Below are 56,428 nucleotides of genomic sequence, written 5' to 3' on the forward strand. Positions count from 1 at the left end.
GCCTTCACGCTGCCGCTGATGCTCCTCCGAAGCAGCTCCGATCCGGAAGCCGCCTCGCATTCCGTTTACCTGAACCGCCATAATCCTTTAAACCGCAAAAACAGTTTTCTATTATCAGCCTTCTTAGTTACGCGTTTCGTTCCCACCTGTACTGTCCTTCGATGGATAACGGCTTTCTTCACGCTTTATTACGAAAAGGAAATCACCATGAATCTGATGAATAATTGTGCATCGCCTGCCGTAGATGTTATATTTAAATATAATATTCGGAGGTGCTCTATGTATACCACTCGCCTGAAAAAGGTCGGCGGATCCATCATGCTGGCGGTTCCTCCCGCCGTGCTCAAAACGCTGGAGCTGTCGACGGACAGCGAAGTCGGCATGACCATTAATAATGGCTGCCTGATTATTGAACCCCAGAAACGGCCTCATTATTCTCTTGAGGAGCTGCTGGCGCAGTGCGATCCGCACGCCGAAATGAGCGAAGAGGATCGGGAATGGATTGATGCTCCTGCGGTGGGCAAGGAGATCCTGTAGATGGACAGAGGGGAAATCTGGCTCGTTTCACTGGATCCGATTGCAGGCCACGAGCAAAGCGGAAAACGTCCGGTGCTTATCGTATCGAAGGCATCGTTTAACAAGCTGACCCGGTTACCCGTTGTTGTTCCCATCACCAGCGGCGGAAATTTTGCTCGCACGGCAGGTTTCACCGTTTCACTGGAAGGGGCAGGGATAAAAACGTTGGGCGTTATTCGCTGCGACCAGCCCAGAACCATTGATATGACTGCCCGGAACGGCAAGCGGCTGGAACGCATACCAGACGCTGTGGTAAATGAAGTGCTTGCCAGGCTGGATGCAATTTTGAGTTAACGCAGGACGCAGAAAAGCAAAAAGCCTGCTTCAAAAGCAGGCTTTTCTAATATGGCTCCTCTGACTGGACTCGAACCAGTGACATACGGATTAACAGTCCGCCGTTCTACCGACTGAACTACAGAGGAATCGTTGTGGAGTCGTATCTTAGCGGCGAAAAAACTTTTGTCAAACATCTATTCGCCGTCCGAGGCTCAACTGGCGCATCCATCAACAAATTGTCGCCATTATCGACAATTTATCGGGAAAAATGCTTTGCAGGATTAGCTTTTCTCTATCATCATTTGAAATGTAGTTTCAACTTTTCTCACTAAGGTCTCCCTTGAACGTCACCGCCGCATTACGCCAGTCCGTCGAACGCACGTCCTGGTTTAAAAAACGCAAGAGCTATCGCGTCCTCTACTGGCGTGAAATCAGCCCGCTTGCGGTCCCCATTTTGCTGGAAAACGCCTGCGTATTGCTGATGGGCGTGTTGAGTACTTTTTTGGTCAGCTGGCTCGGTAAAGAGGCCATGGCGGGCGTAGGCCTGGCCGACAGCTTCAATATGGTGATCATGTCCTTTTTTGCCGCCATCGACCTCGGTACGACCGTGGTGGTGGCGTTTAGCCTGGGCAAACGGGACCGGCGGCGGGCAAGGGCGGCAGCGCGCCAGTCGCTGGCGATAATGACCCTGTTCTCGATTATTCTCGCGGCGCTCATCCATGCCTTCGGCGCGGAAATCATTAATTTTGTCGCCGGGGATGCGACAGAAGAGGTAAAAGGTCTGGCGCTGACCTATCTGGAGCTGACGGTGCTGAGCTATCCGGCGGCGGCAATTGCCCTGATCGGCAGCGGCGCGCTGCGCGGCGCCGGGACCACCAAAATTCCGCTGCTGATCAACGGCGGGATGAATATCCTCAATATTATTATCAGCAGCATCCTGATTTACGGCATTTTCTCGTGGCCCGGCATGGGGTTTGTCGGGGCGGGGCTGGGATTAACGATTGCCCGCTACATTGGCGCGGTGGCCACCATTTGGGTGCTAATGATCGGTTTTAACCCGGCGCTGCGCATTTCGCTGAAGAGCTATTTTAAGCCGTTTAACTTCGCCATTATCTGGGAAGTGATGGGCATCGGGATCCCCGCCAGCATTGAATCGGTTTTGTTCAACGGCGGTAAGCTGCTGACGCAGATGTTTGTTGCCGGGATGGGGACCAACGTGATTGCCGGTAACTTTATCGCTTTCTCCGTGGCCGCGCTGATCAACCTGCCGGGGAACGCGCTCGGTTCAGCATCGACTATTATCACTGGCCGACGCCTCGGAAAAGGGCAGATCGCTCAGGCGGAGCGTCAGGCGTGGCACGTCTTCTGGCTGTCGACCATCATTTTGACGGCGATCGCCTGGGGAACCGCGCCGCTTGCCGGCCTGATCGCCTCGTTCTATACCAGCGAAGAGGACGTTAAAGTGGTGGTGAAAGAGCTGCTGTGGCTGAACGCCTTCTTTATGCCGATCTGGGCGATGGCCTGGACGCTGCCGTGCGCCTTTAAAGGGGCGCGTGACGTGCGTTACACCATGTGGGTCTCAATGCTCGGCATGTGGGGCTGTCGCGTGGTGGCGGGCTACACGCTGGGGATTGTGCTGGGCATGGGGGTGATCGGCGTCTGGCTGGGTATGGTGCTTGACTGGGCGGTGCGCGGCGTTTTGTTTTACTGCCGGATGGTCAGCGGGCGCTGGCTGTGGAAGTATCCGCGAACGAAAGCGCAGGCCGACGAGACCCGCGCGCAGGTTGAAGAAACGTAACATGCGGTGGGCGAAACGGGACTTTTCGCCCAAAGTGGAGAATTATTCGGCAAACGGTTTGAAATGTGAAAACAGCCTTTGACAAGGTGGGGCGCCATCGATAATATGCGCCTCGTTCAAACGATTCCTCTGTAGTTCAGTCGGTAGAACGGCGGACTGTTAATCCGTATGTCACTGGTTCGAGTCCAGTCAGAGGAGCCATATTTAAGAAGCCCGCTTAAGGAAACTTAAGCGGGCTTTTTGCTTTCCTATTCCATAGCCACGATGGTGGCAACGCCGGGGCACAAGAACATTCCCTGCGCACCGTCAGGGTCTTAAAACCAGGATACAATAAGGGAAATTAGCCCGATCGCGGCAGTCCAGAAAAAAAGAGTTGCTAATAAAATAAACAGGCGGATATTCCCTACGGTTAATTTCATAAAGCTGTCGTCCATACTTTTACGAAAATAGTACATTGCCGGTCGCGATAGATAAGCATATCCATGGTTGCTTACTGTCGACATGCGCAATTTTATCTCTGGTAATTTAGTAACAAGGTATTTGTTGCAAACAACCTGTCGCTATTAAAGGATGATTCCAGAGTAAAGTAGCGCCCATAGGTAACTCTTTGATTATTTTGATCTCTCCCTGGCGCTGGCTATTTTGTACTGCTTTTTGGTCCCGTGTGAATTTATCTAATTAATTTAAGAGGTTACGAGACTGAATTCAAGTGTTAATCAGGCCCTGGCTGGGCGTTTTATGACCACGGGGCAAATGATGCTAATTTGTTAACAAAATGTTTATTTTTAAGTTTAATAGCGGGAATAATATTGCGCGGATATCCCGTATGGATGTGTTCTGAGAAATTTTTACCCCTAACAAAAATAAACACTTTATTTTATAACGCTCAGTCCGGCTGGTAGCCGCGTAAATATTTCACGCGATCCGGACTGAGTGTATTCTGCTCGTATGATATCAGCGCTTAGCGGAACGGCGGTTCGTTGAAGGTTCTCAGCTTGCGCGAATGCATGTGGTCGCCTTCGGCGCGCAGCAGGTCAATCGCCCGAATACCAATCTGCAAATGTTCGGAAATTGCCCCTTCATAGAATCGGTTAGCCTGTCCCGGTAGCTTAATCTCGCCGTGCAGCGGTTTATCGGAGACGCACAGCAGGGTGCCGTAGGGGACGCGGAAGCGATAGCCCTGGGCGGCAATAGTCGCGCTTTCCATATCGATAGCCACCGCGCGGCTTAGGTTAAAGCGCAGCGCTGAGGCCGAGTAGCGCAGCTCCCAGTTGCGATCGTCGGTAGTGACCACCGTTCCGGTACGCAGCCGCTGCTTTACCTCTTCGCCCGGCATGCCGCTGACCTGCTTCGTGGCGTCGTAGAGCGCGCGCTGAACTTCGGCGATGCTCGGAATAGGGATATCCGGCGGCAGCACCGCATCCAGCACGTGGTCGTCGCGCAGATAGGCATGGGCCAGCACGTAGTCGCCGATATTCTGGCTTTCACGCAGGCCGCCGCAGTGGCCAATCATCAGCCAGACGTCCGGACGCAGCACCGCCAGATGGTCGCAGATATTTTTGGCATTTGCCGGGCCGACGCCAATATTAATCAGCGTGATCCCCTGTCCGTCTTTGGTTATCAGATGCCAGGCGGGCATCTGGTGCTTTTTCCACGCCAGATCGGAAATCGCTTCCTCCGGTGCCTCCGTGTCCGCCGTTATCCAGATCCCGCCCGCGCAGGAGAGGGCGATATAGGGGCTCTCGGGATCGAGAATTTGGCTACAGCCCCAGCGCACGAACTCATCGACGTAGCGGGTGTAGTTGGTAAACAGCATATACGGCTGGAAATGGTCAACCGGCGTGCCGGTATAGTGGCGCAGGCGCGCCAGCGAGAAATCGACGCGGCGGGCGTCGAAGTGGGAAAGTGGATAGTATTCCGTCGAATGAAACAGGCCATCGGCGGTTTCATCGCCAATTTGCGACAGCTCGGTGGTGGGGAAAAAACGCGTCAGGCCGGCGCTCATTGAGCGATCGAGCGTGAGTTCAGAGCCATCAATAACGTACGGATAGGGGATCTCATGCTGCGACAGCCCGACGGTAATCGCGGCATCGTAATCCTGATACAGCATGGTGAGCTGCTCCAGCAGATAGGCGCGAAACAGTTTAGGGTTGGTGATGGTGGTGGTATAGCAACCGCTATGGGTGAAGCGACCCCAGGCCCGGGTTTTTAACGCTTTATGTTCCGCTCCGTCCCACGACACCGACAGCTGCGGGTAAACGAACAGTCCTTCCGCACGGGCGCTATTCTCGGGGAGGATATTATGGTGAATATAATCGCCGAGGGCTTTACGCAGCGCATTGACCGATTTTTCATAGAGCGCTTCGAGCTGCGTAAGCGCCTGTTCTGGGGTCAGCCTGGCGGCTTTCTGATTCATGACGTACTCCTTGTTTCTGCTCTGCTGACGTTTTGCTTAGTATGTCACAGACTGAAAAAGGCGCAGGACAATTTAACCCGCTTAGTTGAGAAAGTACTGAGATTAGAACCAGTTGATGCTGGGGGATGTCGATTAATGCGCGGTGATATTCGCGATGGCGCCCCAGCGTTCAGCGCTGAAATGCGTGGCGTTGAGCACTTTTAGGGTGATCGACTTATTGTCGTTAATGCAGTACAGGGCGTTAGCCAACGGCGTCAGCTTATCGCCCTCCTGTAGACGCCGGCCGCAGGAAGTGAGTTCCGCAATGATGGTTAGTTGGCCGCTTTGCAGAACCGCGTGGGTATGTGTAGACGTCGAGGCCTCGCGTAGTTTCTTAATCCACCATTCCATTTGTTTATTCCTGACCTGTTACACTCCGGCGATAATTCATGTTTGCTCCTCATCTGACAATAAGAACAGGCGGTTGGTTTAGTCTATGTTTAATAAGTGAATCGCAGGATCGGATTCCTTCTGCATAATAGCCCACCCTGGCAGCTAAAGAGATAATTCGGACAGAAATATGGCAATGATGCGTTTTACCCGGCTGCTGAATAAGTCGGGATTAAGATTAGTCTCGGTGGCGAAAAAAGCCATCATTGGGCTGCTGGTGGTCGTGATCGTCTTTTTTATTGGCCGTATTTACGAATCGCAGCGCGGTCCGGCGCTGCACCGCTGGCATACCTGGACGGCGAATGAAATGAGCGCCAGCGAGATTGACCGCGCCACTTTTGCCGAATACCAGACGCGGGAAGCGGCGATTTTCCGCGATATGAAAAGCAGCATTACCGACACGCTGAGCGACGATGAAAAAACGGCCATTAACCGCTTTTACGCGCAAAGTCTGGTCTATCCGGATAAGTTTCATCCCGACTGGAACCGCTCCTTTATTCTGCTGCCGCAGGGCAAACCGCGCGGCGCGGCGGTGCTGCTGCACGGCCTGACGGATTCGCCCTATAGCGTACATTATCTGGCGCAGCGCTATCAGCAGCAGGGATTTGTCGCCGTCGCGCCGCGGCTGCCCGGACACGGCACCGCCCCCGGCGCGCTCACCGCCGTGGACCGCGAAGAGTGGATCGCGACGACCCGGCTTGCGGTGCGCGAAGCGACGCGGCTGGCGGGGGATGACGCGCCGCTGCACGTGGTGGGCTACTCCAACGGCGGGGCGCTGGCGCTAAAATACGCCCTCGATAGCCTGGAAGATAAGTCGCTGCGGCGGCCGCAGCAGGTCATCCTGCTGTCGCCGATGATTGGCGTTACCGCCTTTGCGCGTTTTGCCGGGCTGGCCGGTTTACCTTCTGTATTCCCGGCTTTCGCCCGCGCGGCGTGGCTGAACGTCGTCCCGGAGTTTAATCCCTATAAATACAATTCGTTCCCGGTGAAGGCGGCAAGGCAGTCATGGCTGTTGTCGCAGGCGCTGCAGCAGCAAATCGTGCAGGAAGCGCAGCGTCAGCGGCTTTCTGAACTGGCACCGGTGTTAACTTTTCAGTCGGTGATGGATTCAACGGTGAGCACCCGGGCGGTGGTGGATTCGCTCTATCGTTATCTGCCGGATAACGGTAGCGAACTGGTGATTTTCGATATTAACCAGGCGGCGAATTTGCGCGCGCTATTTCGTCCCTCGCTCTATTCGGCGGTCAATACGTTATTGCCGCCGGCGCCTCGGCCCTACGGCACCACGGTGATTACCAACGCCGCGCCCGACACCTACGAGACGGTGGCCCGCACCACGCTTGCCGGGACGCGAAGCGAAACCGTGACGCCGCTGAATATCGCCTGGCCGCAGGATATGTATTCACTATCGCACGTGGCGGTGCCGTTCCCGCTGACCGACTCGCTCTATGGCCGCGAACCGGCGGAGAAAAATCGCTACGGGATCAGCATCGGTACGATCTCGTTGCGCGGGGAAACCTCAACCCTGAGCGTCGGGCTGGATACGCTGATGCGCGTCACGTCCAACCCGTTTTTCCCGTGGATGATGGCGCGCATTAACCATCATATCGCCTGTAGCGAGCAGGCGGATATCGCTGCCTGTCTCCGTTCGCAGGAGGCGGCCTCAGAATAGCGTGAGGTGCATCACGGTGCGGATGGCGATCCCGGCGATAGCGCCAATCGCGGCGAAGCGGAACAGGCGTACGAAGCGCGAGCTGACGCCCAGAAAGATGCCGATGCCGGGAAGATCGAACGTTTGCACTAGCAGGCCCGCCGAGGCGTTGATCTGGCTTACGGTCGCTTTACCCTGCTGGACGAGCTCGGAGACCACGCCGAAATAGGCCGTACCGCCGGCAACGCATTTGACCAGCGCCGGCAGCACGAAGTTAACCGGAATATTCAGCCACAGCAGCAGCGGCAGCAGCAGGCGCTGAAGCATCTCAATCAGGCCTGCCGCCTGCATAAATCCGACGATGGCCAGCGACAGGATCAGCATGGGCACCGCGCCGAGGGCCAGGCGGATGGCGTCGGCACCGGCGCTGTTGATAGCGGCGATAATCCCCTGGCTATTTTGCTCCGCCTCAGGCAGCGCGTCGGCCCGCACGTTTTCAACCATCGATAGCCTGCGGCCGGCGATATGCCAGGTGACCGCGGCGGCGCACAGCCCGCCGACAATCGAAATGATGATTGAGGCCAGCCAGTGCAGGCCGAAGGGCGTTAACGGGTAGAAAACGTTGCCTTGACCCATGGCGAAAAGCATCGCCAGCGTGGCGGCCATATGCCGGTCCGAAGCGCCGCGTTTATCCATAATCGCGAGGGTCGCCAGCGGGGCGGCGAAGCTGACAAAATTCATCTGAATCAGGGCAAAAGCGCTCATCCCGGTTAAGCCGAACGGCTTAAGCAGCGGGGCGAGCCAGCGAACGATGGCGTCCAGTACCCCGCGGACCTCCAGATATTTCATCACGATGAGCATGACGACCATGATTGGCAACAGCGTATAAAGCGCCACATCGACGGAGGTTTTCCCCGCCGACATAATAATGCTGATGAAGTCCATCTATTTCTCAATCACTGCGGGCAGAAAGGATAATTAGCGCCATCATAATCCCAGCAGCAAGGAAATGAAATCACCGCGGCGGCGCTCTCTGTCCTGAAACGGGCGTTTAACTGGACTTGCAATTAGCCCGGGACGGTGCAGAAAATTTGTTGGTTGATATTTGCAAAGCCTGTTTTTTGTTCCCAAACTGAATGAACACCGGGCGACTTTCTTTAAGGATAAAACGATGCGACGTTGTCTGCGGCTAGCGTGGGGAGTAGCGTTTATTTTCGCCTTGTCGGTACAGGCTGAAACGAAGGTCTATGGTGAGCAGCGCATCAGCGGCTGGTGGAGCTGGTTGAAAAACGACGTCTCGCAGACCTGGAATGAGCCGCAAAACTACGATTTATATCTGCCGTTTCTCAGCTGGCACAACCGCTTTATGTACGATAAAGAGAAAACGGATAACTATAATGAAATGCCGTGGGGCGGAGGTTTCGGCGTTTCCAGATATAACGCGGAGGGCAACTGGAGTTCGCTCTACGCCATGATGTTCAAAGATTCGCACAACGAGTGGCAGCCGATTGTCGGCTACGGCTGGGAAAAGGGCTGGTATCTTGATAGCCGTCGTGACTTTCGCCTGGGTCTTGGCGTCACCGCCGGGATCACCGCCCGCGATGACTTTGCCAACTACGTACCTCTGCCGATTATTTTGCCGCTCTTCTCCGCCAGCTACCGCCGTCTGAGCGTGCAGTTCACCTATATTCCCGGCACCTATAATAACGGCAACGTACTGTTTGCCTGGCTGCGCTACGGTTTTTAAATGCGCAGGCGGCCATGACCTGAACCGGCGAGCGTCAAATCGTAATCACTTTTTTGACCACCGAATTGGACAGCGCGAGCATCGAAATCAGTACCGAAGTGATAAACGTAAGGACAATCAGCATTAATTTTGTCCCCAGCGAGTTAATCGGGATAAACGCGGTGAGCAGGTGAAAAACGGAGTAGTGGAGAATATAGACGCCGGTCATCGTTTTGCTAATGGTGGCGAGAAGGGTCTCTTTAAACTCGCTGTTTTTGCGAAACCGCACGCCGTTGGCGGCAATAACCAGCGCAACCACCAGAATATAGATTTGTGAACCGGTCAGAATGAACGCATTTCTGTCGGCCTTAAACAGGGCGAAGAAGAAATGCCGCTCGTAAAACCAGGTAAAAAGGTAAATAAACGGAATGGCGATCATCGCGCCTTTGACCACTTTTTCTCGCCTGAGCCAGTCGGCGACCAGCGGGTCGCTGAACAGCTGACCGGTCAGATAAAACAGCAGCCAGGTCCACAGGCGGTACTGCGGCGCCAGGCTCAGCGCATGAACATCCGGGTACAGCGCGGACAAAAGATCGTAACCATACGAGAGCAGCAGCAGCGTGAACACCGCGGCAAAGAAGGCTGTGCGTCTTTGGCTGAGCCACTCGATAACCGGGTGAAAGGTGTAAATGACGATAAACGCAAATACAAACCACGGCTGGATAAGATAGCCGCGCTGGTAGGGCTCCCAGAGATAGTACACCGTCATCCAGAACAGAAAGACGATCACCACGCTTTTGATTTTGCCCAACTGCCATTGTGAGTCGTGGCGAGACTGTGAATCCAGATAGCCCGCCACCACAAAAAACAGCGGCGTGGCGATAGTGGAAATAAACGTCAAAAACCCGAGGATCCAGTGATAGTCATAATCATAGCTATCCCAGGTGTTGTAAATGGTGAAGAAGGTCACCGCCGTCATGCATCCCAGCGTTTTAATAATATTTAATCCGGTACTGTTCATGGTTGTCGCTTCATATTCTGATTGTGGAAACAGGCGTAGATTACCGGCAGAACCAGCAGCGTCAGAATAGTAGCAAAACCCAGACCAAACATGATAACGACCGCCATGCTCTGGAAGAAAACGTCGAGTAATAAAGGCGCCAGGCCGAGCACGGTGGTGAACGCCGTCAGCAGGATAGGGCGCAGACGCGAAGTAGCGGCATCAATAATCGCCTCCTGCTGCGCTTTTTCCTGTTTCTGCTGTTCAATCTCTTCTACCAGCACGATGCCGTTACGGATCAGCATTCCGCTCAGGCTCAGCAGACCGATTAACGCCATAAACCCAAAAGGGATCCCGGTGATTAAAAAGCCCGGCGTTACGCCAATCAGCGCCAGCGGCACGGTCAGCCAGATGGCGATCGCATTTTTCAGCGAACTGAACATCAGGACGGTGATGACAAACATCACCAGGTAACCCAGCGGCAGGGTAGTAAACAGCCCCTGCTGCGCCTCGCTGGAGTTCTCCGCATCGCCACCCCACTCAATGCTGTAACCGTGCGGCAGAGCGAGCGCATCAATCTGCGGCTTCACGCGGGACAGGATATCCCCCGACGTCTGGTGGCTGAGCGGGTCGGGATCGGTCTGTACCGTCAGCACCCGGCTGCGATCGCGGCGCAGGATTAGCGGATCTTCCCATTCGAGGTGAAAGCCGCTGACCACGTTACTGAGCGGAATATACTGCTGGCGGCTCTGGCTCCAGACCAGCACGTTATTCAGGTGATTCGCGTCCTGGCGCTCGGCGGCGGGCGGGCGGACGATCGTCGGCAGCAGGTCGGCTCCCTCACGGTACAATCCAACGCGGCTGCCGGAGAAGTTCATCTCCAGGGCGTTATCAATATCCTGTTTATCAACGCCTAACTCGCGCCCAAGCGCGGGGGAGTACTGCGGACGAATAACTTTGCTACGGTTTTGCCAGTCGTTGCGAACGCCGTCGGTGGCCGGGTCCGCGGAGAGGATATCGCCAACCTGGCTGGCGAGCAGGCGCAGACGGTCGGGGTCCGGACCTTTAATCCGCACCTCGATGGCGCTGTCGCCGGAGGGACCGAACATCACGCGCTTCGTGCTGGCGTTTACCTGCGGGTAGTTGCGCGCAATATAGCGATCCACATGCTGCGTCAGGGCGGCAATGCTGCGCTGGTCGTCCATGCGCACCATGATCTGCGCATAGTTGCTGTACTGCCGTTGCCCGCTGTAGGTGAGGATAAACCGCATGCTGCCCTGACCGACGGTGGCCACGGTGGTGACTACCCCGGGCTGGCCGTTAATGGTGGTCTCAATATCGCTGGTCATCTTTTCGGTGGTCGCGATATCGGTACCGTAGGGTAGCCAGAGATCGACAAAGAAAATCGGCGTATTTGACGAGGGGAAAAAGTTTTGCCGCACCGAGCCGAATCCCCAGATAGCGGCGGCCAGCAGCGCCGCCATGACGGTCAGCGTGATGGTTTTGCGCAGCAGAAGAGCACGCAGAGCCTGCTGGTACAGACGGTAAAAGCGCCCGCCGTACGGATTGGCGTCGGCCTGCGCCACCGGCTGTGATTGATTTTTAAACAGCCACCATTTAATCAGCACCGGGGTAATGGTCAGCGCCGAGAACCAGCTCAGCATGAGCGAAATCAGCAGCACCTGGAACAGCGATTTACAGTATTCGCCGGTCGAGTCCTGCGACAGGCCAATCGGCGCAAAAGCGAGAATGGCAATCACCGTGGCCCCCAGCAGCGGCAGCGCCGAACGGCGGATCACGTAGTTAATCGCCATGAGCAGCGTTGACCCCTGCTGGCGGGCGATCAGCACGCCTTCGACGATGACGATAGCGTTATCGACCAGCATGCTCAGGGCGATAATCAACGCCCCCAGCGAGATACGCTGCAGCTCGATACCCCACAGGTACATGATCAGCAGCGTACCGAGCACGTTGAGCGCCAGCGACAGGGCGATAATAATGCCGCTGCGTACGCCCATAAAGATCAGCAGCACGCCAACCACAATCGCCAGCGCCATCAGGAAGTTGGTGATAAAGCCGTTGACCGAATGGGCGACTTCCGCCGCCTGATCGTAGAACAGGTCAATGTTGATCCCGGCCGGTTTTTCCGCCGACATCTGCTCCAGCTTGCTTTCCAGCGCGCGGCCAACGTCAATCACGTTAACCCCGGGTATAAACGACACCCCCATAGTGACCGCCTGTCGGCCGTTGGCGTGGTAAATGCTGGAAGGCGATTCGCTCAGCCCGCGCGAGAGGGTGGCAATATCGCGCAGCCGCGTCGCCGTTGCCGAGCCGTGCGGGCTGATTAACAGGTCGCCAAGCTCGTCGAGGTTGGCAAACTCGCCCGTGGGATGCAGGCGAATCGATTCGCTGCCGGATTTAATCTCACCGGCGTTAGACACCACGTTCAACCTGCTCAGTATCGCCGCCAGCTGGTTGAGCGTGATTCCGCGGGCGGCCATTTTCGCCAGCGAGACATCGATGTTGATTTGCTGGGGGATCGCCCCGCCGATGGCGACTTTGCCGACGCCGGGGACCAGCACCAGTTCACGACGCAGCTGCTCGGCATAGCGAACCAGCTCAGGGTTGGTAAAGCTCTTGCCGGAGAGGGCAAAGAAAAAGCCAAAGACATCGCCAAAATCGTCGTTCACAAACGGAGCGGCGACGCCGGGAGGGAACTGGCGGGCGGCGTCGCCCACCCGGCGGCGCAGTTCATCCCAGATTTGCGGCAGCTCGCGGGAGTGGTAGCGCGAGGCGATATTGACGGTAATTTGCGACAGGCCGTTGGAGGAAATTGAGCTGACGTTGTCGAGATACGGCAGCTGCTGCAGCGCGTTTTCCAGCGGCAGGGTGACTTCTTCTTCCACCTGCTGCGCCGACGCGCCGGGATAGTGGGTGACTACCACCGCGGTTTTGATGGTAAACGCCGGATCTTCCAGGCGGCCAATATTCAGCAGAGCGAAGATCCCGCCGATGCCCAGCAGTAAAATGGTCAGCCAGACGCGGACCGGGTTGTTAATAAACTGGCGGGAAATATCCATTACAAACCTCGTTCACGCGTCCAGATACGAACCGGCTGTTGCGCATGTAATTCGCTGACGCCTGCCGCCACTACGCGCTCGCCGACGCTGAGCCCTTCGGTAATCACCACGCCCTGAGAGGTCACCGGGCCCACGCCGACTTTTCTCTCTTCCAGCTTGAGCTGGTCGCCGCTGCCCTGTACCACCCAGACGTGGGGCTCATTGCGCGGGCGATTATCCGGGTTAAACACCGCTTCAACCGGCACCACCACCGCGTTTTGACCGGCGCTGGCGGGCAGGTTTGCCAGATTGACCGTCACCGTTCCGCTTACGCCGCCCACCGAGGGAAAGTCGGCCGGCCTCGGCATAGTCAGTATGATTTGCCAGGTGAGCGTGCTGCTGTCGCTGCTGCCGGTATGTTCTTTGTAGTCGGCGGTAAACTGGCGATCCGGCATGGCGTTAATTTTGACGACAGGACGATACTGCGCGTTGCGAATATCCAGCGCGGTAAAGAGGTTTTCCGGAACGCTAAACACCACGTCGAGCAGATCGGTTCGCGTCAGGGTCACAATGGGCTGTCCGGCGGCGACAACCTGGTGGTTACGTACCGGCACGTTGGCGGCAACGCCGCTGAACGGGGCGGTCAACGTCATTTGCGACAGCTCTTCGCGGGCGATTTTCAGCGCGGCGTTAGCGGCGTCGCGGTTGGCCCGCTGGATATCCATTTCCGCCTTTGAAATCGCCTGACGCCCGGCCAGCGTCTGGAAGCGATCGAACTGCCGCTGGGCGAGGGTGGCGGCGGTTTGCCGTTCATTCACGCGCTGCTGCGCTTCCCGGGCGTTGAGCCTGGCAAGGGGCTGCCCCTGAGTAATATTGGCTCCCTGACGGACATCAAGAGATTCAATTTGGCCGCCGCGTTTGAAAGATAAATCGGTGGAGTCCCCGGACTCAATGCGGGCGGGAAATACGCGCTGCTGCGCATCACCGATAGCCACCACCTCGGCGACTTTGACCATCCGCGGTAACGGCGTAATTTCAGGCGCTTTCCGATCGCAAGCCGTTGTTATTAAAATAACAAGCGGAATGAGAGAAAAATAACGGTTCACTGTATTCCCCTCGAAGTAAAAGGCTATATTTTACATATTATTCACAATCGCTGTATTTATTCAGCGAGGGCCGAGACAACGAAGTAGGTAATTAAACCGGTAGCCGTACAGGCGATTATTGCCAGGGCAATAAACAGGCTCAGGCGAAACAGACTGTAACCGAACATCGTTCCTCCTTTAGCGCTAACGCTTAGCTAAGTAAATTCTTATCGTAATAATTATTGTGGGGCGACAGAAAGTGAACAAGCCACTGATAATGAGGATAGTCGTAGTAAAACGGAAATGTTAAAAAGAGCAAAAATTACGGCGATGGCGACGATTTTACGGGGTTTGTAGTCGAATTGTCTGGCTGCGCCTGACTCTGTGATATTTTTCAATATATTAATTGGCGACTTAATAATGTTTATCGTGGTGTGCTACGTTTAATTATACCTACACGTCTTGCAGATTTTGTTCTTGAGATCTTTTCCTCAGCGCCATTGCCCGGGCTGTTTTCACCACCTTTTTTAGGTAATAAAAGGATTGTCTCTATGTATAAAAATATCCTCGTGCCGGTTGATGTGTTTGAAATCGGTCTGGCGGACAAGGCCTTGTCCCACGCCCAATTCCTTGCGCAAAGCTCTTCGGGACAGATTCATCTGGTACACATCATTCCCTCTTTTTCTCCGGTGCTGACGCGCGGTTTTATTTCCGATGCACGAAAAATGGAAGACTATCTGATTAATACTGCTAAGGAAAAGCTGGCAGAGCTGATCAAGAAACTCGCGCTGACGGAAAAGGATATTCAGATTCACATTCGCAGCGGCAACATTCGCGATGAAGTGACCAAACTGGCCGATGAACTGAAAGCGGATGTGGTGATCATCGGTTCGCGCAACCCGAATATTCAGACGCATCTGCTGGGGTCGGAGGCGGCAGGAATCGTTCGCTATGCCCATGTTCCGGTTTTTGTGGTGCGTTAAGGGCGGCCTGAGGCTGTCCTGATTTCCGTTACAGGAGTGAGGAGATAACTATGAATACAGAAAAACCGGGCGGCCCGTTCTATCAGCTCTCCGTAGAAGAAACCCTGACCAGCACCAACAGCACTCCGGAGGGCATCAGCGGCGCCGAGGCGGCGACGCGTTTGCAGCAGTATGGCGAAAATGCGCTGCCGCAAAAAGCGGGAAAGCCGGCGTGGCTGCGTTTTCTGGCGCATTTTAACGATGTGCTGATCTATGTGCTGCTGGCGGCGGCGCTGCTGACGGCGGTCATGGGGCACTGGGTGGATACCCTGGTGATCCTCGGCGTGGCGGTGATTAACGCCCTGATCGGCCATATCCAGGAGAGCAATGCGGAAAAATCGCTTCAGAGCATTCGCAACATGCTTTCCAGCGAGGCGGTGGTTATTCGTCAGGGCAACCATGAAACGATCCCGACAACCGCTCTGGTCCCCGGCGATATCGTCGTCATCCGCGCAGGCGATCGCATTCCCGCCGACCTGCGGGTGATCGAAGCGCATAACCTGCGGGTGGAAGAGGCGATTCTGACTGGCGAATCGACGGTGGTGGAGAAAAGCACCGAGGCGCTCAGCGGCGAACTGCCGCTAGGCGATCGTACCAATCTGCTGTTTTCCGGCACCACGGTGAGTTCGGGCGGCGGAAAAGGCCTGGTGGTCGCCACCGGCGGCGATACCGAGCTCGGCCATATTAACCAGATGATGTCGGATATCGAAAAACACCGTACGCCGCTGCTGGTGCAAATGGATAAGCTCGGCAAAGCCATTTTTATCATCATTCTGGTGATGATGGCCGCGCTGTTTGTCTTCAGCCTGCTGTTCCGCGATATGCCGGTTTCTGAGCTGATGCTGTCGTTGATTAGCCTCGCGGTGGCGTCGGTGCCGGAAGGTTTACCGGCGATTATCTCGATAATCCTCTCGCTCGGCGTGCAAACCATGGCCCGTCAGAAGGCGATTATCCGCAAGCTGCCCACAGTGGAAACCCTTGGGGCGATGACGGTGATCTGCTCGGATAAAACCGGAACGCTGACCATGAACGAGATGACGGTGAAGGCCGTTATTACCGCTGATAACGTTTATCGCGTAGAGGGCGACAGCTACGAACCGGTAGGGAATATTCATCCGATCGATGAGCCCGATCCGATAACCGTTGCCCCCGGCACGCTGCTGGAACGCTATCTGCGCACCATCGATCTGTGTAACGACAGTCAGCTTATCAAAGACGAAAGCGGGCTGTGGAAAATTACCGGCGGCCCGACCGAAGGGGCGCTGAAGGTGCTGGCGGCGAAAGTCCCGCTCCCGACGGTCAACACCGAGCTGCGCAGCAAAATCCCCTTTGATTCACAGTATAAATATATGTCGACGCTGTACCGCATCGGCGATGAAGAGATGATTTTGATTACCGGCGCGCCCGATGTCCTGTTCCGTCTGTGTCAGCATCAGCAAACCGACCATGGCCTGGCGCCGCTCGATCAGCCTTACTGGGAAGCGAAAATCGAAGAGTACGCGCGGGAAGGGCTGCGGATGGTGGCGGCGGCGTGGAAACCGGCAGCCGACGGGCAAACGGAGCTTAGCCATGAGGATTTGCAGCAGGGCGTCATTCTGCTGGGGGTTGCCGGGATGATGGATCCGCCGCGACCGGAGGCTATTACGGCGATCGGCGACTGCCTGCAGGCCGGGATCCGCGTGAAGATGATCACCGGCGACCACCCGCAAACCGCGATGAGCATCGGCAAGATGCTGGGGATCGGCAATGCGGAAAACGCCATCACCGGCAGAGAACTGGAGGTGATGGACGATATTCAGCTCAGCGAAGCGGCGCAGAAATTCGATATTTTCGCGCGTACCAGCCCGGAAGATAAATTCCGCCTGGTGCAGGCGCTGCAAAGCAGGAAAGAGGTGGTCGGGATGACCGGCGACGGCGTGAACGACGCCCCGGCGCTCAAGCAGGCCGATGTCGGTATCGCGATGGGGATTAAGGGCACCGAAGTGACCAAAGAGGCCGCGGATATGGTGCTGACCGACGATAATTTCGCCACCATCGCCAGCGCCGTCAGGGAAGGGCGTCGGGTATACGACAACCTGAAGAAAACCATTCTCTTCATTATGCCGACCAACCTGGCGCAGGGGCTGTTGATCATTATTGCGCTGCTGGCGGGGAATTTAATTCCGCTGACGCCGGTGCTGATCCTGTGGATGAACATGGCGACCTCCGCCACGCTGTCGTTCGGCCTGGCGTTCGAAGCGGGCGAGAAGAACATCATGCGGCGTCCGCCGCGCGATCCCAAACTGCACGTAATGGACGGCTTTGCTATCTGGCGGGTGATTTTTGTCGGTTCGATGATTGCCGTCAGCGCCTTTGTGCTTGAAGCCTGGCTACAGCCGCGCGGCTATTCGCCTGAGTTTATCCGCACGGTGCTGCTGCAGACGCTGGTTACCGCCCAGTGGTTCTATATGCTCAACTGCCGGGTGGCGGACGGCTTCTCGCTGAGTAAAGGGCTGCTGGCGAACCGGGGGATCTGGATTGTCAGCGGGGTGCTGCTGGTGCTGCAGCTGCTGATTATCTACGCGCCGTTTATGCAGATGCTGTTTGGTACCGAAGCGCTGCCGTTCCGCTACTGGGTTATCACCTTTATTATCGGTTTTGTGATGTTCCTGATTGTGGAAGTCGAGAAGCCGCTGACCCGGAGATGGCGCACGGCCTGATACTGAGCAGAACGCGGCATTCCCGGTAGCCCGGCTAAGCGCAGCGCGAGCCGGGCTACCCGTGATGTGATGATGGGTTCCCCGGGCAGGCGCAACGCGCCGCTCCCGGGATAACCTCGTTGCTTGCAATTGAGACTGATATTAGCAATCATTATCACTACCGAGGGTGTGCTGGAAACAATCAACCGATGTCGCTTCGCAAGTTTTGTTTTGCTTCTCCGCCGAAAGGGCGGATTTTTATCGCCGCGCTGGTCTCCACGCTTTATGGCATTAACGCTTACGCCAGGCCGGATATGCGCCCGCTGGGGCCGAATATCGCCGACCGCGGTTCCGCGTATTATCACTTCAACGTTGCTTATTTCGATTCCCTTGATGGCGAACGGCATTATAAGGTCTGGACGGCGATACCGAACGCGGCGCCGCCCGCGCAGGGATATCCGATTCTGTACGCCCTGGACGGCAACGCGGTGATGGACCGGTTGTCCGACTCGCTGCTTGAGACGTTTACGCAAAAAACGCCGCCCGTTATTGTGGCCATCGGCTATCAAACGAATTTGCCCTTCGATCAGCCCGCCCGAGCCTATGACTACCGGCCGAAAGTAGAGGAGAATCCTGCCGACGCCGGATGGGACCGACGGAAGAGCGGCGGCAGCGAGGCATTTCGCCAGCTATTAGAAAATACCATCGTGGAAAAAGTTGAGCGCGGGATCGCGATCAACCCTCAGCAGCGGGCTATCTGGGGGCACTCCTATGGCGGATTATTCATCATTGACGCCTGGCTGGCGTCATCCCGCTTCCAAATCTATTTTTCTGCCAGTCCTTCTCTGGGACGGGGCAACGCCTCGCTGTTAGCAAAAATGGCCGAGGCGAAGGCGGATGCGTTTAACCGGAAGTCCCTGTACCTGATGGAGGGGGCGGTTGCGACCCAGCGGGCCTCTTCCGCGGGAGCAGAAGAGATCCGGGGCAACGTCCTGCAGACGGTTTCCCTGCTCAAGAAAAATGGCGTGGCGGTCAACTGGTGGCCCTATCCCGGGCTATCTCACGGGGAGATGTTTAGCGCCTCGCTGCAAAGCGCGCTGCTGGCGATGAGCGATTTTCCCCGGGGCTCGGGCAATTAGTCGAAGATGCATTTTCGCATACCGCCGAATGAGAGCAGGGCGCATTAACTGGCGAGCCCTGCTGTTTCGATGCTTAAGGCAGCTGACGATAGGCGTCGTCGGCGACCGGCTCCAGCCATTCGTTAGACGCACCTTCGGCAGGGACGGCAACGGCGATATGGGCAAACCAGCTATCGGCGGCCGCGCCGTGCCAGTGCTTGACGCCGGCGGGAATATTCACGACGTCCCCAGCGGTAAGCTCGCGCGCCGGTTGATTCCACTCCTGATACCAGCCGCGACCGCCGGTCACCAGTAAAATTTGCCCGCCTTTATGGTGGATATGCCAGTGGTTACGGCAGCCGGGCTCGAAGACCACGTTGCCGATAGTGACCCCTTCCGTGGAGAGCATATTCAGGTAGCTGGTACCCTGAAAATACTGCGCATAGGCCTCGTTTTTCTCCCCCTTGGGGAAGATACCGTTACCGTCAAATTGTTGGTTCATGATGTCTCCACATTTCAGTTTCGGGCTTTTAAGCGGCCCCTTACGACTCGTTGAACAAAGTGTAGAGAAGGTTTGATTAAATGATAAGATGCGCAAATATGAATACACTGGTGCACAGAATTCACCAATGATGAGCAAAGAAAAACTCAACGACCTGCAGGCTTTTGCCACGGTGGCTCACGAGCGCAGCTTTACCCGGGCGGCCGCGATTCTGGGTGTTTCACGGTCAGCGCTGAGCCATACGCTGCTGGCTCTGGAAGCGCGTCTCGGGGTAAGGCTGTTAATCCGCACCACGCGCAGCGTTTCGCCAACCGATGCCGGGAACCGTCTGCTGGCCGTTCTGGCGCCGCGGCTGAATGAAATCGAAGCTGAACTGGCTTCTCTGCGCGCTTCACGAGATAAACCCGCCGGAACGGTACGCATCACCGCCAACGATCATGCCATCGTCACCGTGCTGTGGCCCCGTCTGCGGCCTTTATTAACGCAATACCCGGATATTCATATTGAGTTCAGCGTCGGGTACGAGCTGACCGACATTGCCGCCCAGCGTTTTGATGCCGGCGTACGGATGGGCGATCAGGTGGATAAGGACATGATTGCGGTGCGCATCACGCCCGATGTGCAGATGGCGGTGGTTGCCGCCCCCGCTTATCTTGCCGGCAGGGCGGCAGTAAGACGTCCTGAGGAGCTGATGGCGCATAACTGCGTTAATTTGCGTTTGCCCACCCATGGCGGGCTTTACGCCTGGGAGTTTGAAAAGGGAAGTCAAAAGACCAGCGTTCGCGTTGACGGGCAAACCGTTTTTAACAATACCTTTCTGATGATTCAGGCCGCGCTGGACGGAGCAGGGATTGCCTATGTTCCTCACGACTTAGCGGCGAAATATATCGCCACGGGGGAACTGGTACCGCTACTTGCCGACTGGTGCCCTCATTTCCCGGGATACTATCTTTACTACCCGGGCCGACAGCATCTTCCGGCGGCGTTTACGCTGGTGGTCGATGCGCTGCGCTGGCACCGCAGGGGGTGATCCCGGCTGCGCGATGGCTGCCGGGCTTCTTAAACAGAGATTCTCTGGCCGGGATGGCGTTACTTATTGTTGGAATTGGGGACATGCTGCTGCATCAATTCAACGATCCAATCAATAAAAACACGCAGTTTGGCGTTGACATGGCGGTTTGGCGGAAACGCCAGGTACAATGGCATTGGACTGATACGCCATTGTTCAAATAACGGAATTAAAGCGCCACTGGCCCGATGTTTTGCCGCCATATAGGTTGGCAGCGCAATCACGCCTAAGCCAGCGAGCCCCGCTTCGAGGTAAGCATTGCCATCATCCACGGCAAGTACATAGCGGCCTGTGATTTCAATATGTTCACTCCCACTGCGCAGGACCAGAGGCTCAATCTTACCGGTGCGCGAGGACAAGAATCCCACTATGCGATGGTCGGTGTTTTCCAGCTCTCGCGGGTGCGCAGGGGCGCCAAGGCGTCCCACATAGCCAGGGGCGGCGTAGACGCCGATTTGCAAATCGCCGACATGGCGCGCGATCAGGGACTGGTCGTTGATGTCGCCACCGCGCAGGACGCAATCCACGTTGTCGCCGATCAGGTCGACCACCCGGTCGCTGACGCCCATGTTGAACTGGATGTCAGGGTAGCGCGCGTGGAAAGCCGGTAGCGCCGGTACCAGGACGAGGCGGGCCAGCGGACTGGGCACATCCACCCGTAGCCGTCCCCTGGGCGTCATCGCCGCACTGGACAGGCTGTTTTCAGCATCCTCCATGTCCGCCAGCAGGCGGATGACGCGCTCGTAGTAGACCGCGCCATCGGCAGTCACGCCGAGCCTGCGGGTGGTGCGATGGAGCAACTTGACGCGCAGGCGCGCTTCCAGCTGCTGAATGAGCTGCGTCACCGTGGTTTTACTCATATGAAGCGTTTGGGCAGCCTTTGTGAAGCTCCCTGCCTCCACCACGCGAGCAAAGGCGCGCATCGCATCGAAACGATCCATTCCTTATCCCCCTTTTCACCGATTGTTTGGATTTTACAAACAATGATGGACAAAGTCGCTTGTTTATCCGCCCGATCCCGCACCTGTAAAGTGTCTTTACGTTCACCGGGCTGATTTTGCCCCATTGCAGAGGTACAAACATGACAGCACGCGAAGCCGTTTTTCCCCTCGGTCGGCAGGCGCTCTATGAGCGCAATCGCTATTCACCGGCCATCAAATCCAATGGTTTCTTGTTCGTTTCCGGGCAGGTTGGTAGCCGCGAGGATGGTTCGCCTGAGCCCGAACTAAAAGCGCAGGTCAGGCTGGCATTCAATAATCTGAATGCTGTTCTCGCGGCTGCGGGCTGCACGTTCGGTGACGTGGTTGACGTGACCCTCTTTGTCGTCGATCCCGAGTCAAATCTCGACGCTATCTGGAGTATCCTGCCAGAATATTGGGGGGAAGCGCCTTACCCTACGTTGACCGGGATCGGCGTGACGTGGCTTTACGGATTCCAGTTTGAGATTAAGGTGATTGCCAGGCTGCCCTGCGCGTGACGGGGCTTTCCGCCAGTCAAAAGATAAGACAGAGGAGAATTTATGAAAGCAGCGGTCTATGACGTGGAAGGTTCTCCCGGCGTCCTGAAATATGTCGATGTCCCGGAGCCGGTCACAGGGTCCGACGACATTCTGATTTCTGTCGAGGCTATCTCGATTGAGGGTGGCGATTTGATCAACCGCCGTTCAACGCCGCCGCCGCTTCCTTCATGGATCGTTGGCTACGCGGCCGCGGGCACAGTTGTTGCCGTCGGATCGAAAGTCCGAAGCCGTACGGTTGGGAACAGAGTCGCTGCTTTTCACATGCAGGGATCGCATGCGGAACGTTGGGCTGTGCCCGCGGAACGCACCTGGCTTATACCCGATGGGGTGGGAATGGCAGAAGCGGCGGCGTTGCCGATTTCTTTTGGAACCGCGCATCATTGCCTTTTCACACGAGGCATGCTCCGGCAGGGAGAAACCGTTCTTATTCAGGCCGCAGCGGGTGGCGTGGGGCTCGCGGCCGTTCAGCTTGCCTCACAAGCAGGCGCAACGGTCATCGCCGTGGTAAGCGGAACGCAGCGACGAGGTCGGTTGCGTGAACTTGGTGCCGATCATGTTGTGGATCGTACAAAGGATAACATCGTGGACAGTGTCCGACAGTACACCCATGGTACCGGTGTTGACCTCGTCATCGATCCGGTGGGAACGACGTTGCCTGTTTCGCTTTCTGCACTCGCTCCGGAAGGACGTCTGGTCTTCGTCGGTAATGCCGGCGGCAACAGTCTGACTGTCGACTTATGGCCGGCAATGCAGTCTAACCAGACGCTCATGGGGGTATTCATGGGACCTCTTTTTGCAAGGCATGGAGTTCGAACAAGCGTGGACGAGATGCTGCAGGCTGTAGCAGCAGGGCGCGTCACGGTTGTCATTGACCGCATCTTCCCCCTGGCTAACGCTGCCGCGGCCCACGAATTTGCTGAGACAGCGAAACCGCTTGGCCGGATCGTGATGAAGCCATGACGCGCGTTTGACCAGGATGAGTGCGTGGCGGCAGGATGCTATTAGCAGCGTTTTTCGGATGGTACTAACTTTCTGATTTTGAGGCGTTAAATCCGGTCAGGGTTCATACGATAATTGGCGCGTATCAGTCTGCCAACCCTTTGGGCCAGTGTGGGCGGCAAGCCCACGGTGTGGACATTGAATTTGAATTAAAAGAGCCCTTAAGTCTGCCCCTGACTTTCCCACTTTTTCGAAATCTTTATCTCTTTTTCTCATTTGTCAATAAAAGGTATATGCCCGCAAAATCAGGTCTAAGGCAGGGCGGGTGTTGCTCTATAAATGATAAAACCCCTCTGATGGCCTTGCCTCTTTTACCGCACCTCTTTTGTGGTTTTCACAGCTTTTAACCAGGAAAAGGCTTCTTTATGACGTTATCTAAATTACTGCTCCCTTTGCTGATTGCCGGAAATCTCTCTTCTGCATGGGCTGCGGAGCAGGTTGTTCCGTCTTCGACCACCTTTCATGTCACCGCTGATGATGCGCTGAAAAGTAAGCTTCCGGCGGACATCGCCAAACGCGGATATATTGTTGCAGGTACTAATCCGAATACTCCGCCAACCACTTTTTTCCAGGAAGACAATAAAACGCTCGCCGGGCGCGAGATTGATGTGATGAATGCCGTGGCGGCAAGGCTCGGTGTGGAAGTGCGCTGGCAGGATACCGGCGGTTTCGACAACATCATTCCGGGGCTGAAATCCGGTCGCTATGACGTCGCGCTATCCAATATCAATGCCACCAAAAAACGTCTCGAGCAGGTCGATTTCGTCAGTTATTACGATGCGTCGCGCCTGGGGGTGATCTCGCGTAAAGACGCAAACATTGCGCCATTTACCTCTTTTGACGCCGTGTGCGGGCAGGAAGTGGGCGCAGGAGCGGGTACTACGCAGATCGGGCGCCTTGAAGCGGCCAGCAAAATTTGTACTGATGCCGGTAAACCCCCGATCAAGATTGCCGTATTCCCGGATCGCCCTTCAGGCGTACAGGCCGTGGTCAGCGGTCGGGTACCGATGTTCTTCGGCCCGTATGAAGGTCTGACGTATCAGGTTAGTCAGGTCAAACCGCTGACGCTGACCGGCACCATTCATGTGGATGATGCGCCTGTATCTGTGGCGTTCCCTAAACAGTCGGGGCTGGAAGAGGCGGTGCAGGCATCCCTGAACTCGCTGATCAAAGACGGCACTTACCAGCAGATCCTCGATAAATGGTCCATCGGTTTTGGCGCAGTCAAAGAGTCAAAACGTAATGAAGAGATTTTCGGATGAGCAGTGAAACACACGATCAGCAGGCGGAAGAACTACGGATCGTCGGTAAAAAATATATCGGGCGCTGGATAAGCGCCCTGATCGTATTGCTGATATTGCTGGCTATGGGGAACTCCATGCTCAGCAATCCGCGTTTTGAATGGTCGGTAATCGCCGAAAACTTTGCCGGTCCGTCAATCATTCAGGGCGTACTGATGACGTTGCAGTTGACCGCAATTTCCGTGGTTTTTGGTTTTGCAGGCGGCACGGTTCTTGCGCTGATGCGCCTGTCATCCAATCCGGTGCTGGTCGCTGTCAGCTGGGGTTATACCTGGTTTTTCCGGGGGGTGCCGATGCTGGTCCAGTTGTTTCTCTGGTACAACATTGCCGCGCTTTACCCGAATATTTCGATTTCGCTGCCGTGGGCAGGTGAAATCTGGAGCGCTTCCGCGAACTCACTGATTAGCCCGTTCAGCGCCGCCGTGATTGCATTAGTCATGCATCAGTCTGCCTATGCCGCAGAGATTATCCGCGCCGGTATTCAGAGCGTCGGCACCGGGCAAGTCGAGGCGGCACGCGCCCTGGGTTACCGCCCGTCACAGATATTCCGCCACACCATTTTGCCGCAGGCGATGCGGGCTATTCTGCCTCCTGCGGGGAATGAAGTGATCGGTCAGCTGAAAACCACCGCGGTCGTTTCGGTGATTTCATTACAGGATGTGCTGTTCTCGGCGCAGATTATTTATCAGCGCACCTATGAAGTGATCCCGCTGCTGCTGGTCGCCACATTATGGTACCTGTTGCTGACGTCGTTGCTGTCGGTGATTCAGTATTACGTCGAACGACATTTCAGCCGCAGCAGCCACAGGAAGGTAAAACGTAAAGTCACGAAAACCGGCGCAGCCCGCACGGTCAGCACCGTCAGTCTCAGCGCAGGAGAAACCAGCCATGGGTGAGGCCATTGAATTTCGCAAAGTCACCAAGCGTTTCTCCGGTAATACCATACTGGATGAAATCAGCCTCGATATTCCGGCCGGTTCGGTCACGGTGATCCTCGGGCCTTCTGGTTCAGGGAAATCCACCTTGCTGCGCTGTATCAATCATCTTGAAAAACTCGATGGCGGCACAATCCGTATCGGAGGTGAACTGGTCGGTTATCAGCAGAAAGGTTCCGCGCTGTATGAACTGAGCAGCCGCAAAATTGCCGCACAGCGCAGCCGTACCGGCATGGTGTTTCAGCAATTTAACCTGTTTCCGCACCGTACGGTTTTGCAAAATATTATCGATGCACCGCTGCGGGTGAAGAAGCAAAACCGTCAGCAGGTAGTCAGTAAAGCCCGCGCGTTGCTCCGGCAGGTCGGCTTAGACAACCGCGAAGATGACTGGCCTCAGCAGCTTTCCGGTGGCCAGCAACAACGCGTGGCAATTGCCCGTGCGCTGGCGATGGACCCGGAAGTGATGTTATTCGATGAACCGACCTCCGCGCTGGATCCCGAACTGGTGGGCGAAGTGTTGCAGGTGATCAAAAAGCTGGCGCATTCAGGGATAACGATGGTGATCGTCACCCACGAAATCGGCTTTGCACGTGAAGTGGCGGATAATGTCATTTTTATGGAGGGCGGAAAAATTGTGGCGTCAGGGCCGACGAAAAGCGTGCTGGATGAAACGGAGAACGTCCGTGTCCGCCATTTTCTGTCGACTGTTTTATAACGTTATTCCTTAACCCGTTTCCCAAACAACATCTCTGCAAGCCGTGGCAGACTGTCGCGGCTTTCCAGCCTGCTCAGTGCCACGATTTCTGTCCGCTGTGCGTCAGTGAAATCCGGCAAACAGGTGCGCAGTTTCGCCGGCAAATCAAACGGGATCGCCAGACTTTGCTGACGGGTGAAACGCCGTTGCAGCAGAGTGCCGTCGCGCAGGAATACCGTCACCTGATGAAAACGCGCAGCGGGGTTCAGCTCGTCCGGCGGTGCGGAGAAATCCGGGCAACGCGAGACACGCTCTGCCAGTGCGGCAATGTCGGCTTCCACCGCTTGCGGGGTGAAATCCTCTAAGCGTAAGTCTCCGCGCAGCAGACAGGCTGCAATCACGTATTCCAGGCTGAACCGCGCTTCAACGCCGGTTGCCGGTTTTCGTACCGACGCCGCAATATCACCGCCCGGCGGGAAAGACACCTCTATCCGTTCGATGGCGCCGATCAGTGCATCTGTGCCTTGACCGGTTTGCAGCCAGTCATAACGAATAGTCCGCGCGGCATCGGCAGCGCTGTGCGTGCCACCGCAGGTCGGATAGGGTTTGAATTCCAGACCGGGCGAGACAATCCGCCACGGCGCGCCCCAGTCTGAAATGAGTTTTTCCGGCTGTTGCTGACCGGCGCAGTAAGCCGATAAAAAGCTGTCAAGCACGTTGTCTGCCTGGCCGTGAAAGCCTGCCAGCGTCAGCTGTGTGGCAATGACGGCGGTCTGCGCCGCCAGCCCGGCGTGCAGCGGTTTGACGTCACTACCGAACTGCGCACGTAACCCTGCGGACTGCGTCGCCGCTAAACCCAGAATCAACGCCGTTTGCCGTTCAGTGGCATCCACCAGCCGCGCACAGGCAGCGGAGGCCGCAATCGTGCCGAGCGTGGCGGTATTGTGAAAACCGAGTTTGTAATGCTGAGAACCGGCGGCCAGCCCGAGGCGTCCGGCCATTTCCACGCCGGTCACGTACGCATCGAGAAACTGCCCGCCGCTGATGTCTGGCCGTTGTGAGGCCAGCGCCAACAGCGCGGGCAAAATCACCACGCCGGGATGGCCGCGAAAGTCGGGATGGAAATCATCAAAATCCAGCGCGTGACCGGCATATCCGAGCAGTAACGCGTGGGTGGCCCGATCGCCAGCGCGGTAAACCTGATGCAAACTGTTTAGCCCTGCATCGGGTAAATCGCCGCGTAAAACCGGCAGGGTAACCGCCAGAAAATCCAGTAACCCTTCGCGGGCTGCCTCATGAGCGGCTGGAGTAGGGGATGAACTGACGATAAGTTTCGCCAGCGACTGCGTTAATGTCATAAGTGTATTTCCCGCTTCAGGCCCGAATGACCGGAGATAATAAATCAACGAAATGTTCACGCTCGCAAAGAGCATGCAATTGCGCCAGAAGGGCGTCTGAAACTAAACACATCGGGATCACCAAACGCGGCCGTATCCAGCGCCAGAAAGAAATGCCCGATATTGGGCATTCCCCACCCGGTAAAAATGATCATGGCTTGCTGACGAAGTCATTGCGCCGAAAAATGTCTCTGCTTATTCAATCTTTTTTTTCTTTGCTGAGAATTTCCGCACTCAGCGTTTGCAGTGCCTGTACCGCCAGTTGCGACAGGTAATGTGCAGTCGGAAACAGGGCGCGATCGTCAACGCGAAATTGCGGATGATGCAGCGCGTAAGGACCTCCGGAGCCGATCATGATGAACGCGCCGGGTAATTTTTGCTGATAGAACGCGAAGTCTTCGCCAATCGGGCTGGCTTCAACGCGACGGGCTTCGAAGCCGGAGCCTTCGCCTCGCGCCAGCGCGAAATCCACCCACTTAGCCGTATTGACCACTGACGGCGGGCCTGGCTGCCAGTCCAGGCTGATGTCGGTATCAAATGCCGCAGCGATGCCTGCGAGAACCTGCCGGAAACGGCGCTCGATCAGTTCTCGTGTATCCTGATTAAAGGTGCGGACAGTGCCTTCCAGCCAGGCGGAATCCGGGATTACGTTCCAGGTACTGCCACTGTGAACCTGAGTGATGGATATCACCGCGTTGTGTGCGGACGGCACGTTGCGGGCGATCAGGGTTTGCAGTGCGGAAATCACCTGTCCGGCGATAATAATCGGGTCGTTGCCTTCGTGCGGACGTGCCGCGTGGCTGCCGGTACCGGAAATGGCGATCGCAAAGCGATCCACGCCCGCTGTTAATGCGCCGTCTTTGCTGCCGATAACGCCGACCGGCAAAGAGGGATCGTTATGAATGCCGAAAATGACGGCGGCGTTATCGAGCGCGCCGGTATCAATCAGCGCCGGGGCTCCGTGACCGGTTTCTTCCGCCGCCTGAAACAGTATGCGCACCGTGCCGGAAAGCGACTCTTCCTGCGCTTTCAGCAAAATCGCCGCGCCGAGCGCCGCCGAGGTGTGGAAATCGTGGCCGCAGGCGTGCATCACACCGGGATTTTGCGAGGTGTAATCCACGCCGGATTGTTCTTCAATTGGCAGAGCATCGATATCAGAACGTAGCACCACCAGTTCACCGGGATTGATGCCGCCAATTTCTGCTACCAGACCGGTTTTGAGCGGCAAATCCAACACGCGGATTTGATACTTCTCCAGTGCCTCCCTGATGCTGGCGGTGGTGTTAACTTCTTCGTTGGACAGTTCCGGATAGCGGTGCATGTGGTGGCGGAAATCCTGAATGAACGCCGCCACAGGCTGATGGTCTTGCGTGATATCTGACATTTAAACTCCTGTAGGTGGCTGACGTTCCAGCCAGCGGGTGTGGCTTTTTTCATCGAGAATTTTTTTCAGGTACAGCGTGATATGCCCTTTGCCGAGGTCTCTTTCGAAGACCGGTTGAAAACCCAGTTTCAGGTACATGTCGCGCAGCCACGGATGGCTGGTGGCGGTGCCGAGGGAGTAAGCCGGGGCTTTCAGTTCGCGGATCAGAATGTTGTTTTCCAGCCAGCCCAGCAGTTTTTTGCCGAGGCTCTGACCGGTGTAGTCCGGATGCGTGCCGAACCAGCCAATATGCGGCAGGCCCATCGGCCCAGGCATTGCGCCCCACGGGAAACGCAGGGTGACAGAAGCGACCATTCGATGGTCATCAAACAGCGCAAACACCGCATGATCGTCGAGATGTTGCGTCACGCGTGCCAGATCGGCGGTGGCCGCATCAAACTGAATCCCGAGCGCTTTAATGGGCGCGTAGGCGGCCAGCATCAGCGCCAGATAATCGTGTTTATCATCCAGCGTCAGACGCCTGAAATGGTGCGTCATAACCCGTGCTCCTCAGGAGAACTCAGATGACCGGACTGCACGGCAAAACGGATGACGTCATCGACTTTTTGCGCGGCGCAGCCGGTGTAATGAGCCGGATCTAACCAGTAGTCAAGATCCTGTTCAGTAATACTGGCTGCCAGCACCGGATGCGCAAGCAGAACAGTTTTAAATGATTGCCGTTTTTCAAACGCCTGCATGGCACAGTCATACACCAGATGATGTGCAGTTTGTTTGCCGAGTTTTTTACCGACCTCAAACATCACTTTTTCGGACAGCAGCAGGCCGTCCTGCATCTGTAAATTCGCCAGCATACGGGCTTTATTGACCGTCAGGCCGGAGAGAATCGCTTGGGCATTTTGCAGCTGGGCAGAGAGATAAATCGAGATTTCCGGCAGTGTGATCCACTCGGCGCGCCAGCTCATCGCATCACGTTCATGCTCCACGTGCATTGACTGATAAATCAGAGATGCGCTGTGCAACAACGGTTGGGTCAGGCTGGCGAGACCTTCGAGGGCTGCAGGATTGCGTTTGTGCGGCATGGTGGTGGAGCCGATTTTTCCACTGCTGAATGGTTCTTCGATTTCATTAATTTCGGTGCGCATCAGGTTGTAAAGTTCGTTGCCAATTTTGCCCAGCGTGCCGCTGATCAGCACCGCCACCGAGGCGTATTCAGAAAAGCGGTCACGCGCGGCCTGCCAGCCGATATTCGGCGTATTAAGGTTCAGGCGCGCCAGTGTGCGGCGTTCAACTTCCGGACCCGCTTCGCCCAGTGCGGCGTAGGTACTGATCGCTCCGCTGATATTGCCGGTCAGCAGGCGCGGCGTGATGGCGTCCAGGCGGTCGAGATGGCGGATAAATTCATCCAGCCAGACGGCGACTTTAAAACCAAATGTGGTCGGCAGCGCCTGCATGCCGTGGGTGCGGCCAGCCATCAGCGTGTACTGATGCTCGCACGCCAGAGATTTCAGCACATTCGCCACGGCGGTACTGTCACGGACGATCGCTTTCAGGGTTTGTGCCAGCTGTAAAACGGTGGCGGTATCGACGATATCCTGCGTGGTCGCGCCGTAATGAATGTATTCCCCTGCGTCACCACATTGCTGTTGTAGTGCGCTGAGCACCGGCATCAGGGAATGCTTCATCTGCGAGCCAGAAGCGGCGATATCCTCAATATTCAGCTTGCCGGCATCGGCCAGCTCCGCAATGGTCAGCGCGGCCTGTTGCGGGATTACACCCAGTTCACCTTCGGCTAATGCCAGCGCAACTTCGACATTTATTTGCTGTGTCAGGCGATTTTGCTCTGACCAGATTTCCCGCATTTCTGGTGTGCCAAAATTGTTACCAAGTAAAAGAAAATCTATCGGATGTGAGGACATAATACTCTCTTCTTATATAAGGGTTAATTAACGTTGTTTTTAAGGCCGTAATTAAAAACAAATCATCGAAATAGCGTATCAGGTATAGGAAGATGCCAGATGCGTCTGTTTTCATTGCGTTAAATTAGCCCTGCCTGACACTATCATTTCTTTGATCCAGCACAGCATGCAAGGGGTTTATCGACTATAGCAAAAATCAATCTATGCTATTGAGAATAAGTTAATAAGGATCCCCACTTAGCACTTTGTTAATTTTTTCAATTCTCGTAGGATGTTTTTAATAACACTTGAATATATCCCATATCAAATTCCTGTTTAATTACGGGCAGTTTCTCTTTAACCAGACGACAAATACAGGGCATCGATGTGTTCGCCATAAAATCACCGCAGACCTATCATCATCAGCCCGGCCTGCTTTCACGTACCGGTGAGCTGCTTGCCGTTCATTCCTCCGATATCGCGATCATCACCAGCCCGAAAGCGTGGCGGGCGGTGAATCCGCAACTGGAAACCAGCCTGAAGGCAGCCGGTATTCGCTGGCAGGTCAATTTTCTCACCACGGAATGCACCGATGCGGCTATCGAAAAACATCTGGTCAGCGTGCGGGAACAAAACGCCACGCTGGTGCTGGGCATTGGCGGTGGGCGGGTGCTTGATTGTGCCAAAGCGGTGGCGAACCTGCTGACCGACGTCGGGCTGGTGACAATACCGACAGTTGCCGCGACCTGCGCCGCCTGGTCGCCGGTCAGCATCATTTATAATGAGCACGGCGGGCATGTGCGCAGCCAGCCATTGTCGCGTATGCCACTTATGCTGCTGGTCGACACGAATGTGATTGCGCAAAACGATGTGCGTTATCTCAAAGCAGGCATTGTGGATGCGCTGGCTAAATGGTACGAATTCCGCCCGTATAAACAGAAAAGCGACGACAGTCTGGCGCTGAACCTGAAAGTGCAGGCCGCACAACTGGCGGTGGACGTCTTTGAACAATATGGCGCTCAGGCGGTGAAAGACAACGCCCGTCATGAAGTCACGCCGGCGCTGATGAAAGTTATCGACGCTAATATCGCGGTGGCAGGTATGGCTAACAGCATGCGCGATGAAACCCCCGCGCCGGGCGTGGCGCACGCGATCCACAACCGTTTCACCCATCAGCCGGAATTGCATGACTGGCTGCACGGCGAGAAAGTGGGTTTCGGGTTGCTGGTGCAGTCGCTGATGGAAAGCTATAACGGCCAGCCGGAGCTGCAGTTGCTGGGGTTGTTGCGTGAATATGGCGCGCCGCTGGCACTGCCGCCACTGAATGGCGACCGGGACACGATCATCGCGGCCATTGCCCGCGAAGTGAAATTCTCCACCGAAAATGCCGACCGTTTGCCGTTCTCAGTGGCAGCGGAAAATATCGAAAAAGCCCTGCGGGCAACTGAAGTTCATCATTATTCTCAGGGATAACGCCATGACCTCTTCTTCATCTTCTTCAGAAAACACGCGTAAATTGCGTCTTGGTCTGTTTGTGCAGCCGCTCGGGCATCACGTCAGTGGCTGGCGCTTAACTGAAAACCTCGGTTCGCCGACCGATATCGACTGGCTGACGTGGATCGCCAGAAAAGCCGAAGAGGGTAAATTCGATATGTTCTTCATCGGCGATGCCCTGGCGACCAGCGTCTACCGTTTACCGTCCACCATGGCGCGGCTTGAACCGCTGACCTTGCTGTCGGCGCTGGCGGTACAAACCCGCCATATCGGGCTGGCCGCCACGGCTTCAACGACATTCAGCGATCCGTTTAATCTGGCACGCAGCTTTTCTTCTCTCGATCACATCAGCCACGGCCGGGCGGCGTGGAACGTGGTGACGTCGTTTTCAACGGACGTGGCGCGTAATTTCAGCCGTGACGATATGCCCGCGCATGCCGAACGTTACGCCGTGGCGCATGAGTTTCTCGAGGTGACGTTCAAACTGTGGGAAGGCTGGCAGGAAGGGGCGGTACAGCCGGACAATGCCAGCGGTCAGTATTTCGTCAATGAGAAAATCAATCCGGTGAACCATCAGGGCAAGTATTTTCAGGTACAGGGGCCGCTGAATATTACCCGTTCGCCGCAGGGGCGTCCGGTAATTATCGAAGCGGGTTCTTCCGCTGACGGCCAGAAACTGGCAGCGGCCACCGCCGAAGTCGTGTTTACCGCTGCCGCAACGCTGGAAGAAGCGCAAACATTTTACCGTGCGCAGAAACAGCAGGTGAAAGAGGCCGGACGTAATCCGGAGCATATGCTGATTTTGCCGGGTGTAATGCCCATTGTCGGCCGCACGCGGGAAGAGGCGCGCGAAACCTGGCACGAACTGAATTCGCTGGTGGATATTGATAACGGCATCCGCCAGCTGTCCACTCGCTTTAATATGGATCTGAGCGTGTTTCCGCTCGACGGGCCGGTGCCGGATGTGCCTGCCGGTGAAGGTAATCAGAGCCGTGTGAAACTGCTGACCGATCTGGCATATCGCGAAAATCTGACCTTACGTGAACTGGCCGCAATTGCTGCCGGTTCGCGTGGGCATCGCGTGCTGGTCGGTACGGCGGAAGATATCGCCGATGATTTCCAGCACTGGCTGGAAGAAGGCGGAGCAGACGGTTTCAACATCATGCCTGCAGTGATGCCGGAACAGCTTTCGCTGTTTGTTGAGCTGGTGATCCCCGAATTACGTCGCCGTGGGTTGTTCCGTGAAGAATACGAATTCAGCACGCTGCGTGAAAACCTCGGTCTGCCTGAGCCTGACTTTAACCCTCAGACTTAACTTTAGCGTTGGAAAATTACGATGACGATTTCTTTGTCAGACCGCGTTCAGCGCGTGTCTCTTTCCGCCAATGCGGCGGCGAAACAGCGCACCAATGAACTGAAAAGAGCCGGGGTGGATATTTTGGATCTCACCACTGGCGAACCGGATTTTGATACACCCGATCACATCAAACAGGCAGCATACGAGGCGATTGCGCGTGGCGAAACAAAATACACGCCGACGCCGGGGATTCCGGCGTTGCGTGAGGCGGTGCAGCAGAAATTACAGCGGGAAAACCGGCTGGAATTCGCTGTTGCAGACATCATTATTGCCAACGGTGCCAAGCAGGTCATTTTCAATGCCTTTGCCGCCACGCTTAATGATGGCGATGAAGTGATTGTACCGGTGCCGTACTGGCCGACATTTCCGGACAGCGTGCGGTTTAACGGCGGCACGCCGGTGTTTATCGAATGCCATCTGGAGCAGGGTTACAAACTGACGCCGGAACAACTGGCTGCCAGCACTACATCGCGTACCCGCTGGCTGGTACTCAATCATCCGGGAAACCCGAGCGGTGCGGTATATTCTACCGCTGAATTACAGGCGCTGGCCGCCGTCCTGCGCGGGCATCCGCAGGTGCTGGTCATGCTCGATGACTTATATGAGCAGATTCTGTTTGATGGCTGTGAACATCAGAATCTGCTCAACGTGGCCGATGATTTTCAGGCGCGTAGCCTGCTGGTGGGCGGCGTATCCAAAACTTATGCGATGACCGGCTGGCGGATTGGTTTCGGTGCCGGGCCGAAGGCGCTTATTACCGCCATGACCGTGGTGCAGTCGCAAATCAGTTCCGGTGCCAGTTCGGTGAGTCAGGCGGCTGCGCTTGCAGCCTTTAACGGCGGGCTGGATTTTATTGCACCACAGGTTGCGGCATATCAACAACGGCGCGATGTGATAACCGACATTCTGGCGAATATTGACGGGCTGGAGTTGCGGGTGCCGCAGGGCGGTTTCTTTGTCTTTTGCCGCTGCGCCGGATTAATCGGACGTTACCGGCCTGACGGGGCAAAAATCGAAAACGAAGCTGACGTGCTGGATTATCTGCTGGAAAGCGGCGTGTCCGGCGTTGGCGGCAGCGCATACGGCTTGTCGCCCTATTTCCGCTTATCGATTGCCACCGATAACGCTACAGTAGCTGAAGCCGGGCGGCGTATTGCATCGGCTTGCGCGAAGCTCAGCACCGCTCAGTAAATTCAACGTAATTATTGAACCGCCTGGATTGACTAAAAGGTACAGGCCACGAGAGTCGGAAACTTAGAAAGGTTTAGCGGATGATTTTAAGCTGCGGATTTTAGTGTCGTTCAGTGGCATAGGGTGGTCACTCCATAATCAAACTGAAATGACCCCAAATCAGACTACCAATCTTGCCCGATGCGGAGGGGAAAATGAAAATGCATCAGGAAGACTTTTCACGCTAACCTGTTGAATCTAAATCGTATAAAGATTCGTGAAGATGCATGAAAACAAGAAGTTGGCTCCTCTGACTGGACTCGAACCAGTGACATACGGATTAACAGTCCGCCGTTCTACCGACTGAACTACAGAGGAATTGTGTGAACGAGGCGAATACTACTGGTCTCGGATTTTTGTGTCAACATTAAATTTAACTTGCTGATTCAAATGGCTAAATTTAGTGCAGGTCGTTGTTTTAGTGTACTGCCGGGCTATTGCCGTCATCCGGTGGGGTATTCTCACGTAATCTCTCCAGCGGATCCTGGCGATAGAACAGGCAAAAACGCTGCCAAAGCGCGGGAAAACGCGGGGCGAACAGCTCTGGCGCGCTAAAGAAGTACTCAGAGAGTACGGCGAAACATTCGCCAGGATCGGTGGCCGCGTAGGCGTCAATACTGGCGGCGCTTTCACCGACCAGATCAATCTCATCCTGAATATTGTTCATGGCAGCATGGAGATCGTGTTCCCAGCCAGCCACCTCGCGCAGGGGGATAAACGGCACGCCGCTCGCGCGATCGCCATTGCGGGTATCCAGCTTATGCGCCACTTCATGAATAATCAGATTGAAACCGGAAGCGTCGAAGGAGTCCTGAATGTCCAGCCAGTTTAGAACAATGGGCCCCTGCTGCCAGCTTTGCCCTGATTGCACGATTCGCTGGCTATGCACCAGGCCGATATCATCTTCCCATTCGTCGTCGACAACGAAGGGGGCAGGGTAGATAAGCACTTCGTGAAAACCATCTAACCACTCGATGCCCAGTTCGAGAACCGGCAGGCAAAACAGGAGCGCGATACGTGCGCTCTGTAGGGGAGTGAGCTCCAGCCCCTGTAATGCAACCAGACGCTTCTGTTGCAAAAAGCGGGATGCCATTTGCGCCAGCTGCTGCTGCTCATGGTCGGAGAGGTTGGCTAATACAGGGATGGCAAGCGCCTTTTCCCAGGGGATTTCCGCGTTGCCGGACTCTTCATCTACTTTCCAGGGCCATTTAAACATCATATTGCTCGCAAAGTCGTCACTTGAACTGAATAAAAGAGACAGGAACTATTAAAATGCCAAAGAACCTGGCATTATAGCAACCTCAACAGCGGAGAGATGCCGGAGCGGCTGAACGGACCGGTCTCGAAAACCGGAGTAGGGGCAACTCTACCGGGGGTTCAAATCCCCCTCTCTCCGCCACTATTCAACAAAATCAGTCAGTCGCAAAGCGCTTTTGATTTTGCCCTGCATAAATCCCTGCATTAACATTTCTTTCTATCGCTCTGTTTTCTCGCCTCTAACGCTGTCTTTTTTACCATGTTGCCTCTTGTTGGGCATCCACTTTTATCCTCTTTAGTTCACAAGCTCACACTCTTTACAATAGCTTAGCCCGTCTTGCATCACAGATAACAAAGCAGTTAACTGCCCTTGCTACACCCGGATTCTGTAAGGATATCCTCAAGAGAGGGGATGATGGATGAAAAGAAGCGAACTCAGAAAAGCACTGGAAGCATGGTTGACCGTCGAGTGCTGTGAGGTGATAGAGAGACTTATGACCCAGGCCCGAGCTGCCGGGATAAAAACTATCCCGCGCGGATCTGGCGCGGGATCATAAACCGGTATGCGGGGTGGCGAAAAGTTTCAATAGTTGGAGGTTGAACTCCTCATCGCATCGCCCGTTTTTATAATGATGCAATCAGTGGCGCATTGCTCCTTTGCCGTCAGAATAACATTATCGGGAAGCCTGAAATGCATTGACTTGCTAATTAAGATTTGCTCCGCCATCCCCTTGATAGCCCAGGGAGCCGCAAGGGAAATATTGCCAAACTCGTCATAACGTTGTGTTTTAGTAAAGGCGTTATAGGCAGGATCTTGGATGTCAAAAAGAACATCCCCTGTAAATGTTTTCCCCACCTTGTAGGAAAGCGCGCTGGCTAATGCGTTTAACTCCGATTTTTGTGGGATAATGAAACCATTAAAGATATTGTATGATGCAGCGATCATCGCGAATACCGTCAATATGGGTAGCGCTTTTTTTGCTATGTTGAGTTTGCTTGTCAAGGCATCTAACCCAATAATAATAAGAGCGCATGTGAAGAATTCCAGTGCTATCAGTGACCTATATGCAGCCCAGTTTTCCTTGACTAATAAGTTTGGAGAGTAGGCGCCAATCCCCATGATAATAAACATAAGAACCTTAATCGGGCCTGATTTGCCTTTTATTATTGAAAGTAAACCTATTGCGCAAATTATTAATGAGAGCGTTGTGAAAAAGGTGCCTGGAGTTATATTAAAGTTGTTGATAGCGTTAATCAACGGTTCTTTTATAAACCATCGTAATTTCTCAAGTGGATTATTAGTTAACTCGGCACGTGCAATTGAACTGCCATATAACCATACAGGTATAAATTTTGAAAATAGCAGGCTGCCAAGCATGCCGATAAATAAAGCTGCGCCACTGATTAAAACAATGTTGATGGAAAAGGGTTTGTCTTTTTTCAGACAGTTATCAAGCATGACGAAAAATAAAAATGCCATCGCCGTTGGTTGATATATGGCAAATGCAAACCATAAAATAATGACGGATGCTGCAAATCTTATAATTGTCGTTTTCTTATTGATCGGTTTTAATGTCGCATAACTTATTCCGGCAAGGAGTATGGAGAGTACAAAAGGGAAACATGTCGCCCAGGAATTATAAACCTGTACTGCGGGCGTCAGGCATATTAATAAAGGGAATACGATCGTTGTTATTTTACGCTCGAATATGTTTCTTTTTTCTATAAATGAAAAAAGGAAAAAGCAAAGCATAAATACCGATATTACGGTAAAAAATCTAAGATAGGCAAGGTCATCGATATTGTGAACTAGCGTAAAGGCAAGTCGTCTGGCAACGGCATACAAGGGTCTGCCGGATTGCATATCCCATTGAAACGGAGAGCCTTTCCCTGAAAAAACATCGGAAAGTGTCGACCAGTCATCTGAAAATGCGTAACTAAATATAATCGTTGGGCTATAAACTAAGAAAATTGCCGCGAGGTAAAACATTGCAATAATTTTTTTAGAGTAAGACGTCATCCGTTCGTCCTCAGTGTTCATTGCTCGCCTCTCATTTCGTGTTTTGCTACCTCTTCGATAAAATATTTGGGCCGATTTTTGGATTCCATATATATTTTCCCAACGTATTCGCCAATTATCCCCAAAGAAAGCATCTGGACACCGCCAAGGAAGAAAATCGCAATCATTACCGATGTCCAACCCGCAACGGTATTTCCCAGGAGCTTCTCAATGAAGGCATAGATTGCAGCAAGTGAAGATAGAAGGCATGTGGCAACCCCAGCGGCAGCGATCATACGTAATGGGGTAATTGTCAGAGACGTTATTCCTTCTAACGCCAGTGCTACCATCTTTTTTAAGGGGTATTTTGATTCGCCTGCAACCCTTTCATCTCTGCTATAATAAACGCTGCTGGACTTATAACCCAACAGCGGAATTAGCCCCCTTAAATATAAATTTTGTTCTTTAAAATCTTTTAATGCTGTCAACGCTGTACGGCTAAGAAGCCGGAAGTCCGCATGGTTAGGAACCTGATTGACACCCAGCCCTGACATCAGAGAATAGAATTTATTGGCTGTTGCCCTTTTGAATACTGAGTCACTACTCCTGTTGTCGCGTACGCCATAAATAATCTCAAATCCTTCATTATATTTGTCTATCATTTCCTCAATGCAACCTATATCATCCTGTAAGTCTGCATCAATACTTACGGTAACGTCCGTATCCGCGTTTGCCAACCCCGCCAGCAGGGCGATCTGATGGCCCCGGTTCCTTGATAATTTCAGACCGCGGACGAATGACTTTTCCTGTGATGTGGATTTAATTTGTTCCCAGGTGTTGTCTTTACTGCCATCATCGACAAAGAGGATATAACTATTTCGAGCGATTTTTTCTTTTTCGAGGAGGTTTTGTAATACCGTGGTAAGCCCCTCCAGGCAGTATGGAAAGGCCTCTTTTTCATTATAACAAGGAACAACGATTGCTAACGAAGGTATTTTGCTCCTCGTGTGGTTTATATTAATTTCTTTCATTTCATTGACCAGTATTTGTTTAGAATAAAACCAGCTGTTGTGTAAATCACCATGCCTACAACTTGCGCTGTATAAATAGCATTAGGTATGACGATGAAAAAAACTTTCATTGCTATTAAATTTAAAATGTAACAAAAAGCGCATGTAGACAGGAATTTGATAAATCTCAGGGGGCTTAATGTCGTTGAGAAAGTGAACTTCGCATTCATAACAAAACTGAAAATAATACCAACGACATAACCTGTTGCATTTGAAAGGTAGACTCCCACGCCGACATGCATCAGGCCAAATATAACAACTGCCGTAATGGCTGTATTTGCCAGGCCAACGATAATGTACCTGAACGCTTCTCTGGATATATTTTTTTTCAAGGTGTAATTAATCATTTATTGATTTACATCAATTTTGCAAAGGGGCGGTTAAGAGACTGAATGCACGGTCGATATAAGCAATGAGCCCCTGGAATATAAGTATTTGACGCCAACTCGTGGTCGGTGTCAACCTGGGTTTTTATTACCGTGGACATATTCCACGTCGGGTATTGTTTTACGTTTCTCTGGCCGAGCTTGTATGGATATGATAATGCCGAATGGCGGCGATATAAAAGCCGGAAAGCAATCGGAGGCGTGAGCTCTGGTGCGGTCATATCAGGCAGAGCTGCGGTATTAACTTGTCTACTGTTACGGTATTTATGCGCGGACGTTGCTGCGCTCAAGAAGAAAAAACAGTTTAAATCTCCCGGATAGGGCTGAGGGCGGGGAGTGAAAATATTGTGAGTTTTTTGTTTTTTATTGTTAATTATATCATTTGCATGATGACGTAATTTTCTTCCAACGTCTCCCGTCACAAAGGATATCACGCCTCGAAGGGACTATAATTATCATCTTCATGATTTACTGCGGAGCAATCGTTGATAGATCGCAACGCCTCATCTTTCTGCCGTGTAGCGATATTCGCGATGCAGGACGAGGAGTCGTTGGTAAAAACGAAAAAACCCGCACGAGGCGGGCTTTAGATTAACCAGGCAGTCTTAGAACTGGTAGGTGATACCCACGGCGAACTGATCGTCGGTGGCTGCGCCACTTACCGCCGCGTCTTCATCATCGATCAGATTGAATTTGTATGCGGTGTAAACGTTGAAGTTTTTGTTGAAATAGTACCAGGCACCCAATTCAACGTAGTTCATGATATCCGCATTAGTGTCTTCTTTGGCGCCCAGGTCTTTACCTTTCGCGTAGACATAGCCCAGGGATGGACGCAGGCCAAAATCAAACTGATACTGAACAACGGCTTCGATGTTCTGGGTGTGATTGGCAAAGCTGCCAAAAGTCGTTTTCTCCAGCGGAGTCATGTTACGGGATTCACCGTACATGACTGATGCATACAGACTATTTGCATCGTATTTAGCCGCCAGGTTCCAGACTTCAGCTTTTTCGCCTCTGCGGTCCGCAGCTTGTTCATCAGTACGGTCAGAGTTGCTGTAGGCGCCAACGAAACCGAAGCCGTCAAAGTTGTAGTTAACGGAGAAACCAAAACCGTCGCCGTTTGATTTTTTCGCGGTGGTATCGTTGTTTTTACCCTGATACTGCAGAGCAAAGTTCAGGCCATCCACCATGCCGAAGAAGTCGGTGTTACGGTAGGTTGCTACGCCGTTGGTACGGCCGGTCATGAAGTTATCGGTGTAAACCAGACCGTCACCACCCCACTCAACGAGCATATCAGTGTAACCCGCCGCGTCATAAACCACGCCGTAGTTACGACCATAATCGAATGAACCGTAGTCGCTGAATTTCAGACCGGCGAATGCTAAACGAGTAGCGCTGCCCTGTTGACCTTCCGGTTTGTCCGCTTTGATGTTGTATTCAAACTGGCCATAGCCGGTCAGTTCATTGCTAATCTGGGTCTCGCCTTTGACGCCGAAACGCGCATAGGAGGTATCGTCAGAGTTGTTGTTGCCGCCATCATGGGTCATGATGTGTTCGCCAACCATTTTGCCGTAGAAATCCAGTTTGTTGCCGTTCTTATTATAGATCTCTGCTGCATTAGCCGCGCCAGCAACTAATAAAGCTGGAACCAGAATTGCCAGTACTTTTCTTTTCATTATATATTCCCTTTTGATTATAATTAATATGAATTGTGTCATTCCTTCCGGGGTGACTATTAAATACTAACGACGAAGTTCATTTTTCTTTAAATTAAAAATGTAACTAAATTATATCTAATATTACAAAAGGTTTCTGTTCTATTCATTATATTTAAATTGTATTGGTGTTTGAAAATTTATTTATTGTGTTTATGTCTTTTAATAACATTGGTTTATGATTGGTTTTGTATGATTTTTGTTGTCCATAAGCTTCATGTGCTCTATGAATTGCGGGGTTGTATTTATATGTTATATGTTTATTTCTCAATCTCTTATTGCCGCCGCTTTTCTGTAAAGATAAAGCGAAGGGCGAGCAAGCAAATATGATATTTGAGGCAGGGAAGGTGGGGGTGAATATGGTCTCAGAAATTCAGTTATATTCATTAATTTGTATTATTTAAAAACGAAATGAATTCATTGACTATATGTAGCAGGCGATAGGGTCGTGCTCCCTACCAGTGCGCAAAATCGAACCCGTGAGAGAGGGATCTGCTGTTTTGCAGGCGTTTTCGCTATATAATGTGACCAATATCACATTTTTTACCGGTGGGTGATAGGGGTTGTGAAGTAGATGGAGAACAAATGAATGGAAGATAAAGCGAAAAGAAGTCCTGGCGGGAAACTGGCGCTGTGGGCATTTTACGCCTTTTGCGGCTATTTCCTGTGGGCGATGGCGCGTTACTGGTGGGTTGTCGGGAAGATTGAAAGCGTGCCCGGAGCGACGATTGACGGCGAGCTCGGCTCAACGGCAGGAAAATGGATTGGCGCGCTGCTGGGTTTTCTTGTGTTGGGTATTGTCGGGACCCTCCTCGGGGCGATCGCCTGGTACACGCGTCCTAATCCGCAGATGTATGAACATCACGATTAAAATTGCTATGCTCGTTGCTGGCCTTATATCAAAGGAACGCGCATGGACCTTTATCACTGGCAGCAACGATTTGAAGCCTGGCTAAGCCAACATCACGGGCAAGAGGATGCTGCTCACGATATTTCACACTTCCGCCGGGTATGGGCTACCGCGCAGCAGTTGGCCGAAGAGACCGCTGCCGACCGCCTGGTGATCCTCACTGCCTGCTACTTTCATGACATTGTCAGCCTGGCGAAAAACCATCCTGAGCGAAGCCGTTCTTCCGCGATGGCGGCGGAAAAAACGCTGGCTATCCTTCAGTCCGCTTTTCCTGATTTCCCCCCGGAACGCTACGCGGCGGTTTTACACGCGATTGAAGCCCACAGTTTTAGCGCGGCAATTGCACCGCAAAGTGAAGAAGCGAAAATCGTCCAGGATGCCGATCGCCTTGAGGCGCTGGGGGCGATAGGGCTGGCGCGCGTATTTGCGGTGTCCGGCGCGCTGAATAATAGCTTGTTTGATGCCCGCGATCCCTTTGCTGACCGGCGGGAATTGGATGACAAAACGTATGCGCTGGATCACTTCCAGTGCAAGCTGCTGCGTTTACCGAAAACGATGCAGACAGAAAAGGGCAGGGCAATGGCGGTGCACAATGCGCGTTTTCTGGTGCAGTTTATGGCCAAGCTGAGCGCAGAGCTTCGCGGAGAGCCGATGGCGCTTGATGCTGAGGTTTTGCAGCGCTTTGATCCACTAGCATAAAACTGGCCGCGCTATTTATGGTAACCTCTGCAAAAATAGTCGGGCTGGTTGAGGTTATGGCGCAAAATTTATCCAAGGAAAATCCCCCGTCTTTGAAGGTTGAACATACCGGAGAAGACGCGCAGGCGCTATTGCGTCAGCTAATGGCGATATACGATGTCAAAACGCTGGTCGCGCAGTTAATTGCCGTCGGCGAGCAGCACTGGAGCCCGGCTATCCTCAAGCGCGTTGCGACGGTAGCGCGCGCGGCAGGTCGTATCACCCGCCAGGAGCAGGCCCACCTGCGCACGCTCCTGCCGGAGCCGCCGGTGCATCATCCGCATTACGGGTTTCGCTTCGTCGATCTGTTTGCCGGTATCGGCGGTATTCGCCACGGTTTTGAAGCGATTGGCGGGCAATGCGTGTTTACCAGCGAATGGAATAAACATGCGGTGCGCACCTATAAAGCCAACTGGTACTGCGATCCTGAGCAGCATCGTTTCAATGAAGATATCCGCGATGTGACTTTGAGCCATCTCCCTGAGGTGAGCGAGGAAGAAGCCGCGCAGCATATACGCCAGACTATCCCGCAGCATGACGTTTTACTGGCCGGCTTCCCCTGCCAGCCGTTTTCTCTCGCCGGCGTGTCGAAGAAGAATGCCCTTGGTCGCGCTCACGGCTTTGCCTGCGAAACGCAGGGGACGCTGTTTTTTGACGTGGTCAGGATTATCGCCGCCCGTCAGCCGCCGATTTTTGTTCTGGAGAACGTCAAAAACCTGAAGAGTCACGATCGGGGGCGGACGTTTCGTATCATTATGCAGACGCTGGATGAGCTGGGGTACGAGGTTGCCGACGCGGCGCATACCGGGGCGGATGACCCTAAAGTCATCGACGGGCGCTATTTTTTACCCCAGCACAGGGAGCGTATTGTGCTGGTGGGTTTCCGGCGCGATCTCCAGCTGCATGAGGGATTTACCCTGCGCGATATCGCCGCTCTCTATCCCACTCGCCGGCCGACCTTTGGCGAGCTGCTGGAGCCCGCGGTTGACGACAAATTTATTCTCACCAGGGTGCTGTGGAAGTATCTCTATCGCTACGCGCGTAAGCACCAGGAGCGGGGGAACGGTTTTGGCTACGGGCTCGTCGACCCAACGAATCCGCACAGCGTGGCGCGAACGCTCTCTGCGCGCTATTACAAAGATGGCGCGGAAATCCTCATTGACCGGGGCTGGGATCGGCCTCTGGGCGAAAAGCATTTTGATGACCCTGAAAACCAGCTTCGTCGTCCGCGCAGGCTGACGCCCCGCGAGTGCGCGAGGCTTATGGGTTTTGAGACGCCGCAGGGATATCGCTTCCGTATTCCGGTCTCGGATACCCAGGCCTATCGCCAGTTTGGCAATTCCGTCGTCGTGCCGGTATTTGCGGCGGTGGCGAAGCTGCTGGCGCCGCGTATTGAACAAGCGGTTGCCAGGCGTGAGCAAGAGATTAACCATGGCCGACGTTCACGATAAAGCCACCCGCAGTAAAAACATGCGCGCGATAGGCACCCGCGATACGGCAATAGAGAAACGGCTGGCTGGGCTACTGGCGGGCGCCGGATTCTCTTTTACCGTACAGGATGCCGCGCTGCCCGGCCGCCCGGATTTTGTCGTGGCGGACTATCAGTGCGTTATCTTTACCCACGGCTGCTTCTGGCATCATCATGATTGCTATCTGTTCAAGGTTCCCGCCACAAGAACCGCGTTCTGGCTGGATAAAATAGCCAAAAACGTGGCGCGCGATCGCCGGGATATCGGGCGACTGGCGGAGCAGGGATGGCGGGTGCTGGTGGTCTGGGAGTGCGCGCTGCGCGGGCGAAAGAAGCTCAATGACGACGCGCTGGGAGAACGGCTGGAAGAGTGGATCTGCGGCGGCGGTCAGTGCGCGCAGATCGATACTCAGGGCATAGGTGTGCTGGACGTTACTTCTGCGCCTTACAGGATGTAATTTCACGACGCGCCGGGAGCAGGTATTTGCCGAGCGTCACCAGAATGACCGCGAAAATGATAATCCCGAGCGCCAGCCACTCTACGGCAGATAAGCTTTCTCCGGCAAAGCCGGTTCCCAGCAGTACGGCGACCACCGGGTTTACGTAGGCATAGCTGGTCGCTACCGCCGGTGTTACGTTACGAATCAAATACATATACGCGTTAATGGCGATAAGCGAACCGAAGATAGCCAGATAGGCGACGGCAAAAATACCGGACCACGACGGCATCTGGGTTAATTTTTCTCCGGTTAGCGTGGAGGCAATCATCAGCACGACGCCAGCCGCCAGCATCTCAATGGCGCCCGCCATCATCCCCGTTGGAAGCTCGATTCGCGAGCCGTAGACGGAACCAAAAGCCCAGCTCATTGAACCGATAAGTATCAGCAGCGCGCCCCAGGGATTACCGTTCAGGTTGCCGCCGCTGTTGAGCAGTACGATCCCCGCGAGGCCAATAGCGATACCCAACCACTCAAGCTTACGGGTCGCAATACCAAAAAAGCGGCTAAAACACAGGGTGAACAGCGGCACCGTCGCGACCATGACCGCCGCAATGCCTGAAGGCACGTGCTGATGTTCGGCGAGCGTCACAAAGCCATTACCTACCGCCAGCAGCAGCACACCAATCAGCGCCGCGTTAAGCAGCGGCTTTCGCGCAGGCAGCTTATGACCGGTTGCCAGCAGCCAGGCAGTTAGCACCGCGCCCGCGGAAAGAAAACGCACGCCAGCCATCATCAGCGGAGGCCAGCTGGCGACGCCGACGGCGATAGCGAAATAGGTGGAACCCCAGATGATATACAGCGCAAACAGCGCCCCGATGAGCGGTAACAGCTGACGGGTAGACATACTTCCTCACGACGGTGCAGAGATAGAAAGGGGACGTATAGTAAACGTGAAAACTATCGTGCTGGCGAGCGCTTTAATTCGCCTGCTATGGTTAAATTTTTGTTGACTATGGACACCGGTGGGCGAAAAAGCGCTTTTGCTTCATACTTCAGGAGGAACAATCATAAATGAAGGAATGCAATTTTGGCGGGAAGTAGTCTATTAACCTTATTGGATGATATTGCCACGTTGCTCGATGATATTTCGGTCATGGGGAAACTGGCAGCAAAAAAAACGGCAGGCGTATTGGGAGACGATCTCTCGCTTAATGCTCAACAGGTCACCGGCGTGCGGGCCAACCGCGAACTGCCGGTAGTCTGGGGCGTAGCCAAAGGCTCATTGATCAATAAAGTCATCCTGGTGCCGCTGGCGTTGTTGATCAGCGCTTTTATTCCGTGGGCGATTACGCCGCTGCTGATGCTGGGGGGCGCGTTTCTGTGCTTTGAAGGCGTCGAGAAGGTGCTGCACAGCCTGCAGGCGCGCAAACACAAGGAGGATCCGCAGGTTCGCCAGCGGCGGCTTGAGGCCCTGGCGAACCAGGACCCTATGGCTTTTGAACGGGATAAAGTGAAAGGGGCGATACGCACCGATTTTATTTTGTCGGCTGAAATTGTCGCCATCACGCTTGGGATTGTGGCGGAAGCGCCGTTATTGAATCAGATCCTGATTTTATCCGGCATCGCGCTTCTGGTGACGGTGGGGGTCTACGGTCTGGTGGGGATCATCGTCAAGCTGGATGATATGGGCTACTGGCTGGTGGAGAAAACCAGCTCGCTGGCGCAGTGGACAGGCAAGGCGTTGTTGGCGATCGCGCCCCGTCTGATGAAAGTGTTGTCCATTGTTGGCACTCTGGCGATGTTCCTGGTGGGCGGCGGTATTGTAGTCCACGGTATTGCGCCACTGCACCACGCTATTGAAAATCTGGCCCATGGGCAGAACGGGGTCATTGCCTCGCTGCTGCCAACGGGCGCCAACCTGGTGCTGGGATTCATCATTGGCGCCATCGTGCTGGCTGGAGTGAAAGCGATTGCTGCTCTGCGTCGTCCGGCAAAGTAAATGTGCTCCTGGTCATGCAAAGTGGTTCAGCTTCGTCTATGTTAAATCTGTTTCTTCCTGATACCGGAGGCAAAAATGGTCTTGTTGGTCAGTGATGAAGTCAGGCGTAAAAGCGGTGGCCCCCGAATGGTCGTTACCGGGTTCGCCAACGGCATGGTTGAATGTCGCTGGTATGACGGTTACGGCGTTAAGCGCGAGGCGTTTCGTGAAGATGAACTTATTCGCGGAGGGGGAGGGAAGCTGAACCGCTCCTGACCCGTTATCAGCGCCCGGCATTCGTCGGGCGCTTTCATATTAATGGTTGTTTTACGAACAGGGAGCGTGGATGACGTTTGCTTCTTTAACCGTGCTGCGAGAAAACGATGGATAAGCTGATGTGGGTGAAAAAATTGCGCCAGATTTTAAGCCCCGGATATGTGGTTAACCTCTGTTTTTTTATCGTCTTCTGCTTTTCCACGTTGTTGATATGGCGTGAGATCAAGGTCCTTGAAGAAGCCTACGTCGCAAACCAGCGCAATAATCTTGAAAACGTTTCCCATGAGTTCGACAGCCTGCTGCAGTTTAACATCGACAGAATGATTTTTTTTCGTAACGGGATGCAATCGGCGCTGGGAACGCCGCTGGATTTTGTCGTATTGCGCAAGGCGGAAGAGGATTATTTAAAAAAGCGGCATGATCCCCTCTGGTCCGTTGAGATTCATAACCGGCGGACGCTGCCGGTCTATGGCGTTGCCGATGCATTTGTCGACGGCGACGCGCTTCTCTCTCGCGATAATTCCTTTTCCGGCAATGAGCTCATGGCCACTCTTGAGCTGGGCTATATGCTGCGTCTGGCTAATAACAACCGTCGTTTTGCGAAACGTATGCTGTACGTGTCGCGCAATGGCTTTTTTACCACCACCGAGCCGCTGAAGAATGCGACACAGGCGCTGGCGCTGTATTCGCGGGCGACAAGCGCCCCCTGGTTTACCCGGCAAACGCAGAGGAATAATCCTGCTCGCGGCATCGTGTGGCAAACCTTTCCCGATGAGGCGTCGCAGCGCGAAATGCAGGTGGTGACGGCGTCTATTCCGCTTGATTTCCAGCGCTATTGGCTCGGCGTACTGGCAATGGATTTCTCGGTACAAGAGATGAAAACGTTTCTGGTCAATGCGATTAAAACGGGCGAAGAGGGCGAGTACCAGCTTTACGATAATCAGCTCAATTTGATTGCCTCTTCCGCGCCGGGCAACGTACTAACGCTGCTGTCGCCGCGGGAACAGGAGATGCTGAGCCGCGCGTCTTCTCATGAGAATCAGGGAGGGATTCGCCTGGTCACGCGTTATATCAGCTGGGAAAACTTACGCAATTTTGATGGGGTACTGATCCGTATCCATACGATCCGGGAAGGCGTCCGCGGTGACTTTGGCAGCATCACCATTGCTTTAATGCTGATGTGGCTCATGTTCACGCTGATGTTGATGATCTCCTGGCTGGTGATCCGCCGAATGGTGCGCAATATGAGCGTGCTGCAGACCTCCCTGGAGTGGCAGGCCTGGCACGATGCGTTAACCCGCCTATTAAACCGCGGCGCGCTGTTTGAACGCGCCACTGCAGAAACTCGCCTGAGCGAGCGTTTAAAGCGGCCCGTTGCGGTGATTCAGCTCGATCTGGATTATTTCAAAAGCGTTAACGACCTGTACGGCCATCACGCGGGCGATCGCGTGCTGTCGCTGGTGGCGAGTACTATCGCCAGCCATATTCGGCAAGGCGATCTTGCGGGGAGAGTTGGCGGGGAGGAGTTTTGTATTGTGCTGCCGAATACCGCGTTAAAAGAAGCGAAGGCGATTGCTGAACGGATCCGTATCCGGATCAATAGCCGCGAAATTTTGCTGGGTAACAGCACGTCTTTGCGTATTACCGCTTCGTTTGGGGTGAGCTGTAGCGAGGATTCGGGTGAGTATAACTTTGAAAATTTGCAGTCTGTTGCCGATCATCGCCTGTATCTGGCCAAGCAAAACGGACGCGATCGGGTCTGCGCCGAAGGGTGAAATTAATTCCTCATGTAAATAAATTGAATTGAAATCATCCACTACGGTTATTTTAGTGAGATTATTCTTAAAAAACGTTTGGCGGCGATCGGACGTTCGTGGAAGAACAAATGTCTGCAGTCCTTGCCTGGCGAGCGTTGCCAGCGTGAGGGGGAAGGTAAGCCACATTTTTCAATAATTTGCTTCATGAATGTTTGTTGTCATGCAAAATAATTGAGGGTAATGTTTGTAGCGCATCGGATATCCTGGTGTAACGAATTTTCAAGTGCTTCTTGCATTAGCAAGCTTCATCCCGACTCCTGCGAGTCGGGATTTTTTTCGCTCAGAATTCAGCGGTTGGCTTCCGTGATGCTGAAATCATGGATATCGAGCTCAAAGGCCTCAGCCAGCTCGCGCCAGGTGTGGTAACCCCGGCCATCAATACTGACGTGGTGGGGATCGTCTTGCGTACGCTGAACTTCACTTTCGCTGATTTCATTAATCGCCGCCAGCAGGGCGTCAACGTCTACGCTTCCTGCGCCTTGATTTTCTTTGGCGGTTTTCATTGCGGGTACCTCGCTTAACTCAGACAGGGCTATTTAAGTATAGTCGGTCTACAAAAACAGCAGTTACCGGGCAGGACACTGCGCGATCGGCAGTTTTGTTCTACACTGGCTCAAAAATAGAGGAGATGAGTTATGCAGGTAAACGATCGTGTCACGGTGAAGACCGATGGTGGCCCACGTCGATCGGGTGTTGTACTGGCGATAGAGTCGTTTAGCGAAGGCGTAATGTATCTGGTTTCGCTGGAAGATTACCCGCTCGGGATCTGGTTTTTTAATGAGAACGGTCATCCCGACGGTATTTTCGTTGAGCGGGACGAGTGATTTGCCTCAAGTGAACTGGCGGCAGCGGCCGCCAGCGTCTTTCAACGCAGGTTGACGTGAATTCCGGAGGTGATGTTTTCAGCCAGTCGTACGATATGATAAATCACCTGTTTGTTGTGGGTATGAATTTTCTTTTTAATATTGCCCTTATGCGATGAGACGGTTTTGGCCTTAATGTTCATCTGCGCTGATATGTGCGAGGTTCCGTGCCCGGCCATCCACATCTGCAGCATATTTGATTCGGTCTGGCTTAAGGACAGCGTGGGGATATTAATCCGGGTGGGACGATAGTTCTCATATTTCAGGCGGATGGCAAGGATGTCGTCCAGGTCTTTTTCGGTCAGTGATTTAGAGCAGATAAGTAAGTTTTTGCGCACCAGCAGGTAGTGATCGAAATGTATATTCGCCAGCGACATAAAGATAACAAATAGCGTCGCAGGATACTGGCTAATGATTTGCCGGATAAGCTGGTTGCTCTCTTCATGATGAATAAAGCAGTCTTCGTTGATAAATACCACCGTCGGGCGGCTAGTCTCGCAGAGAGCCTTCAGGCTCGGCGCACTGTGTACTTCAGTGATATTGCGCTTCCTTACCCCTCTGCCCGTCAGGTACCCGGTTAATCCCAGCCGGGTGAAGCTGCACAAATCCATGATAATCGTTGACATGACCCATCCTCAATCAACACGTAACGATAATTTATTCCTCGCTGACAAGCGCGATGAAGTCCATTTTGTTAGCAATAAAAAACGACTGCTGCCGTGGAACCATTAGGCAGCCTGAACTATTCCGTAATAAGCCCCATAATTTGCCAGGAATATTCTCAAAGTAAAGGCTACAAATCGCTATGTGGAGGAAATAAAAACAATAAATACCCGTCATATATAAGTTTGCCATTTTAGCGGTTTTTTAAAATAGGATTATCCTTATATTGAATGGTTAAAATAACACCTGCTGATTTATGGGTTTTATTCGATGGGTTAGAATAACTTAACATTTGAAGGCTATTTTTTACCATATTGGGTATGCCCGACGTTCGCCCTGCTGCGCTGTTGCCGAATCGCGAAGGGTGGCGAGCTTAACGCTTTAATGCCACAATGTTTTTTTATCGGTGTGTGGGATGGATGATGAAAAAGATAGTGTTTGCTGGCGCTCTGCTGGCCCTGGCCGGGTGTGTTCAGGTTGATAGCTACAGCGAGGTTGTTAAAGCGCCAGCGCCGGCTGGGCTGGAAGGATACTGGCAATCGGCCGGCCCGCAGAGTGAAATGATGAGCCCGGATGCGATTGCGAGCCTGATCGTCACCAAAGAGGGCAATACCCTTGACTGTCGCCAGTGGCAGCGGGTTATCGTCCTGCCGGGTAAATTAATGAAGCGTGATGATGCGGTTTATAACGTCACCTCCGCGTTGGATGTTTATCCGATTGAGCGCGAAGGCGATACCCTGAGCTACGACCGGATGACGCTCAAGCGGGTGGATCGTCTCACCCCGGAGTGTGAACAGGCATGGAAAAAGGCCTCGGCTGATAAAAGCGGGCAATAAGCTTTTTGCGGGCTGAAACCCTTCTCAGCCCGCGGTGTTTCTCTGTATTTTATAGCACCTCTTCGATAACCCAGACGCTGACGCTGCCGCCGTTACAGGTAAAAACCCCGTTTCCTTCATCGTCGGTTTCAATCACTTCCTCGCGGTTGCCGAGAAAATCACGCCAGCGTTTATTACGGTAGTTTTCCCCCAGAGGAAGCGTTTTTTCTCCGTCGTCACCGTTGGAAAGCACCACCACGCAGCCCGGATCCTCTTCGGTACCGCTGCGGCTGAAAGCGATACAGTTCGGATGATCGAACCACAAAGTTTGTACGCCGTGAGCAAAACGCTGACGGGCATCGATCAGTTCGTGTAATTGCTCAATAACCGGCATCTCAACGGCGTAGGTCTCGCCGTCGCCGCCGGTATCTTCGTAGCTGGCGCCGAACAGGTCGGCATAAAAGACGGACGGAACGCCGTTTTCACGTAACAAAATGAGCGCATAAGCCAGCGGTTTGAACCAGGCCTCAACCGGCGCCTCCAGCGCCTGCAGCGGCTGGGTATCATGGTTGGTCACCAGGGTTACGGCGTGGAACGGGTCGGCTTCCACCAGGGTGCCGCTAAAAATCTGGCTCATGTCATAGTCGCGTCCCTGCCGCGAGGCTTCATGGAATTTCATCTGCAGCGGCGCGTCAAAGAGCATCGTCTTACCGTCAACCATGTCGATATACTGCTGGAGCTTATCGACTTCATGCGACCAGTATTCCGCCACGATAAACAGCGGCTTTGTCGCCACCTCCTGGACGTGGTCAATCCACTCTTTATAAAACCAGGCGGGGATATGTTTAACCGCATCGAGGCGGAAGCCATCGCAGCCGGTCTGTTCCATCACCCAGCGGGCCCAGTACTTAATCTCCTCAGTTACCGCCCGATTGCGAAAATCGATATTTTCACCCATCAGGTAGTCGAAGTTACCCATTTCATCATCAACCTGATCGTTCCATCCCTCTCCGGTATAGTCGTTGACGATTTTAAACACGCCATCTTCATCAGGATTCTCAATATGGTCGATGCCGCTGAAGCACTTATAATCCCAGATGAATTCAGAGTATTTGCCGGCGCGTACCGGGAAGGTGTAGCGCGTCCAGGCTTCACATTCCACAATCTCCTCGGCGATTTGCGTGCGGTCGTTTTGATCAACCCGCTGAATACGTACCGGCTCTTTTTCATCCGCGCCCATTTTATGGTTGACCACTACGTCAAGGAGTACGGCGATATCGTGCTGGCGCAGGGCGGATATGGCGGCCAGAAGCTGGGCTTTATCGCCATATTTTGTGGCGACAGACCCCTTCTGGTCGAATTCGCCGAGGTCAAACAGATCGTAGCAATCATAACCGACAGAGTAGCCGCCGGAGGCGCCTTTGTAGGCAGGAGGCAACCAAATCATGTTAATGCCGATTTCGTTGAGGTTTGGCGCCAGGGCTTCGACTTCACGCCATAACTCGCCGCCGGTGGGGTAGTACCAGTGAAAGCACTGCAGTAACGTGGGGTTTTTCATCTTCCATGCTCCATACGTCATCAAGCTGACCATTGCAGTATGAGAGATATCCAGCAAAATGGAGATGTTTTCGATACGTTTTCACTATGCCCTAAAAGGCATCATATATAATAATTTGGAATAAGATGTAGCGTATCGATGTTGGTGACTAAGGTTAAACGCCTTACACTACAGCAAAATATCACTCTTTTAGGGGTATCTATGAAATTAGCACTTCTGGGTCGTCAGGCGCTGATGGGCGCAATGGCCGTCGTATTAATGACCGGCGTCAGCGTAAAAACCTTTGCTGCTGAAAATCTGCTTAATCAGGTTAAAGAACGCGGCACGCTACGCGTGGGTCTGGAAGGGACATATCCGCCATTCAGCTATCAGGGAGATGACGGTAAGCTGACCGGCTTCGAGGTGGATTTTGCTAATGAACTGGCGAAACATCTGGGCGTGAGGGCTGACCTTAAACCCACTAAATGGGACGGCATGCTGGCTTCGCTGGACTCTAAACGTATCGATGTGGTGATAAACCAGGTCACTATTTCCGATCAGCGTAAGCAAAAATATGACTTCTCGACGCCGTACACCGTTTCCGGGATCCAGGCGCTGGTGAAAAAAGGTAACGAAGGCGTGATTAAAACTGCAGCCGACCTGAAAGGTAAGAAAGTTGGCGTCGGCCTGGGGACCAACTACGAAGAGTGGCTGCGCCAGAACGTACAGGGCGTCGACATTCGGACTTATGATGATGACCCGACGAAATACCAGGATCTGCGCGTAGGGCGAATTGACGCCATCCTGGTTGACCGCCTGGCAGCGCTGGATCTGGTGAAGAAAACCGGTAACACCCTTGCCGTCACCGGTGAAGCCTTCTCTCGCCAGGAGTCCGGCGTCGCGCTGCGCAAAGGTAATGAAGACCTGCTGAAAGCGGTTGATGGCGCCATTGCGGATATGCAAAAAGACGGCAGCCTGAAGGCGCTGTCGGAAAAATGGTTTGGCGCTGACGTCACGAAGTAACGGCCAGCGGTGAAAAAAGGCGCTCCTGATAGCGCCTTTTTTTATTTCGCGCGTCACAGCGTGCATAATCAAGGATAATTCAGTCAGGAGGTCTTATGTCACTGCAAAATTTAACCCTATTCCCGCGTCTGGAACTGATTGGCGCGCCGACGCCGCTGGAATATCTGCCGCGCTTGTCCGATTACCTTGGCCGCGAAATTTTTATCAAGCGCGATGATGTGACCCCGCTTGCGATGGGGGGCAACAAGCTACGTAAGCTTGAATTTCTGGCTGCCGATGCGCTGCGAGAAGGGGCGGATACCCTGATTACCGCAGGAGCTATCCAGTCCAACCATGTGCGCCAGACGGCGGCGGTGGCGGCTAAGCTGGGCCTGCACTGCGTGGCGCTGCTGGAGAATCCAATGGGTACCCGGGCTGAGAACTACCTGACCAACGGTAACCGCCTGCTGCTTGACCTGTTTAATACTCAGGTCGAAATGTGCGACGCGCTGACCGATCCTAATGCTCAGTTGGAAGCGCTGGCGACCCGCATTGAAGCTCAGGGCTATCGTCCGTACGTGATTCCGGTTGGCGGTTCGAACGCGCTGGGCGCGCTGGGCTATGTGGAGAGCGCGCTGGAAATTGCCCAGCAGTGCGAAGGGGCGGTCGAGCTCTCCTCCGTGGTCGTCGCCTCCGGCAGCGCCGGTACGCATGCCGGCCTCGCCGTGGGACTGGAGCAGCTGATGCCCAATGCCGAGCTTATCGGCGTGACCGTATCGCGCAGCGTGGCTGACCAGCTGCCAAAAGTGGCTGCGCTGCAGCAGGCGGTGGCAAATAGCCTGGAACTGGAGGCAAAGGCCTGTATTCAGCTGTGGGATGAGTACTTTGCGCCGGGTTACGGAATACCGAACGACGAAGGGATGGCGGCGGTGAAGCTGCTGGCGCAGCTGGAAGGTATCCTGCTGGATCCGGTGTATACCGGGAAGGCGATGGCCGGATTGATTGATGGTATCAGCCAGAAGCGCTTTAAGGATGAAGGCCCAATACTGTTTGTTCACACCGGCGGCGCGCCTGCGCTGTTCGCCTATCATCCTCATATCTAATGCAGAACACATAGAATGCAAGAGAGTATCCAACTGGTTATTGATTCCGCGCCTTTTCTGCTGAAGGGCGCGGTATTTACGCTACAGCTCAGCATTGGCGGCATGTTTTTTGGCCTCGTGCTGGGATTTATTCTGGCGCTGATGCGCATGTCGCCCGTCTGGCCGATTAAATGGCTGGCGCGGATGTACATCTCCATCTTTCGCGGAACGCCGCTGATTGCGCAGCTGTTTATGATCTATTACGGCTTGCCGCAGTTCGGCATCGAGCTGGATCCTATTCCCGCGGCGATGATCGGCCTGTCTTTAAACACGGCGGCCTACGCGGCGGAAACGCTGCGCGCAGCGATTGCCTCCATTGATAAAGGGCAGTGGGAGGCCGCGGCGAGTATCGGTATGACGCGCTGGCAGGCAATGCGCCGCGCGATTCTTCCTCAGGCCGCGCGCGTGGCGTTACCGCCGCTTTCCAACAGTTTTATCAGCCTGGTGAAAGATACCTCGCTGGCGGCAACTATCCAGGTGCCAGAACTGTTCCGTCAGGCTCAGCTGATCACCTCCCGGACGCTGGAGGTATTCACCATGTACCTGGCCGCTTCGCTTATCTACTGGGTAATGGCAACGGTGCTTTCCACGCTGCAAAACTATTTTGAAAATCAGCTGAACCGCCAGGAGCGAGATCCAAAATGAGTGCGATTGAAGTCAAAAACCTGGTGAAAAAATTCCATGGCCAGACGGTGCTTCATGGTATCGACCTTGAGGTTCAACAAGGGGAAGTGGTGGCGATTATCGGTCCCAGCGGTTCGGGGAAAACGACGCTGCTGCGCAGTATTAATCTCCTGGAGCAGCCGGAAAGCGGCACGATTCGCGTAGGCGACGTGACGATCGATGCCGGGCGCAGCATCAACCAGCAAAAAACGGCCATTCGCCGCCTGCGTCAGCACGTGGGCTTTGTGTTTCAGAATTTTAATCTTTTCCCCCACCGTACGGTGATGGAAAACATTATCGAAGGGCCGGTCATCGTTAAAGGGGAGGATAAAAATGAATCCATCGCCCGGGCGCGTGAACTGCTGACGAAAGTTGGGCTTACCGGTAAAGAAAATAGCTACCCGCGTCGTTTGTCCGGCGGGCAGCAGCAGCGCGTGGCGATTGCTCGCGCGCTGGCGATGCGTCCGGATGTCATTCTGTTTGATGAGCCAACGTCGGCATTAGATCCTGAGCTGGTAGGGGAGGTACTCAATACCATTCGCCAGCTGGCGCAGGAGAGGCGCACGATGGTTATCGTGACCCATGAGATGAGCTTTGCCCGCGACGTAGCGGACCGCGCTATTTTTATGGATCAGGGGCGTATCGTTGAACAGGGTGAAGCAAAAGCGCTGTTTGCCAATCCTCAGCACGCGCGTACCCGCCAGTTCCTCGAAAAATTCCTGATGCAGTAATCGCCCCGCGCCGGCCGCATTCGCTCAGGCTTGTGCTGACGGATGCGGCCGGGCAGCGCTGAATAACCGGTTTATCAGCAAAAAAAGCATGTCCGGATGGTGGTCATAAGCAACGACGATACATCTGTCAAGGTTTTGTGCCACATCAATTGGCATAATTTTTTTAACGTATCCGGTACTTTCGCCGGACGTAGTCTAATAAATGCGGTGGCTGCCATTTTTTATACATATAAGCAGGATTTATGTGTTAGTTTTATGTATTTATAATAATGATTATCACTCAGGAGTTATTTGGTTAGTTATGAGGGACAATGATTTTTTCAGCTGGCGGCGGGAAATGCTGCAACA

At 53.9% G+C, this 56,428-nt stretch carries 52 protein-coding genes, 4 tRNA genes and 1 pseudogene (2 of these 57 only partly in view); 34 read left to right on the top strand and 23 right to left on the bottom strand.

What is annotated here, in order from left to right; all coding sequences use genetic code 11:
* The 3 genes and pseudogenes from ABLU88_RS03445 to ABLU88_RS03455 all read left to right on the top strand — a co-directional run.
* Nucleotides 1-19: pseudogene (locus ABLU88_RS03445) on the top strand (helix-turn-helix domain-containing protein); its annotated part reaches 101 nt to the left of the window's first position; the annotation flags it as partial.
* Between the two features lie 260 nt (nt 20-279).
* A complete protein-coding gene (locus ABLU88_RS03450) occupies nt 280-537 on the top strand; it encodes an antitoxin (RefSeq protein WP_004852307.1) in 258 nt (85 codons plus the stop codon).
* Entirely contained in the window at nt 538-870 is a 333-nt protein-coding gene (locus ABLU88_RS03455) for a type II toxin-antitoxin system PemK/MazF family toxin (RefSeq protein WP_004852304.1), read from the top strand.
* 52 nt (nt 871-922) lie between these two features.
* Here the strand turns inward: ABLU88_RS03455 and ABLU88_RS03460 are convergent.
* Nucleotides 923-998: transfer RNA gene (locus ABLU88_RS03460), tRNA-Asn, on the bottom strand.
* Nucleotides 999-1,192: 194 nt separating this feature from the next.
* On the opposite strand from ABLU88_RS03460, the gene ABLU88_RS03465 reads away from it, so the two are divergent.
* Both ABLU88_RS03465 and ABLU88_RS03470 read left to right on the top strand, forming a co-directional pair.
* Nucleotides 1,193-2,650 (top strand): EmmdR/YeeO family multidrug/toxin efflux MATE transporter, encoded by a 1,458-nt coding sequence (locus ABLU88_RS03465; RefSeq protein ID WP_122117337.1) that lies wholly within the window; start codon nt 1,193-1,195, stop codon nt 2,648-2,650.
* A gap of 125 nt (nt 2,651-2,775) precedes the next feature.
* Nucleotides 2,776-2,851, top strand: a tRNA-Asn gene (locus ABLU88_RS03470).
* A 760-nt stretch (nt 2,852-3,611) separates the two neighbouring features.
* Here the strand turns inward: ABLU88_RS03470 and ABLU88_RS03475 are convergent.
* Together ABLU88_RS03475 and ABLU88_RS03480 are read right to left on the bottom strand one after the other, a co-directional pair.
* Complete coding sequence (locus tag ABLU88_RS03475) at nt 3,612-5,066, bottom strand: AMP nucleosidase (RefSeq protein ID WP_014229909.1); 1,455 nt, start codon at nt 5,064-5,066, stop codon at nt 3,612-3,614.
* Nucleotides 5,067-5,198: 132 nt separating this feature from the next.
* Entirely contained in the window at nt 5,199-5,456 is a 258-nt protein-coding gene (locus tag ABLU88_RS03480) for a histidine kinase (protein WP_014229908.1), read from the bottom strand.
* Nucleotides 5,457-5,631: 175 nt separating this feature from the next.
* On the opposite strand from ABLU88_RS03480, the gene ABLU88_RS03485 reads away from it, so the two are divergent.
* On the top strand, nt 5,632-7,167 hold the full coding sequence (locus tag ABLU88_RS03485) for an alpha/beta hydrolase (RefSeq protein ID WP_183129337.1): 1,536 nt from the start codon (nt 5,632-5,634) through the stop codon (nt 7,165-7,167).
* Here ABLU88_RS03485 and ABLU88_RS03490 read toward each other — a convergent pair.
* Nucleotides 7,159-8,091: a nucleoside recognition domain-containing protein gene (locus ABLU88_RS03490; protein WP_348836158.1), complete on the bottom strand. Its 933-nt coding sequence runs from the start codon at nt 8,089-8,091 to the stop codon at nt 7,159-7,161. The two genes, ABLU88_RS03485 and ABLU88_RS03490, sit on opposite strands and share 9 nt — an antisense overlap.
* Nucleotides 8,092-8,317: 226 nt before the next feature.
* Between ABLU88_RS03490 and pagP the strand changes: the two genes are divergently transcribed.
* Nucleotides 8,318-8,893: a lipid IV(A) palmitoyltransferase PagP gene (gene pagP, locus ABLU88_RS03495; protein WP_046878082.1), complete on the top strand. Its 576-nt coding sequence runs from the start codon at nt 8,318-8,320 to the stop codon at nt 8,891-8,893.
* 34 nt (nt 8,894-8,927) lie between these two features.
* Here pagP and ABLU88_RS03500 read toward each other — a convergent pair whose 3' ends face one another.
* Genes ABLU88_RS03500 through ABLU88_RS03510 form a run of 3 tightly spaced genes read right to left on the bottom strand, consistent with a single transcriptional unit; the run spans nt 8,928 to nt 14,037 of the window.
* Entirely contained in the window at nt 8,928-9,851 is a 924-nt protein-coding gene (locus ABLU88_RS03500; protein WP_160741211.1) for an acyltransferase family protein, read from the bottom strand.
* Between the two features lie 38 nt (nt 9,852-9,889).
* On the bottom strand, nt 9,890-12,952 hold the full coding sequence (locus ABLU88_RS03505; protein ID WP_224266636.1) for an efflux RND transporter permease subunit: 3,063 nt from the start codon (nt 12,950-12,952) through the stop codon (nt 9,890-9,892).
* A complete protein-coding gene (locus tag ABLU88_RS03510; protein WP_032693512.1) occupies nt 12,952-14,037 on the bottom strand; it encodes an efflux RND transporter periplasmic adaptor subunit in 1,086 nt (361 codons plus the stop codon). The genes ABLU88_RS03505 and ABLU88_RS03510 overlap by 1 nt, the downstream gene beginning before the upstream one ends.
* Nucleotides 14,038-14,567: 530 nt before the next feature.
* Between ABLU88_RS03510 and ABLU88_RS03515 the strand changes: the two genes are divergently transcribed.
* The 3 genes from ABLU88_RS03515 (at nt 14,568) to ABLU88_RS03525 (ending at nt 18,855) form a co-directional block, all read left to right on the top strand.
* Nucleotides 14,568-14,999, top strand: coding sequence for a universal stress protein (locus ABLU88_RS03515; protein ID WP_014229901.1), 432 nt, complete (start codon nt 14,568-14,570; stop codon nt 14,997-14,999).
* A 50-nt stretch (nt 15,000-15,049) separates the two neighbouring features.
* On the top strand, nt 15,050-17,737 hold the full coding sequence (locus tag ABLU88_RS03520) for a cation-transporting P-type ATPase (RefSeq protein ID WP_046878079.1): 2,688 nt from the start codon (nt 15,050-15,052) through the stop codon (nt 17,735-17,737).
* Nucleotides 17,738-17,925: 188 nt separating this feature from the next.
* Nucleotides 17,926-18,855 (top strand): alpha/beta hydrolase-fold protein, encoded by a 930-nt coding sequence (locus tag ABLU88_RS03525; protein WP_348836159.1) that lies wholly within the window; start codon nt 17,926-17,928, stop codon nt 18,853-18,855.
* Nucleotides 18,856-18,928: 73 nt separating this feature from the next.
* Here ABLU88_RS03525 and ABLU88_RS03530 read toward each other — a convergent pair whose 3' ends face one another.
* The gene (locus ABLU88_RS03530; protein ID WP_014229898.1) at nt 18,929-19,336 is read right to left on the bottom strand and encodes a cupin domain-containing protein; all 408 of its coding nucleotides are present in this window, start codon (nt 19,334-19,336) and stop codon (nt 18,929-18,931) included.
* Nucleotides 19,337-19,463: 127 nt separating this feature from the next.
* Here ABLU88_RS03530 and ABLU88_RS03535 point away from each other — a divergent pair, with 127 nt between their 5' ends.
* Nucleotides 19,464-20,366, top strand: coding sequence for a LysR family transcriptional regulator (locus ABLU88_RS03535; protein WP_348836160.1), 903 nt, complete (start codon nt 19,464-19,466; stop codon nt 20,364-20,366).
* A gap of 59 nt (nt 20,367-20,425) precedes the next feature.
* On the opposite strand, the gene ABLU88_RS03540 is transcribed toward ABLU88_RS03535, so the two are convergent.
* On the bottom strand, nt 20,426-21,346 hold the full coding sequence (locus tag ABLU88_RS03540; protein ID WP_196546515.1) for a LysR family transcriptional regulator: 921 nt from the start codon (nt 21,344-21,346) through the stop codon (nt 20,426-20,428).
* Nucleotides 21,347-21,486: 140 nt separating this feature from the next.
* On the opposite strand from ABLU88_RS03540, the gene ABLU88_RS03545 reads away from it, so the two are divergent.
* The 5 genes from ABLU88_RS03545 (at nt 21,487) to ABLU88_RS03565 (ending at nt 25,874) form a co-directional block, all read left to right on the top strand.
* Nucleotides 21,487-21,882 (top strand): RidA family protein, encoded by a 396-nt coding sequence (locus ABLU88_RS03545; protein ID WP_047723433.1) that lies wholly within the window; start codon nt 21,487-21,489, stop codon nt 21,880-21,882.
* Between the two features lie 42 nt (nt 21,883-21,924).
* Nucleotides 21,925-22,884 (top strand): zinc-binding alcohol dehydrogenase family protein, encoded by a 960-nt coding sequence (locus ABLU88_RS03550; RefSeq protein ID WP_348836161.1) that lies wholly within the window; start codon nt 21,925-21,927, stop codon nt 22,882-22,884.
* A 404-nt stretch (nt 22,885-23,288) separates the two neighbouring features.
* The gene (locus ABLU88_RS03555) at nt 23,289-24,185 is read left to right on the top strand and encodes an ABC transporter substrate-binding protein (protein WP_025106085.1); all 897 of its coding nucleotides are present in this window, start codon (nt 23,289-23,291) and stop codon (nt 24,183-24,185) included.
* On the top strand, nt 24,182-25,120 hold the full coding sequence (locus ABLU88_RS03560) for an amino acid ABC transporter permease (protein WP_348836162.1): 939 nt from the start codon (nt 24,182-24,184) through the stop codon (nt 25,118-25,120). The genes ABLU88_RS03555 and ABLU88_RS03560 overlap by 4 nt, the downstream gene beginning before the upstream one ends.
* Nucleotides 25,113-25,874: an amino acid ABC transporter ATP-binding protein gene (locus tag ABLU88_RS03565; RefSeq protein ID WP_048260955.1), complete on the top strand. Its 762-nt coding sequence runs from the start codon at nt 25,113-25,115 to the stop codon at nt 25,872-25,874. Before ABLU88_RS03560 ends, ABLU88_RS03565 begins: the two co-directional genes overlap by 8 nt.
* A gap of 2 nt (nt 25,875-25,876) precedes the next feature.
* Here ABLU88_RS03565 and ABLU88_RS03570 read toward each other — a convergent pair whose 3' ends face one another.
* The 4 genes from ABLU88_RS03570 to purB form a co-directional block, all read right to left on the bottom strand.
* A complete protein-coding gene (locus ABLU88_RS03570) occupies nt 25,877-27,211 on the bottom strand; it encodes an MmgE/PrpD family protein (protein WP_048260957.1) in 1,335 nt (444 codons plus the stop codon).
* Nucleotides 27,212-27,449: 238 nt separating this feature from the next.
* Complete coding sequence (locus ABLU88_RS03575) at nt 27,450-28,634, bottom strand: amidohydrolase (protein ID WP_064375751.1); 1,185 nt, start codon at nt 28,632-28,634, stop codon at nt 27,450-27,452.
* Nucleotides 28,635-29,171 (bottom strand): GNAT family N-acetyltransferase, encoded by a 537-nt coding sequence (locus tag ABLU88_RS03580; RefSeq protein ID WP_025106090.1) that lies wholly within the window; start codon nt 29,169-29,171, stop codon nt 28,635-28,637.
* Complete coding sequence (purB, locus tag ABLU88_RS03585; RefSeq protein WP_048260959.1) at nt 29,168-30,550, bottom strand: adenylosuccinate lyase; 1,383 nt, start codon at nt 30,548-30,550, stop codon at nt 29,168-29,170. The genes ABLU88_RS03580 and purB overlap by 4 nt, the downstream gene beginning before the upstream one ends.
* Before the next feature lie 366 nt (nt 30,551-30,916).
* Here purB and ABLU88_RS03590 point away from each other — a divergent pair, with 366 nt between their 5' ends.
* From ABLU88_RS03590 to ABLU88_RS03600, 3 genes are read left to right on the top strand one after another with little or no spacing between them, the layout of a single operon-like run.
* Nucleotides 30,917-32,002, top strand: coding sequence for an iron-containing alcohol dehydrogenase family protein (locus ABLU88_RS03590; RefSeq protein WP_048260960.1), 1,086 nt, complete (start codon nt 30,917-30,919; stop codon nt 32,000-32,002).
* 4 nt (nt 32,003-32,006) lie between these two features.
* Complete coding sequence (locus ABLU88_RS03595) at nt 32,007-33,338, top strand: LLM class flavin-dependent oxidoreductase (protein WP_025106093.1); 1,332 nt, start codon at nt 32,007-32,009, stop codon at nt 33,336-33,338.
* Between the two features lie 21 nt (nt 33,339-33,359).
* Nucleotides 33,360-34,571, top strand: coding sequence for an aminotransferase class I/II-fold pyridoxal phosphate-dependent enzyme (locus ABLU88_RS03600; protein ID WP_025106094.1), 1,212 nt, complete (start codon nt 33,360-33,362; stop codon nt 34,569-34,571).
* Between the two features lie 281 nt (nt 34,572-34,852).
* Here ABLU88_RS03600 and ABLU88_RS03605 read toward each other — a convergent pair.
* Nucleotides 34,853-34,928: transfer RNA gene (locus ABLU88_RS03605), tRNA-Asn, on the bottom strand.
* 100 nt (nt 34,929-35,028) lie between these two features.
* Entirely contained in the window at nt 35,029-35,829 is an 801-nt protein-coding gene (mtfA, locus tag ABLU88_RS03610) for a DgsA anti-repressor MtfA (RefSeq protein WP_161505340.1), read from the bottom strand.
* Nucleotides 35,830-35,919: 90 nt separating this feature from the next.
* Here mtfA and ABLU88_RS03615 point away from each other — a divergent pair.
* A tRNA-Ser gene (locus tag ABLU88_RS03615) sits at nt 35,920-36,009 on the top strand.
* Between the two features lie 441 nt (nt 36,010-36,450).
* On the opposite strand, the gene ABLU88_RS03620 is transcribed toward ABLU88_RS03615, so the two are convergent.
* The 4 genes from ABLU88_RS03620 to ABLU88_RS03635 all read right to left on the bottom strand — a co-directional run bounded on the left by ABLU88_RS03620 (nt 36,451) and on the right by ABLU88_RS03635 (nt 40,998).
* Nucleotides 36,451-37,908 (bottom strand): glucosyltransferase domain-containing protein, encoded by a 1,458-nt coding sequence (locus ABLU88_RS03620; RefSeq protein WP_057174023.1) that lies wholly within the window; start codon nt 37,906-37,908, stop codon nt 36,451-36,453.
* Nucleotides 37,905-38,897, bottom strand: a complete 993-nt coding sequence (locus tag ABLU88_RS03625; protein WP_323733609.1) for a glycosyltransferase family 2 protein — start codon at nt 38,895-38,897, stop codon at nt 37,905-37,907. The genes ABLU88_RS03620 and ABLU88_RS03625 overlap by 4 nt, the downstream gene beginning before the upstream one ends.
* Nucleotides 38,894-39,283: a GtrA family protein gene (locus ABLU88_RS03630; protein ID WP_049069769.1), complete on the bottom strand. Its 390-nt coding sequence runs from the start codon at nt 39,281-39,283 to the stop codon at nt 38,894-38,896. The genes ABLU88_RS03625 and ABLU88_RS03630 overlap by 4 nt, the downstream gene beginning before the upstream one ends.
* A 644-nt stretch (nt 39,284-39,927) precedes the next feature.
* Nucleotides 39,928-40,998 carry a porin gene (locus tag ABLU88_RS03635; RefSeq protein ID WP_025106098.1) on the bottom strand — a complete coding sequence of 357 codons (1,071 nt, stop codon included), beginning with the start codon at nt 40,996-40,998 and terminating at the stop codon, nt 39,928-39,930.
* Nucleotides 40,999-41,626: 628 nt separating this feature from the next.
* On the opposite strand from ABLU88_RS03635, the gene drpB reads away from it, so the two are divergent.
* From drpB to ABLU88_RS03655, 4 genes are read left to right on the top strand one after another with little or no spacing between them, the layout of a single operon-like run.
* Complete coding sequence (gene drpB, locus ABLU88_RS03640) at nt 41,627-41,908, top strand: cell division protein DrpB (RefSeq protein WP_004852229.1); 282 nt, start codon at nt 41,627-41,629, stop codon at nt 41,906-41,908.
* Between the two features lie 42 nt (nt 41,909-41,950).
* Entirely contained in the window at nt 41,951-42,646 is a 696-nt protein-coding gene (locus ABLU88_RS03645) for a phosphohydrolase (RefSeq protein WP_014229888.1), read from the top strand.
* 56 nt (nt 42,647-42,702) lie between these two features.
* Nucleotides 42,703-44,136 carry a DNA cytosine methyltransferase gene (locus ABLU88_RS03650; protein ID WP_048261048.1) on the top strand — a complete coding sequence of 478 codons (1,434 nt, stop codon included), beginning with the start codon at nt 42,703-42,705 and terminating at the stop codon, nt 44,134-44,136.
* Nucleotides 44,117-44,611, top strand: a complete 495-nt coding sequence (locus ABLU88_RS03655) for a very short patch repair endonuclease (protein WP_049079898.1) — start codon at nt 44,117-44,119, stop codon at nt 44,609-44,611. Before ABLU88_RS03650 ends, ABLU88_RS03655 begins: the two co-directional genes overlap by 20 nt.
* Here ABLU88_RS03655 and yedA read toward each other — a convergent pair.
* A complete protein-coding gene (yedA, locus tag ABLU88_RS03660) occupies nt 44,586-45,497 on the bottom strand; it encodes a drug/metabolite exporter YedA (RefSeq protein WP_046878069.1) in 912 nt (303 codons plus the stop codon). The genes ABLU88_RS03655 and yedA overlap by 26 nt on opposite strands.
* A 183-nt stretch (nt 45,498-45,680) precedes the next feature.
* On the opposite strand from yedA, the gene ABLU88_RS03665 reads away from it, so the two are divergent.
* From ABLU88_RS03665 to dgcQ, 3 genes are all read left to right on the top strand, one after another.
* On the top strand, nt 45,681-46,592 hold the full coding sequence (locus tag ABLU88_RS03665) for a DUF808 domain-containing protein (RefSeq protein WP_004852222.1): 912 nt from the start codon (nt 45,681-45,683) through the stop codon (nt 46,590-46,592).
* A 75-nt stretch (nt 46,593-46,667) separates the two neighbouring features.
* Nucleotides 46,668-46,847: a DUF2158 domain-containing protein gene (locus ABLU88_RS03670; RefSeq protein WP_025106102.1), complete on the top strand. Its 180-nt coding sequence runs from the start codon at nt 46,668-46,670 to the stop codon at nt 46,845-46,847.
* Nucleotides 46,848-46,954: 107 nt separating this feature from the next.
* A complete protein-coding gene (gene dgcQ, locus ABLU88_RS03675; RefSeq protein WP_348836163.1) occupies nt 46,955-48,622 on the top strand; it encodes a cellulose biosynthesis regulator diguanylate cyclase DgcQ in 1,668 nt (555 codons plus the stop codon).
* A 329-nt stretch (nt 48,623-48,951) separates the two neighbouring features.
* Here dgcQ and yodD read toward each other — a convergent pair whose 3' ends face one another.
* Entirely contained in the window at nt 48,952-49,167 is a 216-nt protein-coding gene (gene yodD, locus ABLU88_RS03680) for a YodD family peroxide/acid resistance protein (RefSeq protein WP_014229881.1), read from the bottom strand.
* 132 nt (nt 49,168-49,299) lie between these two features.
* Here yodD and dsrB point away from each other — a divergent pair, with 132 nt between their 5' ends.
* Entirely contained in the window at nt 49,300-49,488 is a 189-nt protein-coding gene (gene dsrB, locus ABLU88_RS03685; RefSeq protein WP_004136599.1) for a protein DsrB, read from the top strand.
* A 41-nt stretch (nt 49,489-49,529) separates the two neighbouring features.
* On the opposite strand, the gene rcsA is transcribed toward dsrB, so the two are convergent.
* Entirely contained in the window at nt 49,530-50,153 is a 624-nt protein-coding gene (gene rcsA, locus ABLU88_RS03690) for a transcriptional regulator RcsA (RefSeq protein WP_348836164.1), read from the bottom strand.
* Nucleotides 50,154-50,609: 456 nt separating this feature from the next.
* Between rcsA and yedD the strand changes: the two genes are divergently transcribed.
* On the top strand, nt 50,610-51,026 hold the full coding sequence (gene yedD / locus ABLU88_RS03695) for a lipoprotein YedD (RefSeq protein WP_161505342.1): 417 nt from the start codon (nt 50,610-50,612) through the stop codon (nt 51,024-51,026).
* A 49-nt stretch (nt 51,027-51,075) separates the two neighbouring features.
* On the opposite strand, the gene amyA is transcribed toward yedD, so the two are convergent.
* Nucleotides 51,076-52,563 (bottom strand): alpha-amylase, encoded by a 1,488-nt coding sequence (amyA, locus tag ABLU88_RS03700; RefSeq protein WP_025106105.1) that lies wholly within the window; start codon nt 52,561-52,563, stop codon nt 51,076-51,078.
* 201 nt (nt 52,564-52,764) lie between these two features.
* Here amyA and tcyJ point away from each other — a divergent pair, with 201 nt between their 5' ends.
* The 5 genes from tcyJ to sdiA form a co-directional block, all read left to right on the top strand.
* Complete coding sequence (tcyJ, locus tag ABLU88_RS03705; protein ID WP_064358825.1) at nt 52,765-53,565, top strand: cystine ABC transporter substrate-binding protein; 801 nt, start codon at nt 52,765-52,767, stop codon at nt 53,563-53,565.
* 95 nt (nt 53,566-53,660) lie between these two features.
* Nucleotides 53,661-54,647 carry a D-cysteine desulfhydrase gene (dcyD, locus tag ABLU88_RS03710; protein WP_219558457.1) on the top strand — a complete coding sequence of 329 codons (987 nt, stop codon included), beginning with the start codon at nt 53,661-53,663 and terminating at the stop codon, nt 54,645-54,647.
* A 15-nt stretch (nt 54,648-54,662) separates the two neighbouring features.
* Complete coding sequence (gene tcyL, locus ABLU88_RS03715) at nt 54,663-55,331, top strand: cystine ABC transporter permease (RefSeq protein WP_004103458.1); 669 nt, start codon at nt 54,663-54,665, stop codon at nt 55,329-55,331.
* Entirely contained in the window at nt 55,328-56,080 is a 753-nt protein-coding gene (gene tcyN / locus ABLU88_RS03720; RefSeq protein ID WP_004852203.1) for an L-cystine ABC transporter ATP-binding protein TcyN, read from the top strand. Before tcyL ends, tcyN begins: the two co-directional genes overlap by 4 nt.
* Nucleotides 56,081-56,381: 301 nt before the next feature.
* On the top strand, nt 56,382-56,428 hold the beginning of the coding sequence (gene sdiA, locus ABLU88_RS03725; RefSeq protein WP_014229875.1) for a transcriptional regulator SdiA. 676 nt of this gene lie beyond the right edge of the window; only the first 47 of its 723 coding nucleotides appear in the window; the start codon lies at nt 56,382-56,384; its stop codon lies beyond the right edge, outside the window.

The sequence above is a fragment of the Klebsiella sp. GW_Kp182 genome, assembly GCF_040062275.1.
GTDB lineage: Bacteria > Pseudomonadota > Gammaproteobacteria > Enterobacterales > Enterobacteriaceae > Klebsiella > Klebsiella michiganensis.

Excerpts from the sequence above, each read along its gene's own strand:
- ABLU88_RS03525 (WP_348836159.1), top strand. The coding sequence starts at position 17,926 with ATGTCGCTTCGCAAGTTTTGTTTTGCTTCTCCGCCGAAAGGGCGGATT.
- ABLU88_RS03515 (WP_014229901.1), top strand. The coding sequence starts at position 14,568 with ATGTATAAAAATATCCTCGTGCCGGTTGATGTGTTTGAAATCGGTCTG.
- ABLU88_RS03480 (WP_014229908.1), bottom strand. The coding sequence starts at position 5,456 with ATGGAATGGTGGATTAAGAAACTACGCGAGGCCTCGACGTCTACACAT.
- amyA (WP_025106105.1), bottom strand. The coding sequence starts at position 52,563 with ATGAAAAACCCCACGTTACTGCAGTGCTTTCACTGGTACTACCCCACC.
- mtfA (WP_161505340.1), bottom strand. The coding sequence starts at position 35,829 with ATGATGTTTAAATGGCCCTGGAAAGTAGATGAAGAGTCCGGCAACGCG.
- ABLU88_RS03520 (WP_046878079.1), top strand. The coding sequence starts at position 15,050 with ATGAATACAGAAAAACCGGGCGGCCCGTTCTATCAGCTCTCCGTAGAA.
- ABLU88_RS03450 (WP_004852307.1), top strand. The coding sequence starts at position 280 with ATGTATACCACTCGCCTGAAAAAGGTCGGCGGATCCATCATGCTGGCG.
- ABLU88_RS03595 (WP_025106093.1), top strand. The coding sequence starts at position 32,007 with ATGACCTCTTCTTCATCTTCTTCAGAAAACACGCGTAAATTGCGTCTT.
- tcyJ (WP_064358825.1), top strand. The coding sequence starts at position 52,765 with ATGAAATTAGCACTTCTGGGTCGTCAGGCGCTGATGGGCGCAATGGCC.
- ABLU88_RS03540 (WP_196546515.1), bottom strand. The coding sequence starts at position 21,346 with ATGGATCGTTTCGATGCGATGCGCGCCTTTGCTCGCGTGGTGGAGGCA.
- ABLU88_RS03655 (WP_049079898.1), top strand. The coding sequence starts at position 44,117 with ATGGCCGACGTTCACGATAAAGCCACCCGCAGTAAAAACATGCGCGCG.
- ABLU88_RS03670 (WP_025106102.1), top strand. The coding sequence starts at position 46,668 with ATGGTCTTGTTGGTCAGTGATGAAGTCAGGCGTAAAAGCGGTGGCCCC.
- yedD (WP_161505342.1), top strand. The coding sequence starts at position 50,610 with ATGATGAAAAAGATAGTGTTTGCTGGCGCTCTGCTGGCCCTGGCCGGG.
- ABLU88_RS03535 (WP_348836160.1), top strand. The coding sequence starts at position 19,464 with ATGATGAGCAAAGAAAAACTCAACGACCTGCAGGCTTTTGCCACGGTG.
- dgcQ (WP_348836163.1), top strand. The coding sequence starts at position 46,955 with ATGGATAAGCTGATGTGGGTGAAAAAATTGCGCCAGATTTTAAGCCCC.
- ABLU88_RS03455 (WP_004852304.1), top strand. The coding sequence starts at position 538 with ATGGACAGAGGGGAAATCTGGCTCGTTTCACTGGATCCGATTGCAGGC.
- ABLU88_RS03475 (WP_014229909.1), bottom strand. The coding sequence starts at position 5,066 with ATGAATCAGAAAGCCGCCAGGCTGACCCCAGAACAGGCGCTTACGCAG.
- ABLU88_RS03635 (WP_025106098.1), bottom strand. The coding sequence starts at position 40,998 with ATGAAAAGAAAAGTACTGGCAATTCTGGTTCCAGCTTTATTAGTTGCT.
- yodD (WP_014229881.1), bottom strand. The coding sequence starts at position 49,167 with ATGAAAACCGCCAAAGAAAATCAAGGCGCAGGAAGCGTAGACGTTGAC.
- rcsA (WP_348836164.1), bottom strand. The coding sequence starts at position 50,153 with ATGTCAACGATTATCATGGATTTGTGCAGCTTCACCCGGCTGGGATTA.
- ABLU88_RS03500 (WP_160741211.1), bottom strand. The coding sequence starts at position 9,851 with ATGACGGCGGTGACCTTCTTCACCATTTACAACACCTGGGATAGCTAT.
- ABLU88_RS03505 (WP_224266636.1), bottom strand. The coding sequence starts at position 12,952 with ATGGATATTTCCCGCCAGTTTATTAACAACCCGGTCCGCGTCTGGCTG.
- yedA (WP_046878069.1), bottom strand. The coding sequence starts at position 45,497 with ATGTCTACCCGTCAGCTGTTACCGCTCATCGGGGCGCTGTTTGCGCTG.
- ABLU88_RS03645 (WP_014229888.1), top strand. The coding sequence starts at position 41,951 with ATGGACCTTTATCACTGGCAGCAACGATTTGAAGCCTGGCTAAGCCAA.
- ABLU88_RS03565 (WP_048260955.1), top strand. The coding sequence starts at position 25,113 with ATGGGTGAGGCCATTGAATTTCGCAAAGTCACCAAGCGTTTCTCCGGT.
- drpB (WP_004852229.1), top strand. The coding sequence starts at position 41,627 with ATGGAAGATAAAGCGAAAAGAAGTCCTGGCGGGAAACTGGCGCTGTGG.
- pagP (WP_046878082.1), top strand. The coding sequence starts at position 8,318 with ATGCGACGTTGTCTGCGGCTAGCGTGGGGAGTAGCGTTTATTTTCGCC.
- ABLU88_RS03575 (WP_064375751.1), bottom strand. The coding sequence starts at position 28,634 with ATGTCAGATATCACGCAAGACCATCAGCCTGTGGCGGCGTTCATTCAG.
- ABLU88_RS03630 (WP_049069769.1), bottom strand. The coding sequence starts at position 39,283 with ATGATTAATTACACCTTGAAAAAAAATATATCCAGAGAAGCGTTCAGG.
- ABLU88_RS03580 (WP_025106090.1), bottom strand. The coding sequence starts at position 29,171 with ATGACGCACCATTTCAGGCGTCTGACGCTGGATGATAAACACGATTAT.
- ABLU88_RS03485 (WP_183129337.1), top strand. The coding sequence starts at position 5,632 with ATGATGCGTTTTACCCGGCTGCTGAATAAGTCGGGATTAAGATTAGTC.
- purB (WP_048260959.1), bottom strand. The coding sequence starts at position 30,550 with ATGTCCTCACATCCGATAGATTTTCTTTTACTTGGTAACAATTTTGGC.
- dcyD (WP_219558457.1), top strand. The coding sequence starts at position 53,661 with ATGTCACTGCAAAATTTAACCCTATTCCCGCGTCTGGAACTGATTGGC.
- tcyN (WP_004852203.1), top strand. The coding sequence starts at position 55,328 with ATGAGTGCGATTGAAGTCAAAAACCTGGTGAAAAAATTCCATGGCCAG.
- dsrB (WP_004136599.1), top strand. The coding sequence starts at position 49,300 with ATGCAGGTAAACGATCGTGTCACGGTGAAGACCGATGGTGGCCCACGT.
- ABLU88_RS03625 (WP_323733609.1), bottom strand. The coding sequence starts at position 38,897 with ATGAAAGAAATTAATATAAACCACACGAGGAGCAAAATACCTTCGTTA.
- ABLU88_RS03545 (WP_047723433.1), top strand. The coding sequence starts at position 21,487 with ATGACAGCACGCGAAGCCGTTTTTCCCCTCGGTCGGCAGGCGCTCTAT.
- tcyL (WP_004103458.1), top strand. The coding sequence starts at position 54,663 with ATGCAAGAGAGTATCCAACTGGTTATTGATTCCGCGCCTTTTCTGCTG.
- ABLU88_RS03650 (WP_048261048.1), top strand. The coding sequence starts at position 42,703 with ATGGCGCAAAATTTATCCAAGGAAAATCCCCCGTCTTTGAAGGTTGAA.
- ABLU88_RS03560 (WP_348836162.1), top strand. The coding sequence starts at position 24,182 with ATGAGCAGTGAAACACACGATCAGCAGGCGGAAGAACTACGGATCGTC.
- ABLU88_RS03530 (WP_014229898.1), bottom strand. The coding sequence starts at position 19,336 with ATGAACCAACAATTTGACGGTAACGGTATCTTCCCCAAGGGGGAGAAA.
- ABLU88_RS03490 (WP_348836158.1), bottom strand. The coding sequence starts at position 8,091 with ATGGACTTCATCAGCATTATTATGTCGGCGGGGAAAACCTCCGTCGAT.
- ABLU88_RS03620 (WP_057174023.1), bottom strand. The coding sequence starts at position 37,908 with ATGAACACTGAGGACGAACGGATGACGTCTTACTCTAAAAAAATTATT.
- ABLU88_RS03570 (WP_048260957.1), bottom strand. The coding sequence starts at position 27,211 with ATGACATTAACGCAGTCGCTGGCGAAACTTATCGTCAGTTCATCCCCT.
- ABLU88_RS03550 (WP_348836161.1), top strand. The coding sequence starts at position 21,925 with ATGAAAGCAGCGGTCTATGACGTGGAAGGTTCTCCCGGCGTCCTGAAA.
- ABLU88_RS03555 (WP_025106085.1), top strand. The coding sequence starts at position 23,289 with ATGACGTTATCTAAATTACTGCTCCCTTTGCTGATTGCCGGAAATCTC.
- ABLU88_RS03600 (WP_025106094.1), top strand. The coding sequence starts at position 33,360 with ATGACGATTTCTTTGTCAGACCGCGTTCAGCGCGTGTCTCTTTCCGCC.